The following is a 57671-nucleotide window of genomic DNA, read 5'->3' on the forward strand; positions in this document are numbered from 1 at the left end:
AACGGCCAGGTGAACGACAAGGTCAGCGCGCGTATCAACGCCATGGTCCAGAGCGTCGACACTGCGGACCGCGACAACATCACCGCCAGCCGCTGGGGCATCGCGCCGTCCGTCTCCGTGAAGCTGGACGACCGGACCAAGATGACGGCGTCCTATTACTATCAGCACGAAGACGGCGTGCCGGACTACGGCATCAACTACCTGCCAGCGCCCACTTTGAGCACGTCTCCGGGCACGTTCGGGCAGAGGGTAGGGGGCTATTACGGCAACGGGGCGCCGACCCCGCCCGTGCCGGTCCCCCGGAACACGTGGTACGGGGTGCTGAACGGGCCGCTGAACGATCAGGTGATCACCGACACCAGCATCGCGACGCTCCAGTTCGAGCGGGAAATCAATGATTTCGTGACGGTCACCAACGGCACCCGCTACGTGGTGAGCGACCGCATGGCGCGGCCCGCCGCGCCGCGCAGCGTGGGCGACGCCGGCAACACCGTCTTCCCCTCGCCCCTCCCGTCCGTAGACGTCGGCTATTCGGTCGCGCAGATGACGGTGGGCCAGCAGCGCTATCAGATCCAGACCGACAACACCCAGCTCAACAACCTCACCGACATGGTGGCGAAGTTCAAATGGGGCACGTTCGAGCACACGCTGAATGCGGGCATCGAGCTCGACAACGAGACCCGCAGCCAGCAGCGGGTCAATTTCTGCAACCAGGCGTCACCGCTCTGCCGGGTGTCGCTGATCAATCCCAGCAATTCCTCGCCCAATAACGGCGTGGGCGGCTTCCCCAGCTATTTCCCGTCCTCCAATTCCACTGATATGGCGGACGTGGCCCTCTATGCGGCCGACCAGATCAAGCTGAACCAGTATTGGCAGATCATGGGCGGATTCCGCTGGGACAACGCCACGACGGACTACAATGCGCTGACGGTGACGAACAATGGCCCGGCCACGTCCACCGCCTCGGCCCAGACGCTCTCCAGCAGCGATCTCATGCTCAACTACAAGGTCGGCGTGGTCTTCAGCCCGGTCGAGACCGTGAACCTCTATGTCACCTATGGTACATCGTCGAACCCCTCCTCGGAGTTCGGCGTGCTCGACACCGGCACCGTCACGCTTGCGCCGGTGAGCAACACCACTGCGGAGGCCGGCTTCAAGGCCCAGCTGCTGGACAATCACTTCGTGGTCAGCGGCTCGCTGTTCCAGACCATCCAGACCAATACGCGCGTGCCCACGGACCCATCGTCCAGCCTTCCGCCCATGGTGCTGGGCGGCGAGCAGGAGGTGCAGGGCCTTTCGCTCAGCGCCGCCGGCGCCCTCACAGCCCAATGGAATTTGAGCGCCAGCTACACCTATATGGAATCCGAGATCCTCAGCGCCGGGCCTGCGCCGACCCTTGCGAGCCTCGTGACCGTCGGCAAGCAATTGCCGAACACCCCGAACAATTCGCTCTCGGTGTGGACATCCTATGCCCTCACGCCGCAGCTCACTTTGGGCGCGGGCGCCGTCTACAACAGCAGCGCTTATGTGAACACCACCAACACGTCCTACGTCCCGTCCTATTGGACGTTCGACGCCATGGCGAGCTACCAGTTCAACGACCATTTCCAGGTTCAGCTGAACGTCTACAACCTGACGGACGAATACTACATCGCCCAGTATTTCGGCGGCAGCGCCGTTCCGGCCGCAGGGCGCTACGCGACGTTGACCGCGCGGGCAACCTTCTAGGATCAGGGCCTGGGCGGAGCCGGGAAGGCGTCACCGCTCCCGCGGATGTAACGGCGCTTACTCAGCGGTTTTCTGAAGCTGGTGCGTCTGCGACGCTTGACCCGTTGCCACAATCCGTTCCCCGGGCGCGAGTTGTGCGCGCCCGGGGACCGTGTCCTCAATAGCGTTCGGGCACATAGAGCTCCGGCGGCAGCGTGCGGCGCTCGTAGTTGGGATCGAACACGCGCTCCGGCAGTATGATCTCTTCCTGCGGGACGTCCTCGTAGGGGACCACCGAGAGCAGGTGCGAGATGACGTTGAGGCGCGCCCGCTTCTTGTCGTTGCCTTCCACGATGTGCCAGGGCGCCTCGGGGATGTTGGTGCGCTCGAACATCTCTTCCTTGGCCTTGGTGTACAGCTCCCAGCGTACGCGGGACTGCAGGTCCATGGGCGAGAGCTTCCACTGCTTGATGGGATCGTGGATGCGCATGAGGAAGCGCAGCTGCTGCTCCTCGTCGGTGATGGAGAACCAATACTTCACGAGGATGATGCCGGAGCGCACCAGCATGCGCTCGAACTCCGGCACGTCGTTGAAAAAGTCTTCCACCTGGGACTCATTGGCGAAGCCCATGACGCGCTCGACGCCGGCGCGGTTGTACCAGCTGCGGTCAAACAGCACGATCTCGCCGGCGGCCGGCAGGTGCGGTACGTAGCGCTGGAAGTACCACTGGGTCTTCTCGCGGTCGGAGGGGGCGGGCAGCGCCACCACCCGGCAGGTGCGCGGATTGACGCGCTGGGTGATGCGCTTGATGGCGCCGCCCTTGCCGGCGCTGTCGCGGCCCTCGCACAGGACGACCAGCTTCAGCCCTTTGTGGCGCACCCAGTCCTGCAGCTTCACGAGCTCGCCCTGCAGGCGCAGCAGCTCGTTGAAATAGATGTGACGGTCGATGGTGGCCTTCTGGCGCTTTTCGAGGAGGGCGCGCAGCTCGGGCGGGATGCGGGCGTCGTCGACCGCATGCTCGAGCTCCTCGTCCATGTCGTCCTCGAGCTCGATCTCCAGCCAGCTGCGGGTCTCGGTGTTGTTATGCTCGGTCATGTGCCTGCCTCCTGCTCCCCACCGGGTACCCGGAACCTAATGCGATTTGGTGACAGAGCTTAGCGGCCGGGCGCCTTTGGCGCACGATTGTGCGCATCATTGCCCACTCTCGCGATCGCTGGCCGGGATGACAGGGGGACGCCACTTCACCTAGGTGGTGGAGGCGAAGCGAGTTCGATATTCGTTCGGCGCAGTGCCGATCCGGCGGATGAAGGCGCGCCGCATCGTATCCGGGCTTCCGAAGCCGCATCGCGCGGCGACGCTTTGGAGGGAAAGGGACGTGTCCTCCAGAAGCTGGCGGGCCGCCTCGATGCGGGCGGCCTCCACGAAATCGGCGGGCGTGGAGCCGGTCTCTTCCAGGAAGATTCGGCTGAAGTTCCGCTCGCTCATGCCCGCCTTGCCGGCGAGGCGCGGAATGGTGAGTTCGTCGGTGAGATGGTCGAGGATCCAGTGCTGGATGGTTTCCACGCGGCTTTCCAGCGCCAGCTGCGCTGCGAGATGCTGGCTGAACTGGGATTGCCCGCCCGGCCGCTTGAGAAAGACGATGAGCCGCCGTGCCACCCGCATGGCCAGTTCCCGGCCATGGTCTTCCTCCACCAGGCTGAGGGCGAGATCTATGCCCGCAGTGACACCGGCCGACGTATAGAGCGCACCGTCCTTCACATAGATCTTGTCCGGCTCCACAAGGGCTGAGGGGTATCGCAAGGCGAGCGCTGCCGCGTCCTCCCAATGGGTGGTCACCCTCCGCCCGGTCAGCAGGCCCGCTTCCCCCAGGAAGAACACGCCGGTGCAGACGGAGCCGAACCGGCGCATCTCGGGCGTGCGCCGTCGCAGCCAGGCATGAAAGTCGCCGAAAGCCGCCACGTCGGCCACGTGGGGTGTGCCTGCCACCAGCAGCGTGTCGATGGGATGGTCCTCGTCATGGATCGAGGCATCGGGCACCAGCGTAAGACCGTCTGTGCGGACGAAGCCTCCTGGTTCAAGGGCGATGAGCTGGATCGCATAAGCCGCGCGCCCCTCGGACTGCCGGGTCGCCTCCCGGAACACGTCGAGCGGCCCGACCACGTCCAGGGTCTGGGCACCGGGCGGGACCACGATGGCCACGGGGATGGTGTGCGCACGACGGGCCATGGCGGTGTCCTCCCTATCCCGATCGGAAAGCCGAAGATTGGCGAAATCCATCGTCTCTTTGGCCGATATTGTCGTCTTAAGGCGATTGTCGCCAAGAGGGCAAGTTGGTAGTCTTTTTGTACTCGATATACGGAATACGTGAGTTTCCAGGGTTGCCGCAAGTAACCAGAAGATAAAACGCCGGCGCCTCATGGAGGCTGTCGGATTCCTATCGAAAATCCAGCTGCAGACCCGGCCCGCTGGCCGGCGCGCGATGGCGCTCGGCCGTCGACGGAGTTGTGCGGCCAAGGACAGATGCATGGGCCCCGGAGCCCTGAGGGAGTGATGGCATGGGAAAGGCGCTGGACGGCGTCCGTGTTCTGGATTTCACGCATGTTCAATCCGGGCCGAGCTGCACCCAGCTCCTCGCCTGGTTCGGTGCCGACGTCATCAAGGTCGAGCGGCCGGGCATCGGCGACATCACGCGCTCCCAGCTCCGCGACGTGCCGAACGCCGACAGCCTCTATTTCACGATGATGAACGGCAACAAAAGGTCCATCGCGCTCGACACCAAGCATGCGGAAGGCAAGCGCGTCCTGGAGGACCTGATCAGGGTCTGCGACGTGCTGGTGGAGAATTTCGCCCCCGGCGTGCTTGACCGCATGGGCTTTCCCTGGGAGCGGATCGAGGCGCTCAATCCGAAGATCGTCGTCGCCTCCGTCAAGGGTTTTGGCCCCGGCCCGTTCGAGGACTGCAAGGTCTATGAGAATGTCGCCCAATGCACGGGCGGTGCGGCTTCCACCACCGGATTCCGGGACGGCATTCCCCTCGTCACCGGCGCGGGGATCGGCGATTCCGGCACCGGCATTCACCTCGCCATGGGGATTCTGGCGGCGCTCTTTCAGCGCACCCATTCCGGCCGCGGGCAGAAGGTGCTCGCACCCATGCAGGATGCCGTGCTCAACCTCTGCCGGGTGAAGATGCGCGACCAGCAGCGCCTCGCCCATGGCCCGCTCACCGAATACAGCCAGTATGGCGAGGGCATCCCCTTCGGTGATGCGGTTCCCCGCGCCGCGAACGATTCCGGCGGCGGCCAGCCCGGGCGTATCCTGAAATCCAAGGGCTGGGAGAGCGATCCCAACGCCTACATCTATTTCATCACCCAGGCCCAGGTCTGGCCGAATGTCTGCACGGTGATCGGCCGCCCGGAATGGGCGGGCCATCCCGACTATGCGACGCCCGCCGCACGTCTCCCCCGCCTCAACGAGATCTTCGGAGCCATCGAAGACTGGACGATGACCCGGACCAAGTTCGAGGCCATGGAGATCCTGAACCGATACGACATTCCGTGCGGGCCGATCCTCTCCATGAAAGAGCTTCTGGATGACGAGGCGCTTTACGCCTCCAGGACCCTGGTCCGCGTCGAGCATCCCGTGCGGGGCAGCTACGTCACCGTCGGCAATCCGGTGAAGCTGTCGGACAACGACGTTGCCGTCGAGCGCGCGCCGCTGCTCGGGGAGCACACGGACGAGATCCTTTCGCAGGTGCTGGGTTTCAGCGCCGCGCGGGTCGCCGCCATCAAGGCGTCCGGCGCCACCGGCGAACAGCAGCTGGCCGCGGAATAGCGGCTTCAAGATTCAGACACGCGCTCATCGGGAGGTCACACCATGTCGGGCATCAGCAGAACCGCGATCCGAGCCATTCTCGACAAGGTCAAGGCGGAGGGCCGCACCGCTCTGACGGCACCGGAAGGCAAGGTCATCTCCGACGTCTACGGCATTCCGGTGCCCGGCGAGGGGCTGGCGAAATCCGCCGCCGAGGCGGCCGCACTTGCCGCGGGCATGGGCTATCCCGTGGTGATGAAGATCGTCTCGCCGGATATCCTGCACAAGACGGAGGCGGGCGGCGTCATCGTCGGCGTGACGTCGGAGGAGGGGGCGCGGGCTGCCTACGACACGATCATCGCCAATGCGCGGAAATACAAGGCTGACGGGACGATCGACGGCGTCCAGGTCCAGCAGATGCTGAAGGGTGGAACCGAGGTCATCGTCGGCGCCATCACCGACAAGAGCTTCGGCAAGCTTGTGGCGTTCGGCCTTGGCGGCGTGCTCGTGGAGGTCCTGAAGGACATCACCTTCCGCCTCGCCCCGGCGACGAGGGAAGACGCCTGTTCCATGCTGGACGGCATCAAGGCGCGGGAGATGCTCCAGGGCGTGCGCGGCGGCGAGGCGGTCAACCGCGAGGCGCTGGCGGACGTGATCGTGAAGGTCTCCCGGCTGGTGAGCGACTTCCCCGAGATCGTCGAGCTCGACCTCAATCCCGTGTTCGCCACCAAGGACGGCGCGATTGCCGCCGACGTGCGCATCGTGGTGGATTTCGACCATGTGCCGCGCGCCGCGCCGCGCAGCCAGGACGAGATCGTCACGGCCATGAACCGCATCATGCGGCCGAAGTCGGTTGCGGTGATCGGCGCCTCCTCCGAGGACGGCAAGATCGGCAATTCGGTGATGAAGAACCTCATCAATGGTGGCTACAAGGGCGAGATCCATCCTGTCCATCCGAAGGCCGCCGAGGTGATGGGCTACACCGCCTACAAATCGGTCGAGGACATCCCCGGCCACGTAGACACGGCGGTGTTCGCGATCCCGGCGAAGCTCGTCGCGGGCGCGCTCAGGGAATGCGGGGAGAAGGGGGTGGTCGGTGCGGTTCTCATCCCCTCGGGCTTTGCCGAGGCGAATGAGCCGGAGCTTCAGGCCGAGATCGTGGAGATCGGGAAGGCGTACGATATCCGCCTCATGGGGCCGAATATCTATGGCTTCTACTACACCCCGGAAAACCTCTCGGCGACCTTCTGCACGCCGTTCGACGTGAAGGGCTCTGCGGCTTTGTCCTCGCAGTCGGGCGGCATCGGCATGGCCATCATCGGGTTCTCCCGCTCGGCGAAGATGGGCGTGTCGGCCATTGTCGGCCTCGGCAACAAGTCGGATATCGATGAGGACGACCTCCTCGCCTTCTTCGAGCAGGACCCGCACACCAACATCATCGCCCAGCATCTGGAGGATTTGAAGGACGGCCGGGCGTTCGCCGAAGCCGCCAAGAGGGTCTCGAAGACGAAGCCCATCGTCGTCCTGAAGGCCGGGCGCACATCCGCCGGGGCGGCGGCTGCCGCCTCTCACACCGGGGCGCTTGCCGGCAACGACAAGATCTATGAGGACGTGTTCGCCCAGTCCGGTGTCATTCGCGCCCGCTCGCTGCGCCAGCTCCTGGAATTCGCGCGTGGCGTGCCGCTTCTGCCGACGCCGAAGGGCGAGAACGTCGTCATCATCACCGGCGCCGGCGGCTCGGGGGTGCTGTTGTCGGATGCGGTAGATGATAACGGCATGGCGCTCTACAGGATCCCGGCGGATCTCGACGCCGAATTCCGGACGTTCATCCCGCCCTTCGGTGCCGCCGGAAACCCCGTCGACATCACTGGCGGCGAGCCGCCCCAGACCTACGCCAACACCGTGCGGTTGGGGCTGCGGGACGAGCGCATCCACGCGTTGATCCTCGGTTACTGGCACACCATCGTCACTCCGCCCATGGTGTTCGCGAAGCTCATGGTGGAGGTCCGCGACGAGATGCGCGCCAAAGGCTTCGAGAAGCCCATCGTCGCCTCGCTTGCGGGGGATGTGGAGGTGGAAGAGGCGGCCGAATATCTCTACCAGAACGGCATCCCCGCTTATGCCTATTCCACCGAGCTTCCGGTCGAGGTGCTCGGCGCCAAGTACAAATGGGCGCGCGGCGCCGGCCTCATTTAGCGAGGGGCGCCCGTTCTGCTGAATTTCTCTGAGCCGGCACCATTACAGAAGCTTGGATACTTCCACGCGCTTATGGGTGCGAAGCTTTTCGAGCAAAGCCGTCGCATCCGCATCGACAGCTATCGTTTCGCGATGTGCAGCAGGCAGAAACTTTGTCTCGACCATATGGTCGATGAAACCCAGGAATGCCGAAAAGAAGCCGGCGGAGTTCAGCAGGCCGATGGGCTTATCGATCTCTGAGAGCTGGTTCATGCTCCATACGTCCATGAGTTCGTCTACCGTTCCGATGCCTCCCGGCAGCGCGATGAAAGCATCGGCAAGCGCAACCATCCGCTCTTTGCGGATGCGCAAAGTCAGTGCGATTTCGCGCTGCGTGAGGTGAGGGTGGACGTGCCCGAGCTGATGCAGGTTCTCGGTGATCACGCCGTGGACGGCCCCACCACTCGCCAGGGCGGCATCGGAGAGAATTCCCATCAGGCCGTTCCGCGTCCCTCCATAGACGAGGGTGATGCCCGCCTCTCCCAACGCCTGGCCCAGGGCCCGCGCGCCATCAGCGTAATCCTGCGTCGCGCCGACATTGGATCCACAGAACACCGCGACGCTATTGATGGAGCGCATCGTCATGAGAGCCTCTTCGATATCCGGACCGCGGCAATCGCGGGCAATGCTCTGATCGTCCGGATTTGACGTGAGACATCGCTTTCCGCCATCCTATTGCGATGACCAGAGCACGCAAGCCTCCTCTTCCCAAGCTGGTTGCGATCGTCGCTTTCCCAGGGGTTCAGCTCCTCGACGTATCCGGGCCACTGGACGTTTTCGCTGAGGCGAACGCGCGCTCCGGCCTGTCCCTTTATCGCCAGTGCGTCGTATCGGCTGAAGTCGGGGACATCAGAAGCTCTTCGGGTGTCCGATTGGTTGCCGACACGCGCATGGAAGATGGCAACCTCCGCAATATCGATACGCTTCTCGTGGCTGGCGCGCCCGGCGCCGCGGAGGCGCGCTTGGACGAGAGCGTCGTCGGCTGGCTGCGCAAGAACGCCGGCAACGCGCGGCGCTACGGCTCCGTTTGCGCGGGCGCGTTTTTCCTCGCGCCGACCGGGCTCCTGGATGGACGCCGGGTCACGACGCATTGGGCGGTCGCGGACGCTTTTGCGCGGCGGCATCCCGAGATCGAACTCGATATCGATGCCATCCATATCGCCGACGGCCCTGTCCGCACCGCGGCGGGCGTCACCGCCGGGCTTGATCTGGCGCTCTCGCTTGTCGAGGAGGACCATGGCCGCGAACTGGCGATGGCGGTCGCGTCGCAGCTCGTAATGTTCTTCAAGCGACCCGGTGGGCAGCTGCAGTTCAGCCGCAAGGGTGACGCGGCTCCGGTAGGTCGCGCGGCGCTGCAGGAGGTTCAGCGATGGGTGGCCGCCGAGCCCGCCGCCGATCACAGCATCGCGAAACTGGCGGAACGAACGGGGTTGAGCGAGCGCCATTTTGCACGGCTCTTCCATCACGAGATCGGCATGACGCCCGCGCAGTGGGTGGAAGAAGCGCGGGTGAACGCCGCGCGGCGGATGCTCGAGGATGGCCATCATGCCCCCAAGCAGGTGGCGACGCTCTGCGGCTTTGCGAACGCCGATACATTGCGTCGGGCCTTCGCGCGGCGCGTGGGCGTCACCCCGGCGGAATATCGTCGCCGGCACGGCGGCCAGCAGTGATTGAGGCCGCCGTGAATTGTCCCGGCGGTGTCAGCCATGCCAGCGCGATTTCCGGATCACGCTGCAGAAGTTGCCCCGGTGAAAGTGCGGCTCCTTATCCGCGATCACGTCGGCCTTCACGTTGCCGAAAGTCGTGTCGGGCTTGTGCCTGATCCCATCGTAGAAGGCCTGGATGATATCCTCCTTGAAATGGGGCGTGCGTGGAAAGGCCTTGACCACGGCCTCGCGCTCTTCGTCGCTATATTGATCATAGGTGAGCCCGAGGACGTCCATCTCGACGCCGGCGGTGACCAGGGCGACCACAGGATTCATGTGGACCGGTACACCCGGCGTGGTGTGAAGGGCGATCGCCGTCCACACGGTATAGGCGTCAGCTTCCGGCACGCCGTGGCTCCGGAGAAAGTCGCGGGCGGCATGGGCGCCGTCGACTTCGAACCGCTCGTGGCTGCTGCTATGCCCCGGCATCAGGCCAAGATCGTGGAACATGGCGCCGGTATAGAGAAGCTCCCGGTCGAACTTCAGCCCGCGTTGCACCCCGGCCAGCGCTCCAAAATGATAGACGCGGCTCGAATGGTTGAAGAGCAGCTCGGTTTCGGTGTCCCGGATAAACTCGGTGACAGCCTTGGCAAGCTTGCTGTCGGGGATGCTGATCTCTTTGTCGATGATCGCCATGTCGGCCTCCTTCATGGATTGTCCATAGACGCTAAGATCGGAGCTGTGTGTCTGCAATCGTCGCAATACGTCAAATCTCGCCAAAACACTTTTCAAACGGCCGTGCGGGACGATGGGAGAAAATCCGACGCCGCTGCGTCGTTGCCGACCCGATTACGAACGCGCACCGGCGAAATGCGCCAGCAATGCCGCGTCCGCGTTCCGGCGCGCCTCGTCCAGTGCCTCCGGGCCAAACACGGTGCCCTGGACGGAAAAGAATGTCAGGTCTCGCAATCCGATGATGGCGAGCGCCGCCTGCAGATAAGGCGTCAGAAAATCGGGCTGGCGCGCGCCCTCGCCGGAGAACCGTCCTCCCGACGAAACGGCGATGAAGACGGGACGATCGTGCAATCTTCCGACTTTCCCGTGCGCCGTGACATCGAACGTCCAGCGGACGCGGACGACGTGATCAATCCACGCTTTCAGGGCGGATGGGACGGTGAAGTTGTGGACGGGCGTGCCGATGACCACGAAGTCAGCGCTCTCCAGCTCCTTAATCAGTGGTTCGGAAACCGCGGCCGAACCGTTCTGCGACACATCCGCCAAGGAATGCTGGGAAACGGCATAATCCTGATCGACATGCCCAAGCGCGTCGTCACTTACGTTCCTGTCCACGACAACAGAAGCCGGCTCCTTCGCAAGAAGATGATCGACGATCTTTCGCGATAGCCTGTAGCTTTCGGCAGCCCGTCCGCGCGGGCTGCAGCTGATATGAAGAATCCGCTTCACGGATATGCTTTCCTGATCGAGCCCAAGGTCCGCCGGCCGTCGCGAATTGCGAGAATGGGCCGTTGGGTGGTTGCATCAGAAGCTACCCGCTTATGGCCTTTATCCAAGGTCCATGAAGCCAATCGCAAATTGGTCCATGATCGCAGCGCCAGTTCTCGTCGCTCCTGGGAACGGGCGAACATGGTGCATTCTGAGCTGAGGAAATTGCGCTATAAGAATGGGCCATGGCGACCCCTGAACCTCGCATTTCGCCGTTGGATCCGGCGGCGACCGAGCCCTTCTACCGACAGATCTATGATCGGATTCGGGGCGCCATCGCGAGCGGACGTCTGAAGCCGGGCGATCGAATTCCTTCCGCGCGCGCAATGGCGACCGAACTGGGTCTGGCCAGGGGCACGGTGGACACGGCTTACGCCCTGCTGACCGCGGAGGGATACATCCAGGCGCGCGGCCAAGCGGGCACCATCGTGGCGCCGGACCTCGACCCACGAGTGCATCCTTCACGGGCGATCCCGCAGCCTCGCCCCTCGCGCCCGGCGGCCTTTCGGGCGGATTCGATCCTGCCATTCCAGATGGGCCTGCCGGCCCTCGATGCATTTCCACGGAAGGTCTGGGCGCGCCTCGGCGCGCGCGCCATTCGAGCCATACAGCCGTCCGGCATGACGGATCCGCCCGTCTACGGTTCGCAAGCATTGCGTGCCGCGATCGCGTCCTATCTTCACGTCTCGCGCGGGGTCAGGTGTTCGCCGTCCCAGGTCTTCGTGACGTCAGGCTATCGACACACGCTCGAGCTGATCAGCCATGCGCTGCTGGAGGCTGGCGATCGTGTCTGGGTGGAGAATCCAGGCTTTCCGCCGACGCGGGAGCTGCTGGGGCATATGAAAATCGAGACGGTGCCGGTGCCCGTGGATGCAGAGGGAATGCGCGTTTCGGAGGGCGCCGCGCGGGCGCCCGGTGCTCGCGCGGCCGTCGTGACGCCGGCGCACCAGAGCCCTTTGTGCGTCTCTCTCTCCCTGCCGCGCCGCATGGCGCTTCTGGATTGGGCCGCAAAGAGCAAGTCGTGGATTATCGAGGACGACTATGACGGCGAGTATCGATACGTCAGCCGCCCCCTTCCGGCGCTGAAGAGCATGGATCTGGATGGGCGCGTGATCTATGCGGGCACGTTCAGCAAGGTCCTGTTTCCCAGCCTTCGCCTTGCCTATCTCGTGGTACCGGAGGCGCAGATCGATCGTTTCGAGGACGTCTACCACGCCTTTGCCGGAGGGAGCCCGGAACTCACGCAGGCGATCGTCACGGCTTTCATTCAGGAGGGTCACTTTGCGCGCCACATTCAGCGGATGCGCAAACTGTACGCCGAGCGCCGGCGCCTGACGGCGTCGGGGCTGATGCGCGTGCTGGCCGACCACGTTACGATCGACTCCCAACCGGGCGGAATGCACCTAGTGCTGCGTCTGCGTGGAAAGCAGAGCGATCGCGATCTGGTGGCACGAATGCGGGAGGAAGGCCTCTCTGCCGAAGCCTTGACGGGCTGGACCGTGGACGGCGAGAGAGCCTCTGCCCTTCTCCTCAACTTCACGAACGTCGATTCCGCCGAGACCGCCGAGAGGCTTGCACATCGGATATTAAAACTGATGTGATGGCCGCCGCGACGTAGGCCGCGTATGGCCCAGTTGCGAAGGCGAGTCATGGACCTTCTTTGCTGGTCCAAGACGCGGCACATGGTGATCCTGCAATCGGAAAGGGATTTCGCCATGAGCAAGCGCATCGACTACGCCAAAGCCTCCCCGGAAGGCTACAAGGCTTTCGGCGCCGTATACGCCACGCTCCTCAAGGGCAGCCTGCCCAAGGAACTGATAGATCTCGTCTATCTTCGCGTGTCGCAGATCAATGGCTGCGCCTTCTGCATCGACATGCACACAAGGGACCTGCTCAAGTCGGGCCTGGCCGTGGAGAAGATGGTGCTGGTGCCGGTGTGGCGCGAAGGGGGGGCGCTGTTCACGGCGCGCGAGCGCGCCGCTCTCGCCTGGGCCGAGACGGTGACAAGGGTTTCCGAAACCGGTGTTCCCGATGCCGACTACGCGGCGGCCGCCGCTGAGTTCTCGGAGGTGGAGCTTGCCGATCTCACCTACGCCATCGGCCTGATGAATGCCTTCAACCGCTTTGGCATCTCCTTCCGGGCGACGCCCGCCGCCGTAGCCAGAGCCTGATCCTGGAAGGAGCGAGCGGCGGTCGCATGGAATTCGCCATGCGCCCACGCCCGCACCCTCGTTGCGGCGGGCTGCGCCGGCCGTTGGCTCATCAGCCTCACCGACCTGAAATTGGCGGCGGAGGCAATCAACGGATCGCAAATCATGGCTTGGGCAATGCTCTGCATCGCGGGTGTTCTGGAAATAGCATTCGCCTTTTTCATGAAGGCCTCAGAGGGCTTCACTCGGCTCACCCCCAGCCTTCTGACGGTAGCCACGGGATTGACGAGCGTTGTTCTCCTCTCCATCGCGCTCCGAACCTTGCCGGTGGGGACCGGCTATGCCGTGTGGACGGGGATTGGCGCGGCGGGCACGGCTATTGTCGGCATCGCCCTGCTCGGTGATCCCGCCTCGATGCCGAGAATTCTATGCATTGCATTGATTTTGGCAGGCGTGATCGGACTAAGGCTGGTTCCAATGGCCTAGAGGTCGGCTCAGCCCTTGGTCCGGCAGCCGTCCAGGAAAAGCCGGGCGCACATGCGGGCCCGCATGCGAATCTCGTCAATTTCCGGATAGGTCCGCTGGCCCAGCAGCACGCCGCGCTGGGGCTCCATGGTGATCATCCCCCTCAGCATGCCTGAGGCAAGGGCAGGGTCTTCCAAAGTGATGCGGCCGAGCTCCTGCTGGTGGCGCAGCCACTGCTCCAGCACGTTGCCGGTGCGCTGCATCGCGTCGGTGTAGAAGGTGCTGGCAAGCTCGGGGAAGCGGCCGCGCTCGGACACCACGAGCTGGAGCATGAGGATGGCATCGCGGCCAAGCGTGAGGATGCCGTAGGAGATGAGGATGCGCTCGAGCGACGCGTCGAGCGCGAGCGCATCGAGGCCGGTGTCCTCGATGGCGGTAATAAACTGGTCGATGTGCTCGGAGATCACCTTCGAGAACAGCGCCGCCTTGGTGGGCACCAGCCGGTAGAGGGTGCGGCTGGAGACACCGGCGCGTCGCGCCACCGCATCGACGCTGGTGCCGGCAAAACCATTGGCCTGGAACTCCTGCGCAGCCGCCTCGACGATCAGATGGAGCGTCTCCTCGTCGGATCGGACAGGGGGGCGACCGCGCGGCCTCCGCTCTTTGTGATTTTGTAGCATGATCGTTTTCCAAATTCTTCTGGACAACGCGATTTGATCGCTTATTTTGGAAAGTAGCAAATTTCCAAATTGACGCCAACCCGTTTGGCGACCCGAGATCAGGAGCTGTCCCATGTCCCAGCACCAAGGTTCGTTTGCAGCGGAAAAGCCCGTCCCGGCCAATGAAGCCGTGGGCAAGCTGCTGGAGGATGCCCACATCGCCGTGCCCGCCGCACCGAGCGCGCAGGAGAGCGGCGAGCCTGCGGCGCCGGCCGGGCGGCGGCACGGCCTGCGCTGGCTGCTGCTCGTGGGCGTCGGGCTCGCCGCCCTCGCGGGCGCCGCCGATTATGGCTGGAACTACTGGACGGTGGGCCGCTTCGAAGTTTCCACCGACGACGCCTATGTCCAGGCGGACAACACCACCATCGCCCCCAAGGTGTCGGGCTATATTTCCGAGGTTCTGGTGCAGGACAACCAGCCGGTGAAGGCCGGGCAGGGGCTGGCCCGCATCGATGACCGCGATTTCAAGGTGGCGCTCGACCAGGCCAAGGCTAACGTCTCGGCTGCCCAGGCGGCCATCGCCAGCAAGCAGGCGTCCCTCGACGCCCAGCAGTCCATCATCGACGCCGCGCAGGCCACCCTGGACGTGGACCAGGCGAACCTCACCTTCGCCTCCCAGGACAACCAGCGCTATGCCAGCCTCGCAAGTTCGGGCTTCGGCACGGTGCAGAACGCCCAGCAGGCCGCGTCCCGCATCGCCGCTGCCCAGGCGACGCTCCAGCGCGACAAGGCGAGCCTCGTCAACGCCACCAAGCAGGTGGACATCCTCAAGGCCGATATCGTCCAGGAACAGGCGGCCCTTGCCGCCAGCGAGGCGGCCCAGCGCCAGGCGGAGCTCAACCTCTCCTACACCAGCATCGTCTCGCCGGTGGACGGGGTGGTGGGCAATCGCACGCTGCGTATCGGCCAGTACGTCCAGGCGGGCACCCAGCTCATGGCCGTGGTGCCGAGCGCCGCCACCTATGTGGTGGCCAACTACAAGGAAACCCAGCTCACGGACGTGCGCGCCGGCCAGCCGGTGGAGGTCGAGGTGGACATGTTCCCGGGCATCGTCGCCCACGGCCACGTGGACAGCATCGCCCCGGCGAGCGGCCAGCAGTTCGCACTCCTGCCTCCTGACAACGCCACGGGCAACTTTACCAAGATTGTCCAGCGCATCCCCGTGAAGATCACGCTCGATGCCGGCAGCCCGCTTCAGGGCGATCTCCGGCCGGGCATGTCGGTCTATCCCACCATCGACACCAAGCCGGCCGCGACAGCGCACGCAAACTGACGTGACGCGTCGAGCCCGGAGGGCACTCTCATGTCGAGCACCACCCACACCCTGAACCCGCCGGCCGCCGCAGCGGCTCCTGCGCAGGACAAGGCCAGCACGGCGACCTGGATCGCCGTCATCGCCGGCATGATCGGCGCGTTCATGGCGATCCTGAACATCCAGATCACGAACGCCTCGCTGCTCAATATCGAGGGCGGCATCGGCACGGGCGTCGACAACGGCGCCTGGATCTCCACCTCCTACCTCATCGGCGAGATCATCGTGATCCCGCTGACCAGCTATCTCAGTCGGGTGTTCTCGTTCCGCACCTACATGATCGGGAGCACGTTCTTCTTCGCGCTCTTCTCCATGGCCTGCGCCTTCGCGCACGACCTCGGCTCCATGATCGCCATGCGCGGGCTCCAGGGCTTTGCCGGCGGCGTGCTCATCCCCATGGCCTTCACCATGGTGGTGACCAAGCTGCCCAAGGCGCAGCAGCCCACGGGCCTTGCCATGTTCGCGCTGGCGGTGACCTTCGCGCCCGCCATCGGCCCGACCATCGGCGGCTACCTCACCGAGAATTACGGCTGGCAGACCATCTTCTTCATCAACACCGCGCCGAGCATGGTGATGATCGCCGCCCTCTGGTTCACGCTGGAGCGCGCGCCAATGCAGCTTCATTTGCTGAAGGAAGGCGACTGGGCGGGCATCGCCACCATGGCCATCGGCCTCTCGGCCCTCCAGACCATGCTGGAGGAGGGCAACAAGGACGACTGGTTCGGCTCGCCCTTCATCGTCAAGCTCGCGATCACCGCGGCCGTGTTCCTCACCGCCTTCATCTGGATTGAGCTGAAGGTGAAGAACCCCCTGGTGGACCTGCGCCTGCTGCTGAACCGGAATTTCGGCATCGGCACGCTCGCCAATGTGCTGGTGGGCATCGGCCTGTTCGGCTCGGTCTATGTGGTCCCGCAATATCTCGGGCAGGTTCAGGGCTACAATGCCGAGCAGATCGGCATGGTGCTGGCCTGGACCGGGCTGCCGCAATTGCTTTTGATCCCGCTGGTGCCGCGCCTCATGAAGATGATGGACGTGCGCTATCTCGGCTTCATCGGCATCGCGCTGTTCGCCGCAAGCTGCTTCATGAACACCCACATGACGCTGGACTATGCGGGCGACCAGTTCTTCATTCCCAACATCGTCCGTGCCGTCGGGCAGGCCCTGATCCTGACCCCGCTCACCGCCATCGCCACGCAGGACATCGCGCCGAAGGACGCGGCCAACGCCTCGGGCCTGTTCAACATGCTGCGCAATCTCGGCGGCGCGGTGGGAACGGCGACCCTCGCCACCATCATCACCAAGCGCGAGCAGTTCCACTCCAACATCATCGGCCAGTCGGTGGTGAGCTCACGCGAGGAGGTGCACCACCGCCTCGACCAGATGACCGGCTACTTCATGTCCCACGGCATCTCGGACGTGGCGACGGCGCAGCATCAGGCCATCGTGGCCTTAGGCAACATCGTCAAGAAGCAGGCGCTGGTGATGGGCTTCAGCGACACCTTCGCGGTGCTGGGCGTGCTGCTGGCGGTGGCCGCCGTGTCGCTGCTCCTCGCAAAGAAGGGCAAGGCGGGAGCCGGCGCAGCCGGCGCCCACTGACACTCAGCGTGTCTCGCTGCTCTGCGTGGCCAACTGCTTCTTCAGGGCCTTGAGCTCCTCGAAGCGCGCGGTGATGTCCCGCAGGACAGCGACCATGCCTTCCACCGAACCATCGCGGGCCTTCAGCAGCGCGATGGTGAACTCCAGGGACACCCGCTTTCCGTCCTTGCGCAGCCCGGGCACCGACAGAAGATCGCCGGCGCCATACCGGCTTTGTCCCGTCCGGGCGGTGTCGTGATAGCCTTCCCAATGGCGGGCGCGTAGCGGCTCGGGGATGATGATATCGAGCGACGCTCCGAGCGCCTCATCTTCTGAAAACCCGAAAATCCGCTCGGCGCCGGGATTCCAGAGCACGATCATTCCTTCGCGATCCGTCGCGATCACGGCTTCGGCCGCACTGTCGAGGATCACGCCCCCGATCGCCTCCCGCATGAAGCCGCCGCCTGCCTTGGCGCCTCTGGCCGGGGGCGGGCTTTGAGCCGGCGCTTGTGGGGGCGGCGCGCTTTCGGGCTCCTCGTCGAAGAGATCCTCCACCGTGCCGAAAAACTCATAATGGAGCCGCGCGTCGCTCACCCCCGCGCGCGCGAGGCCGGGAACGAAGGTGCGCAGAAAACCAATGGGCCCGCAGACGTAATAGTCCGCGTCCGATACCGGCGTGTGGGCCAGGACCCAATCCAGCGTCAGGCGTCCGGCGATGTCGAAGTCGCGGCCCTGAACGTCCGCCGGGCGCGGGTGGCTGTAGAAAAACCTCACCTGCGCATCGGAGAGTTCTGCCGCCAGTTCACGCACATGATCGCGGAAGGCGTGGTGGGCTCCGTCCCGTGCAATGTGAATGAAGTGGAGCGGCGCGCCGAGGCCCTTCGAAGCGGCCCCTTCCAGTATGGCGATCATCGGCGTGATGCCGACGCCCGCGCTCAGAAGGACCACGGGGCGCCCGCTCTGCCGATCCAGCACGAACGATCCGGACCCACAAAGAATCTCGATTTCCGTTCCCGGCCGCGCTTCATCGTGCAGCCACTGGGACACGCCGCCCTTCGGCTCGCGCTTGACGGAAATGCGGAGTGTCTCGCCGTTGGGAGCGCATGAGATCGTGTAATTGTGTTTGACGCGGCCCTTTCCCGGCAGGTCGAGCAGCATGGTGAGGTGCTGACCGGGCTCATGGGGCTCCACGGGGGACCCATCCACCGGGCGAAGGATGAAAGACGTAATCACGTCGCTTTCGGCCTGCCGGCGTTCGACCGTGAACTTGCGCAGGCCGGATGTCCTTGCTGGGGCCGCGATTTGTGCGTTGTTTCCTTCGGGCACGGCGCTTTATCCTCCGCCTCATGAGCAAATGTTTTGTGGGTGGGCCAGCGGATGCCGGCCGCGGTCGCGACCCACGGGCTGAATGATGAGGGCAGCTCTATCGATGGTACGCTCTGAGGGCGTGCCGTATCCTTCAACATCCGGATGGTCTGGTCCGGTGCGGGTCTGTGTCATCGCATCAGGCGGGAGCCCTGAGGGCATGTACCGCGACTGATGATCCATCGTCTCCAATATCAAAATCTGCTCGATAAATCATCGAACTCGATGGCGGCCAGGATGCTTCCTGAGAGCAGGGACAGGATTCCGTAGCTGAAAGTATATTCTGAAACTGAAGACAAAATTAGCAGCGTTGTTCCCAGCAACATCATCGTGATGGATGTTATAGAAAATATTATGCTCATGAATGTTTTCGTGTCGATGGGTTCGCATGCCGGTCTTCTGGGTGGGTTTCCGCCGTGCTCCGGCCGGGACCGGAGCACGGCGGGTCCCTCTTCTTCCCCTCTTGAACCGTTTCCTCCGAGCCGCACTTTCATCTGCGTTTTCTATGAACCAGCCGACCGCCACCAGCCGAGATGGGCCGCATGGTCACGCTCTTCCGCGCTCCGCCGGGCACGGGCGGCGAGCAGATCCTTGCGGGCGACAAGGCCCGCCAGCTGATGGTTTTCGTTGATCACGGGGACCCGTCCGGCGCCGGTTTGCGCCATGCGATCGGCGACATGGCTCACCAGCTCCTCCGGCCTCGCCAGGATGAGGCCGACATCATCGATGCGCTCGGTGATGGGGGCGGCGCGGTCGAGATCGTCGCCTTCCTGGAGCCAGGCAAGGATGTCGGCCCGTGAGACCATGGCGACCACCTGCCGGTCCTGCAAAATGACCGGGTAGCTCTTGTGGCGGTGCTCGGTTGCCATGAAATGATCGATGGCCTCGCCCACGCTCCAGGTCGCGGGCAGTGCGTCCACCTGCCTGATCATCACATCGCCCACGTGGGTCTGGTCAAACGGGTCGGCATGATATTCGCGGGTGATGTGCAGGCCGCGTCGGGCGATCTTCTCGGTGAGGATGGAGCGCTTGAGGATCAGCACCGTCGTGGCATAGGCGATGCCGCAGGCGACCAGCAGCGGGAGCGCGGCGGCGTAGTCGCCCGTCAGCTCCATGGCGAACAAGGTCGCCGTGAGCGGCGCGCGCATGGTGCCGCCCATCATGGCGGCCATGCCGAGAAGGGACCAGAAGCCCACATCGGCCGGCGGCAGAACGTTTGCCAGAAGCGCGCCCAGGGCGCCGCCGAAGATCAGTAGCGGCGCAAGCACGCCGCCCGACGTGCCGGAGCCAAGCGCGATGGCCCAGATGACGGCCTTGACCACGAGGAGGAGGAGCGCGGCGTTGAGAGGCATATCACCCGCCAGAAGCGCCCGGATGTTTTCATAGCCCACGCCCAGGGCCGCCGGCTCGATGAGGCCGCCGATGCCGATGGCGAGGCCCCCCAGCAGCGGCCACCACATCCAGTGGATGGGCAGTTTCTGGAACAGGTCCTCCGAACCATAGACCATGGAGGTCAGCACGCCGGAAACGAGCCCCGCGGCGAGGCCCACCAGGGCCCAGGACACCATGCCGTTGAGCGTCGGGTCCATGGCGCCGTGATAGGCAAACAAGGGCGCGGGATCGAGGATCAGCGTGCGGGCTCCGGCGGAGACGGCGACCGCCACGATGACCGGGAGGATGCTACGGGGCTTCCACTCGAACAAAAGCAACTCGACCGAGAGGAGCACCGCCGCGATGGGGGTTCCGAAGATGCCGGTCATGCCCGCCGCCGCACCGGCCACGAGCAACGCCTTTCGCTCCGCGGACGAGAGATGAAACATCTGGGCGAGAAGCGAACCCACTGCGCCGCCCGTCATGATAATGGGACCTTCCGCGCCGAACGGGCCTCCCGTGCCGATGGAGATGGCGGAGGAAAGCGGCTTCAGCACCGCCACTTTCGGGCTGATCCGGCTCTTGCCGATGAGGATGGCTTCGATGGCCTCCGGGATGCCGTGGCCGCGGATTTTCTCCGAGCCGTAGCGGGCCATGAGGCCGATGATGAAGCAGCCGGCGATGGGCACGAAAAGCGAATACCAGCCGAGCGGAGAGCCGGATATGGGCAGCGGCTCGAGCGACAGGCGCCCGTAATAGGCAAGGTTGGTGCACAGGGTGATGAGGCGCAGGAGAGCCCACGCGGTCCCCACGGACGCCGCCCCCACCGCAACCGCGATGGCCATGAGTATCACCACGCGATAATCGGTGGTGAAGTCGCCGAGCTCCGGTGTGGCCGCCGGAACCGGCCGCTCGGGCCGGGCGCCGGAAATCTCGCGCGCGGCGCGTATCGGGGGATTGGAAGAAGCGTCCATCGGGCGGCGGCATTCGGTCATTAATTTATATCGTAGTGCGATATATCTCAGAGGAAGGGAGCGTTCAATGGCGGATTCGCAGCCCGCAGCACCGCGGCGCAAGGGCGGCAAGGAGGAGGGGCTGGATTATGCGGCGCTGGCGGAGTTCCGTTATGCGATCCGCAAGTTCCTGGCCTTCAGCGAGGAGGCGGCGACGCAGGCCGGCCTGACTTCGCAGCAGCATCAGGCGCTCCTCACCATCAAGGGGGTGGGCGCAGGTGCGGGCATTTCGGTTGGCGTGCTCGCCCAGCGTCTTTTGATCCGCCAGCATACGGCGGTGGAACTGGTGGATCGCCTCGAACGCTCGGATCTCGTCCGGCGCATGCCGGACGCGCAAGATAAGAGGCGGGTCCTCGTCACATTGACGGGCGAGGGTGAAAAGCGGCTGAAACAGCTTTCAGCGGTGCATCTTGATGAATTGAGGGCGATCGGCCCGACGCTGGCCGACATCCTGGCGACCCTGCAGCCCGCGCAGTCCTGACCCGTCCGGTGAGACGGGCGGAGGCACGATGGGCCATCACGTGCGCGGCGTGGATGCCTGAGCGTGGATCAGCCCCTCCGCTTTCAGCTCGGCCCAGAAATCGGCGGGGGTCTTCGTCTGCATGGAGGTGTAGTCCTCGACGATCTGCCTGGCACTTCCCGCGCCCACCACAAGCGCCGAGGCCACGTCCGCAGCGGCAGAGAATTGCAAGGCGGCGGTCCTCAGGTCGACCCCGTGCCGCCCGGCGACCTGCCGCAGCTGCTCGCGCTTGGCGATGACGTCCGCCGGGATCTTGTAGTTGTCTGCGCCATAGTTGAAGCGGGGACTGCCACTGATGAAGCCCGCATTGAGGGACGAGCCCATGACGAAGCTCACGCCCTTCTCACGAACCGCCGGAAATACCGTCTCGACCGCAAAGGCGTGGTCGATGAGGGAATATTGCCGGGCGAACAGGCAGATATCGACATCGGCCACCTCGATCGCCTTCAGGATCGGCTCGGGCGCGTTCACGCCGAGGCCCCAACCCCCTTGATGACCCCTTCCTCGCGCAGGCGCGTCAGGGCCGGGAAGGCGCCCTTCCGGGCGATCTCGAAATGCTCCTCCCACGATCCGGGGAGGAAGGGATTGTCGGGCGAGAGATCGTGGACGAAGACGATATCGAGGCTGTCCACGCCGAGCCGCTGGAGGCTGTCCTCGATGGAGCGCTTCACCCCGTCCGCGCTGTAGTCGAAGACGGGATCGTTGGGCGACGGCGAGAACGGAAAATATTTGCACCCGCCATTGTCGCGGGACGCCTTGAGCAGCTTTCCCACCTTGGAGGAGAGCACATATTGATCCCGCGGCTTGCTGTGCAGGACGGCTCCGAAACGCCGCTCGCACAGGCCGAGCCCATACCAGGGCGACGTATCGAAATAGCGCACGCCCGCCTCCCAGGCCGCCTCCAGCGTCTCTCGGGCATCCCTGTCGTTGACGATGGCGAACTCGTTGCCCAGCGCCACGCCGCCCATGCCGAACCTGACGGGCGGCCTGTATTTGTCGTGCGCCATGCTGTTCATCCCTTTCGTTCTCTGCGGCGGGGCGGTTACTGGCCGTCCATGCGGATGAGGGCGAGGCCGCTTTCCGGGTCGAACCGCTTGCACAAATGCGCGGGGCTCTCCGTGAGCATCACCTCAAGGGTGGGCCGCACATGCCCTTTTGCGAGATGGCCGGCGAGGGCGGTGCCGTCGCGGCGGCCGAGCACGGCATGGACGTGGAGCGCGGGCTTGCCGTCCGGGCCGCTTGCCACGTCGCCGGAGAAGGCCGCGACCTCCACCTGCTCATGCACCGGGATCTGCTGGTATTCCTTCTTGTCCCAATCGAAATAGGTCAACGTCGCCGCGCTGAAGGCGCCGATGGCCGTGAAGTGGGCGGCGGACAGGCGCTCCTTCTCGGCAAAGCCCTGGAGCGTTGCCATCACCTCCTCGCCCGTCTCCAGGATGATTGCGAAGGTGCGCAGGCTGCCGTCATCCGCGAGAAGCTTGGTCTGCATGGCGTCTCCTCCAGAGGGCGATGGCCGGTTCCGAAGCAACCGCAGACCCGCCTCCCTGTTCCAGGTCACGCTCCTCGAAAGGCGGCGCCGATGGAGGGGCGCAGCAGGCTCATTTGCGCGCCGCCGTCTTCGGTGCAGGTTTCCGCGGTCGCAGGAAACGGCTGATCAGGCGGGGCGATCCCTTGCGCGGGATCAGGTTGATATCGGTGACGAGCTTGGCGCCGCCCTTGCGCCGCTCCAGCACGATCTTGCGGCTGTGGAAGGCTTCCAGCTCGGCGCGGTGGGCGACGCTGACGATGGTGGCCTTGGGCAATTCCGTCGTGAGCATGCCCATCATCCGGTCCTGGCTATTCTCGTCCAAAGCGGACGTGGCCTCGTCCAGCACGATGATGTCGGGGTTGTGCAGCAGCAGGCGGGCGAAGGCGAGGCGCTGCTTCTCGCCGCCGGACAAGGTCTGGTCCCACGGCGCGTCTTCCTCGATCTTCTCCTTCAGATGATCGAGGCCGACCTTCTGAAGCGCCGCGCCGATCTCCTCCAGGGTCCAGTCTTCCGCTGCGCCGGGATAGGCCGCGGCGCGTCTCAGCGTGCCCGAGGGGACGTAGGGCTTCTGCGGCAGCATGAAGAGCCGTCTGTCGCGATGGAAGGTAATGGTCCCGCCACCCCACGGCCACAGCCCCGCAATGGCGCGCACCAGCGTGCTCTTGCCGCTGCCGGATGCCCCGGCCACCAGCAGGCGCTCGCCGGGCTCGATCACCACCTCGGTCTCGCCGACCACGGCGGTGCCGTCGTCCAGGCTGACGGACAGATCGTTGAGCCTCAGCATGGCCTTGCCGTCATCCTCGCCGCGCTTGATGCGTCCGATCCCATCGCCACGCTCCGCCCGCTCCAGCCCGTCCAGCGACATCATCAGGGATGCAATGCGGCGCGCGCAGGCGTTCCAGTCGGCGAGGCGGGGATAATTGTCCACCAGCCAGCCGAAGGCCGCCTGGACGATGGTGAAGGCGGAGGCCGCCTGCATCACTTCGCCGAGGCTCATGTTCCCTTCGAGGAATTTCGGGGCGCACAGCAAAAGCGGCACTACGGGGGCGATCAGGCTCGAGCCCTGCGAGACCAGGGTGGTGCGCATGTGCTGGCCTGCGAGGCGCGCCCATTGGCGAAGCACGTTCGAGAAGGTGTTGTTGATCCCGTCGCGCTCCTCCTCCTCGCCGCCGAGCAGGGCGATGCTTTCGCCATTCTCGCGCACGCGCGTCAGCGTGTAGCGGTACTCGGCCTCCGCCTGGTTCTTGTCCTCGGACACCTCCACGAAGCGGCGGCCGATGAGGAGGATGGAGCCGGAAGCGATGGCGGCATAAAGCACCGCGGCGATGACCAGGAAGCCGGGAATGGTGACGGTGGAACCGCCGAGGGTCACCGTCAGCGCCCCGCCTATGGTCCACAGGACGACGATGAAGGTCGCGGCGGAAAGGAATGCCGCGGTCACCCCGGCGATGAAGTCCACGGGGGATTCCGTGGCGATCCGCAGGTCCTCCGCAATGCGGTATTCCGGGTTCTTATGGTCGCCGCTGACGAGGTTGAGCTGGTAATAGCGTCCCGCGGTCAGCCATCGCGACACCACGGCATTGGTCAGCCAGGCGCGCCAGCGGCGCTGCATCCCCATCCGGACATACACCTGAGCGACGCCAAGCAGAACGCTGCCGACGGCGAGGGGGAAGAACACCGCGCTGAGGAAGAACACGGCGGAGGCATCCCGCCGCTCGATGCCGTCGAAGATCGACCGGTTCCACACGTTGATGCTGTATTGGAAGCCCACATTGGCGATGATCAGGATCAGCAGCCCAACGGTGAAGAGCCAGGCGAGGCGGTCACCGCCCCGGCCCCAATAGCCCCGCGCACTGATCCAGAACCGCGTCAGCAAATAGGCCTTGCGCAGCCGCTCAGCTTCCTCTGGCGAGAGCTGGGCGTCCGGTTCGATGGCCTCCGGGGGAGGTGGCTCCACATGGCCGCCATCCTCGGCGACCACGTCGGCGAGTTCCGATTTTTCTACGGATTGAGACGTTTTCGATGATGACCTGGACGTAGCAGCAGGAGTGGTCATTCCCCAATAACAGCGCAGGAAATGGGAATGTTCCGCATGGCGAAAAATGCCATGCAGCTCAGATCCTTAGCTGTTCAGGCTCAGCCCTTGAAACGCCGGGGACGAAAGAGGCGCGTCATCAGGACCAGCGGCGGCACAAGGCGCGGGCCAGCCCGTCCAGGAGGAAGCCGAGGACGCCGATGAGGAGGACAGTGGCCATCAGCTCGGAATAGGCGAGCCGATCTCGGGTATCGAGGACGAAGTAGCCGAGGCCCGCGGACACACCGAGCATCTCGCACGGCACCAGCACGATCCACAGGATGCCGATGGCGAGGCGCACGCCGGTGAGGATGTGGCCGATGATGCCGGGGAAGATCACCCGCGACAGCATTTCCCAGCGTGTGGCGGCAAGGCTGCGGGCCAGCTGCGTGAAGCGCGGGTCGAGCTGGCGCACGCCGGCGGCGGTGGAGAGGAGGATGGGCCACACGGCCGCAAAGGTGAGCAGGAAATAGATGGGGCTGTCGCCCACCCCGAACACCATCACCGCGATGGGCATCCAGGAGAGGGGCGAGATCATGCGCAGGAACTGGAAAGCGGGCGTGGTCGCCGCCTCCAGCGCGCCGAATGTGCCGACCGCCATCCCCACCGGCACCCCGATGGCGAGTGCGAAGGCAAGCCCCACGAGGATGCGCTTCAGGCTGACCGCGACATGGATCAGCAGATCGGACTGGACCAGGAGATCGGCGAGGCTCGCAAACGCGGGCATGGGCGAGAAGCGCCGGACGAAGCTGCCCGGAGCCGCCAGCACATCCGTGCCGATCCACCACAGCCCCACCAGCGCCAGAAGCCCGATCACGCCCAGCAGGAGCCGGCGCACGCGCGGGCGACCGGCCTGCCTGCGGGTTCCCGGCGCGGGCTTGTGTGCCTGAGAGACAAATGCGCCGGTGGGCGGCGGGGCATTCACGGGGCGACCACCTCGGTCCTGGTGAAGGTGTCGGGGAGGCCGAAAGCGGGCAGGCCGCCGGACTTGGCAAGGGCCGCCTTTACAAAGCGGTCGTCCACCAACTCGCGCGCGGCGGCGCTGGGGTCGAGGGCGGAGAGGAAGCCGCGATCGCCTTCGATCAGCGTAGTCTGGAGGCGCCGCACGAGTTCCTCGGTGTAGCTGGGATAGGGATAGGGCTGGAAGTCGATGCGCTTCTCCCTCCAGTCCGCATGCTTGATGGCGCCGGACTTTTCATAGAAGGCCGTGTCGCTCTCCGGCGGCGCGAGCACCTTGTCCAGCACCGCCACCGTATGGGGCGTGTAGCGGTTCGGCCCATCCTTGGAGAGGAGCTTCGCCGTCTCGGCGCGGTTGGCGCGGGTCCAGAGTTGCGCCTTGACGATGGCGTTCACCACCTTCTGCGACCATTCGGGGCGCGTTTCCAGATCGCGCTCGTGCATGAAGACGACGCAGCAGGCGTGGTCCTTCCACACGTCGCCGGTGAAGCGCAGGATCTTGCCGATGCCTTGCGCCTCGGCCGCCGCATTGAAGGGCTCGGCGACGATGTAGCCCGCCACCTGCTTGGAGGCGAGGGCGGGGGGCATGTCGGAAGGCGCCATCACCACGAGGTTCACCTCGTTCGCGGCCGGCGCTCCGGTGCGCTTGGTAACGGCGGTGAGGCCGTTCTCCTTCAGGAGGCTTTGCAGCACCACATTGTGGATCGAGTACCAGAAGGGAATGGCGACGGTCTTGCCACCGAGGTCGGCGACGGAATTGATCTCGGGCAGGACCGTGAGGCCCGAGCCGCTCACATGGTTCCACGCCACCACCTTGGCCGGCGCCTTGCTGCCGAAGCGCGCCCACACGGTCATGGGGGAGAGCAGGTGGATGACGTTCACCTGGCCCGAAATGAAGGCCTCGATCACCTGCGCCCAGCTGCGCAGCAAAACGGGCTTCTCGGCCTTGATGCCCTCGGCGTCGAAATAGCCGTTGGCATGGGCGACGAGGAGCGGCGTCGCGTCGGTGATGGGCAAATAGCCGATCTTGACGGGGGCGTCCGCCTCCTGGGCGCGGGCCTCGGCCGCCTTCAGCAGGGGCAGGGCACCAGCCGCGGTGAAGAGGGCGGAGAGCTTCAGCATGTCGCGGCGGGAAAAGCCGCGCCGGGAAAAGCATTCGATGCACATGGGTCTGGTTTCCCGGTCAGTGGCGGCGAACCGCGTGGCGAAGGATCTGGAGGATGTCGATGCGCATTTCGCCGAGCTCGGCCACATAGTCCTGGCGGGGCTTCGGCAGGGAGACGGTCCACTCGCCGATCTGCCGCGCCGGTGCGCCGCCGAGCAGAAGCACGCGGTCGGCGAGCAACAGCGCTTCGTCGATGTCGTGGGTGACGAGGAGGGCGGCGGTGCCGAAATCGGCCACCACCTTCAAGAGCAGGTCCTGCATCTCCGCTCGCGTCACCTCGTCGAGGGCGCCGAAGGGCTCGTCCAGCAGCAGCACCTGCGGCTTGCGGGCAAGGCAGCGGGCGAGCGCCGTGCGCTGCGCCATGCCGCCGGAGAGGGCGGAAGGATGCAGACGGCGGGCATGGGCAAGCCCCACCTCGGTGATGGCCGCGTCCACGCGGCCCTGGCGCTCCTCCCGCGACAGGCGCGGCTGGCGCTTGAAGTCGAGGCCGAAGGCGACATTGGCTTCCAGCGACAGCCAGGGCAGGAGGCATGGGTCCTGGAAGGCGATGGCGACCCGCGGGTTGACGTCCCGCAGCGCCTCGCCGCCCATGAGGACGGTGCCTGCGCTTGGTGCCTGGAGCCCGCCGAGGACACGCAGCAGGCTCGATTTTCCGACCCCGCTCGGCCCGAGGATGGCGACCACTTCCCCCGGCTCCAGCGCGAGGTCGAAGCCGGCGAGAACGGGCGCGGATGCCCCTTCGTAGCGCAGCTCCACGCCGCTGGCCGCGAGCACGGGCTCGATCATGCGGCGCTCTGGCGCTGGGCGGCGAGCACGGTCTTCAGCTGGACCAGGCTGGGCGTGATGACGGGCACGAAGGCCGCCTCGCGCCAGCGCCGAGCGAAGCCCGCGCCGGGGCCGGAGAGATAGGCGCGGCCACCGGCCGCCTGAAGCTCCAGCCCCACCGCCTGCGCCACGATCTCGGCCAAGGCGATGCGGATCTGGAAGAGAGGCGGGGCCTTGACCTGGAAGACGCCGCTCTTCAGGCCCTCCCTGAGCGCCCGTTCCTGATGCGCGAGCGCCGCCGCAAGGTCGGCCAGCGGCTCGGCCAGAGTGTGCCGTCCGGCGCCGACGCAGGCCCGGGCTTCGGCGAGCGCGCGGCGCGCAAGGCCGATGGACATGCCGCATTGCAGGCCAAGGAACGCGGGGCGCACCAGCGGCAGCCAGGCGCCGGCGTCAGTGGCGATGACCCGTTCTGGCGGGATCGCGACGCCTGAGATGGCGACCGCGGCCGTATTGGTGGCGCGCAGGCCCATGAGGTCGAGATCGGCCGAGCGGACGAGGCCGGGATCGTCATGGGCGAGGGAGGCGATGAAGGCGCCCCGGGCGTCGCCATAAGAGACGGCGGCCGCCACATGGAAGCCTTCCGGCTTGAGGTTGGTGACCCAGGGCAGCTTGCCGTCGAGGACGAAGCCGTCGCCTTGCGGCTGTGCGGCCACCTGAAGTTCCTCAAGGCCGGAGAGGAACTTCATGGCGTTGGAGAGGCCCGTCGCGCCTGCGACGCGGCCCGCCAGGAGATCCGGCAGAAGCGCCTCACGGAGCGCCGCGTTCGGGCTCTGGAGCAGATATTCAATATAGCTGCGATGGCCCCAGAAGACGAAGCCGGCGGCCATGGAGCGCTCGGACACGGCGGCGATGGCTTCCACCGCGTCCGTCACATCGCCGCCGGTTCCGCCGTGCGTCTCGGGGACGCCGGCGGCCAGCACTTCGCCGGCGGCAAGGCGCGGCAAGACCTGCGACGCAGGGATGGACATGGCGTCGAGATCCGCCGCATTGGCGTCGAGCCAGCCGGCGAGATGCGGGTCGAGCGTACCTGCCGCCAGGGTCATTCCGCGGCGGCGGCGTTCGGGCCGTCCCAGCGATAGGGTTCGAGCTGTGCGTTCAGCGGCGGCGCGCCGAGATTGTTGGCGAAGTTGCAAAGCGTGGCGAGGCTGACGCCAAGCACCACTTCCAGCGCGGCCTGGTCGGAGAAGCCGGCCGCGTGGAACGCCGCAAGATCCGCATCCTCCACCCGGCCCCGGCTTGCGATGACCGCCTTGGCGAAGCACGCCACCGCTTCCAGCCGGTCGTCCGGCACATGGCCGAGGGCGCGCAGTGCTTCGACCGTCGCGGCGTCCAGGCCGGCCTGCTTGATGGCGATGGCGGTGTGGCCGGCAACGCAGAAGCCGCAGCCATGGGTCGCCGCCGCCGTGATCTGCACCGTCTCGCGCTCGGCCAAAGAGAGCGAGGAACGGGCATTGATGCCCGATACGGTCAGGTAGGTTTCCAGCGCCACCGGCGCGTTGGCCAGCACCCGCAGGAGGTTTGGAAGATAGCCGTTCCGCTTTTCGGCGGCGATCAGAAGATCCTGGGCGTCTGCGGGCGCATCCTCAGGGGTGCGCAAGGGAAGGCGCGACATAAATTCTCTCCACTAACTCTATCAACGATACGAATTAGTGGAACCTTGCGCAAGGTTTGTGCAAAGAGATTAATGTCGCGCCATCCATGTGGAATACCGCCATGCCCCTGCGTCATGTTCGGGGGAAGAATCGGTTCTCCGGCCGGGGCAAGCCGAGATGGTCCCGCAGCGTCGGGCCCTCATACTCCCGGCGGAAGATGCCGCGCCGCTGCAGCTCGGGAACCACCTTCTCCACGAAGGCATCGAGGCCGGCCGGCAAATAGGGGAACATGAGGTTGAAGCCGTCGGACCCCTCGGTCGTCAGCCATTCCTCCATCTCGTCGGCGATGGTCTCAGCCGTGCCCACGAAGGAGAGGCCGCCATAGCCGCCGAGCCTTTGGGCGAGTTGGCGCACGGTGAGGTTGTCCCGCTTGGCGAGCCCGATGGCGCGCTCCCGGCCGCTCTTGCTGGCATTGGTCTCGGGGATATCCGGCAGCGGCCCGTCGGGATCGAATCCAGATGCGTCCATGCCGAGCGCGATGGAAAGGGAGGCGATGGCATTGTCGTAATGGACGAGGCTGTCCAGCAAGGCGCGCTTCTCCCGCGCTTCCTGCACGCTGTCGCCCACCACCACCAGCGCGCCGGGCAGGATCTTCAGGTGGTCTCGGTTGCGGCCGATCTTCTCCATGCGGCCCTTCACGTCCGCATAGAAGGCGCGGCCGGCCTCCAGCGAAGTGACGGCGGTGAACACCATCTCCGCCGTCTCGGCCGCGAGCCGTCGCCCAGCGTCGGAGGCGCCGGCCTGGACGATCACCGGCCAGCCCTGGATGGGGCGGGCAATGTTGAGCGGACCGCGCACGGAGAGGTATTCGCCCTTGTGGTCGAGGACGTGCATCTTCTCGGGGTCGAAATAGATGCCGCTCTCCTGGTCGCGGATGAAGGCGTCGTCCGCGAAGCTGTCCCAGAGGCCGGTCACCACGTCATAGAACTCGCGCGCCCGGTCGTAGCGCTCGCCGTGGTCCATGTGCTCGTCGAGGCCGAAATTCAGCGCCGCGTCGGGGTTCGAGGTGGTGACGATGTTCCAGCCGGCGCGCCCGCCCGAGATGTGGTCGAGGGAGGCGAAGCGCCGCGCGATGTGGAAGGGCGCATCGAAGGTGGTGGAGGCGGTGGCGACGAGGCCGATGCGCTCGGTGGCGCCGGCGAGCGCGGAGAGCAGCGTGAAGGGCTCGAAGGAGGTGACGGTGTGGCTGCGCTTCAGCGCCTCCACGGGCATGTTCAGAACCGCGAGGTGATCGGCCATGAAGAATGCGTCGAACTTGCCGCGCTCCAGGGTCTGCGCGAAGCGCTTGAGGTGGCCGAAATTGAAGTTGGCGTCAGGGAAGGCGCCCGGATAGCGCCAGGCGCCAGTGTGGATGCTCACCGGGCGCATGAAGGCGCCCAGATGCAAGCGACGCGGAATGGCCATGGGGGACCTCGGAAAGCGTGCGGACGGAAGAGCCGCCGGGAGGCGACCCTCAACAAATGGTCATGGCATCCGCCAGTTGCCAGATAAGGAGAGCTGAGGCGTCCACCTTCCTTCCATAGAAGGCCCATGTCGGGGGCGGCTAGTCCCGACATTCATCGCGCCTGTCATCGGGGTCAGGACGAGGCTCGCGCCTTGGGAGAGGCGGCATCGCGTTTGACCCGTGGGAATATCTCCCGGGCAAACCGCGCCATCTCGGCCTCGAAGGGCTGAAACTGCAGCATGAACAGCTCGATGCCCAGCGCGTGGAACGCCTGGATGCGCTCGGCCACCTCGTCATAGCTGCCCACGAGCCCCGCCCCGGTGCCACCGTTGCTGCCCACGCGCGGCGCCTTGGCGAGGGTTTGGAGCATCACCACCTTGGGGTCGGTGTTCGCCCGCTGCACGGTCCGCACCGGCGCGTCCTTCGCGGCCAGGGCGATGAGATGCTCGTGCACCTCATGCGCCTCGGCGGCCGTCTCCCGGGCGATCACGAAGGCCGAAAGGCCGAAGCGCAGCGGCGGTGCCCGGCGCGGTCTGCGCCGGACGTCCGCGATTAGCGCCGCGACATCTTCCAGGGGTTGGCCGTTGATGAACCACACGTCCCCATGGTCCGCGACGAGGTCCCGGGCGGGTGTGGATTCCCCGCCCACATAGATGGTGGGGCGGGCCCGATAGGTGTTCCGGGGGAACAGGGCGCAATCCTTCAGGTCGAAGTTTTCGCTCTGGTGCGTCACGCTCTCGCCGGCGATGAGCCGGGAGACGATGGAAATCCAGTCGCGGCCATAGACGTAGCGGTCGTCGTGCTCCGCGAAGTTCAGGCCGGTGCGCTCGAACTCCACCTTGTTCCAGGCATTCACCAGATTGATGGCGAAGCGGCCCTTGCTGATGGCCTCGATCTGGAGCGCCATCTTGGCGAGCACGGCGGGGTGGAAGAGCTGGGGCTTGATGGCGGCGATCAGCTCGATGCGCGTGGTGAGCGCGGCGAGGGCTGCCGCGGCGGTCCAGGCGTCGAGCTGGTCGAAATCCGGCCGGTGCGGATTGAAGGTGTGCTGTGCGATGAGCGTTGAATCGTAGCCGAGCGCTTCGGCTTCCAGAACCAGGCGCTTGTTGCGCTCCCACGATGCGTCGAACGGCTCGTCGGGGTCCTGCAGGGCGGCGCGGGAGCCGTGGACGGCGGCCCAGACGCCAAAGCGAAGTGTCTCTGTCATGGTGTGATTCCGATGGGTTCCGGCAGGCGATGGTCAGAAGAAGCCCTGCGTGGGCAGCGGCGTGCCGTGCAGCTCGAAGTCGCCGATGGCGCGAGCCTTCAGCGCGCCGGGATTGTGCGTCGCCAGCGTGCGGGCATTGCGCCAATGGCGGTCGAGGTTCCGGCTCCTCTTGGTGGCGGATGCGCCGCCCACGTCGAACAGCCGGCTTCCGCTGCGTATGGTGAGGTCATCCACCACCAGCTTGGCCTTGGCGGCCGCAAGCGCCGCCGCGTGGGACAATTCCCGGTCCGGCTCGCCGCGGTCGCGGGCATCGGAGGCGAGGTCCTGGGCGTCCGCCGCGGCGAGAACGAGGGTCTCGGCTGCGAAGGCGTTCGTGGAAATCTCGCCGATTATCTCCTGGAGCAGGGGATCGTCCGCCGGGGCCGTGGTGGTGGCGTAGTAGAAGTGCCGGTCCTTGCGGCCGGTGAGGAGCGCCACGGCATCCGCCAGGATGTTGCGCAGGATACCGGCGACGATGGCCGTGACAAGAAGCTGGGCCAGGGTGTTGTTGTAGGTGGTGCCGTAGCCGATGCCGGGCGCGTCGAAGATCACCTCGTCCGGCTCCACGCGCACGTCACGGAAGTGGGTCGTGCCGGAGCCGGTGAGGCGCTGGCCCGCGCCATCCCAGTCATCCACCAGTTCGACGCCTTCCCGGTCTGTCGGGATGATCACCGAGGCCAGCTCATCGTTCGGGCCGGACACGCGCACCTGGACATGGTCCGCATAAAGCGTGCCGGTGCTGTAATATTTGGTGCCGTTGAGCCGGTATCCGCCGCCATCCGGGCTGAGCTTGGTGGCGAAGGGGCTGCCGCCCACCTTGGCGCTCCCAAGTTCGGCATTCGCGAGGCCCACCAGGGCACCGCCGGCGATGATCCCAGCCCACTTCGCCCGGTTCGGCACATGAAGCGGCCGCGCGAACCGGTCGACGAATGTGTAGTGGTTGCGCAGCGCGTGGGCGACGTTCGGGTCTGCCGCGGCGAGGCGGATGACCACCGAGAACAGCTCGCGCAGCGTGACGCCGCCCCCGCCATCCGCCTTCGGAAGGCGCAGCGCGCCGAGCTTCGCCTTCCGGATCAGTTCCATGGCCTCATAAGGGTGGATGCGCTCGCGGTCCCGTTCGGCCGCGCCTTCGGCAATGTGGGAGAGAAGCCGCTCCAGCGCCTCGGACTGCGGAGCGAGAGGGCCGTCGAAAGACGGGGCGAGGATGGGCGCGATCTGATTCATGAGGCTGCCATAGGTGAGAGGCGGGCGGGGCGTCTTCCCGCCCGGCCGCGTGCAGGGGGATCGGTCAGTCCAGCTTCGCCAGATGGTCCGTGACCTTGACCTTTTCCGGCAGCACCTTGCGCTCCGCCAGCCAGTCCGCCGCCGATTGGAGGTTGTTCAGGAACGCCTTGTCGTCGACGGAATAGATCACGTACTTGCGCTTCAGGCTGGCGAGGTGATCGCGCACCTGGTCGCTGTAGTCGCCTTTGGCCTGCGCGATGCGCTCGGCCTCCTGCGTGTTCTCGCTCGCCCACTTCGCCTCGGCGGCCAAGGCCGCGTTCACGGCGCGCACGATGTCCGGATTGTCCTGCGCGAACTGACGGCGGGTGAGCCAGGAGGTGAAGTCGATCTGGAAGTCGAGGTCGCGTTCCTCAAGGAACACGTCATGGGCCTTGTACTCGAAGCGGGCGATGTCGACGCCCGGGCTCCACATGGACCACGCATCCACCTTGCCGGAGGCCAGCGCCGGGGCCGCGTCCGGCGGGTTGAGATAGACGAACTTCACCTTCGAGCGGTCCACGTTGAACTTCTCGAGCGCGGCCACCAGCAGGAATTCGCCGAGGCCGGAGCGGTTCACGGCCACGGACTTGCCCGCGAGGTCCTGCACCTTGTCGATGCCCGAGCCGTCCTTGGCGATGATGGCGGTGGTGCGCGGGTCGTAGATCAGGAACTGGGTGAAGACGAGGGGCGAGCCGGCGATGATGGCGGCGAGCGCAGGCGTGGTGCTGCCGCCAAAGCTGAAGTCGGCGGTGCCGCCGGTCACGGCTTGCAGGGTCGGGGCATGGTTGGGGAAGGGGCCGAGCCATTCCACCTTGATGCCCTGGTCCGCCAGTGTGCGGTCGAGCACGCCGCGCTCCTTGGCGATGAGGCCGAAGCCGCTGAGGCCCCAGGTCAGCCGCGCCACGTCGGTCTTGCGGCCGGAGGGCTGAGCGGCATCCGCGCGCGAGGCTCCCGCCGTGCCCAGCGCGGCGAGGGCGCCGGCGCCGAGGGAGGCCTGGAGGAAACGGCGCCGCGAGTGGGGCGGGAGGAATGAGAAGGGCATCGGGTTTTTCCTTTGAAGGGAGAAAAGATCAGGCCGGCTCGTGCAGAGCCGCGACGCCGAGTTCGGCGAGCAGGTCGGCGCGTGTCGCGGCGGGCCCGCCTGTGCGCGGGGCGCAATGCTCCGCCGCGATGGCGCCGTCGCGCATCACCAGGATGCGATCGGCAAGGGCGATGGCCTCATCCACGTCGTGCGTCACCAGCAGAACGCCCGGCCGATGGCGCGCCACCAGCTCCTTGACGAGGCCGTGCATGCGGATGCGGGTGAGGGCATCGAGCGCCGCGAAAGGCTCGTCGAGCAGCAGCAACTCGGGCTCCTGCACCAAAGCGCGGGCGAGCGCCACGCGCTGGGCCTGTCCGCCGGACAGGTTGCGCGGCCAGTCGTCCAGCCGGGTGCCGAGGCCCACTTCCGTGAGCGCAGCCTCTGCCCGCCGGCGGGCGCCTTCTGGCGGCAGGCCGAGGGCGACATTGGCCCAGAGGGGTTCCCAGGGCAGCAGGCGATGCTCCTGGAACACCACCGCCGGCCGTTTGGGCGCGGAGATATGCCCGCTTTGGATCGCATCGAGGCCGGCCAGCGCCCGCAGGAGCGTGGTCTTGCCGCAGCCGCTTTCGCCGAGCAGGGCGACGAACTCTCCCTGCTCGATGCGCAGGTCGAGACCCTCGATCACCTTCCGGCTGCCATAGGCCCGCACGAGGCCCTGGACCACCACGGCGGCCTTGGGCGCGCTCTGGAACGGGGCGGTCATCGCGCGCGCTTCCCCGCATAGTTCGGGTGCCACGCCAGCAGCCTGCGCTCCAGCAGCCGGGCGATGGAATCCGCCAGCACGCCGATCAGCGCATAGATGGTGATGGTGAGGATGATGACGTCCGTGCGTAGGAATTCGCGCGCGTCCATGGCGAGAAAGCCGATGCCGGAATCCGCGCCGAGGGTCTCCGCCACCACCAAAGCCAGCCATGCGGTGGCGAGGGAATAGCGCACGCCGGTGAGCACAGAGGGCAGGGCGCCGGGGAGGACGATGCGGCGGATGGTCTGCCAGACCCCAAGCCCCTGGACCCGGGCCAGCTCCAAAAGCTTCGGATCGATCTGGCGGATGCCGAGGGTGGTGTTGATGTAGATGGGAAAGGCGACGCCAAGGGCGACGAGGAACACCTTCGCTCCCTCGCCCACGCCGAACCACACGATGACCAGCGGCAGCAGCGCAAGGAAGGGGATGGCGCGCACCATCTGGACGCTGCGGTCCACCAGGGCCTCGGCAAGGCGCGAGAATCCCACCAGCGTGCCCAGCGCAAATCCGACGCTTCCGCCGATGACGAAGCCCGTGGCGGCGCGCAGCAGGCTGATGCCGAGATCATGAAGGAGGCTGCCGGACAAAGTGAGCTTGAGGGCGGTCTGGGCCACCTTGCTCGGGGCCGGCATCACATGCGGGGGAAGCCAGCCGGACCGCGCAAGCAGTTCCCACACCAAGATCGCAAGGGCGGGCGCGAGCCATGACATGAGCAGGAAGGTCCGTGGCCCGATGGGGGAGGACGCCGGTTTTGGCTTCCTGGCAGCGGGTGTAGCGCGCGCGGGCGGCGAAGCCGAGATGGCGAGATTGTCGATACTGCTCAAGACACTTTCCTCGATCGAGAGGAAGTTGGGTTCGGATAATTATCCGGTGACGGCTGGAGCGATGGAGACCTGCGATTACAGGAAAGGTCGCCCCACAAGTCCTGTCAGTTAGGCCGACATCTTACCATTTCCACTTCTCACGCTCCGAACTCTTGCCGGTGCTTCGGAAATGCACGCGGATAATTTGTATTATTAAAGGATAGACATGTGAATTTTGTTAGTCAATAAATTCCATAGAAATTGTCGTATTTAGAAAATGGACCCTGCCGCCCATGTTCGAGTTCAGGCACGTCACGCACGAGTTCGCCGTCCGGTCGGGCGCGGCGACACGCGCGCTCGACGACATCACCTGCGACGTGCGGCCGGGTGAATTCCTCTGCATCATCGGCCCCTCGGGCTGCGGCAAGACCACGCTTCTCAACATGATGGCGGGCTTTACTCAGCCGACGCGCGGCGAGGTTCATTACCGGGGCGGGGCGATCACGGGGCCGGGGCCCGACCGCACGGTCATGTTCCAGGATTATGGTCTGTTTCCCTGGATGTCGGCGGCGGAGAACATCGCCTTCGGCCTCGCGGCCGAGGGCCTTCGCCGGTATGCGCTGGCGGCGCGGGTCCGGCGCTTCGTGGAGATGGTGCATCTCGCGGGATTTGAGGACCGCTACCCCGACCAGCTCTCCGGCGGCATGCGCCAGCGCGTCAGCATCGCCCGCGCGCTCGCGCCGGACCCTGATGTGGTTCTCATGGACGAGCCGTTCGCGGCGCTCGATTCGCTGACGCGCGACCTGCTCCAGGAGGAATTGCTCGGCATCTGGGCCGGCTCGGGAAAGACCTTCGTCCTCATCACCCACAATATCGAGGAGGCAATCTTCCTCGCGGACCGCATCCTTGTGATGCGCGCCCGGCCGGGGCGCATCAAGGCCAGCATCGACATCGACCTGCCGCGCCCCCGCGCCCCGGAAATGCGCACGCGGGACCCCGCCTTCCTGGCCCTGAAGGAGCAGGTGACGCGCCTGTTGCGGGAAGAGGTGCCGCACGATCTGGCCGGGGTGCAGTGACATGAGCGAACAGGGTTTTGTCACCGGGCCCCTGGCCCCTCGCGTTACGGCATCCGAAAAGCGCGGGTCCGCATGGGGGCCTTATCTCGCCGACCTCGGCGCGGCGGCGCGTCCCTTCATCCTCGTCCCCCTGCTGCTGCTGGCCTGGGAGGGGGGCGTCCGGGCCGGTCTCATCAGCCCCAATCTGTTCCCGCCGCCATCCGCCATCTTCAAGGCCCTCGCCGACCTTTCCGAGGCCGGCATGCTGTGGGGCGATGTTCTGGCGAGCGTGACCCGGGTGAGCATCGGGTTCGCCTTCGCCGCGCTCGCCGGCATCTCGCTCGGCTTGCTTCTGGGGCGTTCGCCGCGGCTCGCGGCCTACCTGATGCCGCTCATCGACATGGTGCGGCCCATCTCCGTCATCGCCTGGATCCCCATCGCCATCCTCTGGTTCGGGCTGGGGGACCGGCCCGCCTGGTTCATCATCGCGCTGGGCGCCTTCTTCCCCATCTTCACCAACACCTATCTGGGCGCGCGCTCGGTGAGCGAACTGCATCTGCGGGTGGCCCAGTGCTTCGGGGTCGGGCGGTTCGTCTTCGTGCGCAAGGTTCTTGTCCCCTCCGCGCTGCCCTACATCCTCGCCGGCCTGCGCATCGGGCTCGGCGCCGGGTGGATGTGCGTGATCGCCGCCGAGCTGATCTCCGCCACGTCGGGCCTCGGCTACATGATCCAGATGGCCCGCACCACCATCGAGACGGAGAAGGTGCTCGCCGGAATGGTGGTCATCGGCCTCATCGGCTTCGCCATGAACGGCGCGATGCTCTGGCTCGAGCGCGCCCTGACCCGCGGCGCCCGCGCCTGATCCCTTTCCCATCCAAAGGACACCACCCTATGCAGCGCAGATCCTTCCTTCTCGGCACCGGCGCCCTCATCGGCGGAGCGGCAGCCGGCGTCCTTCCCTTGCCCGGCATCATCCGCGCGTCCCACGCGCAGCAGCAGCCCATCAAGATCACGCTCGGCTACCAGTCCCTGTGGGCGGGCGGCGGGCAGATCTTCGAGACCCTGCGGCGCACCAACATCCTGGAGCTGAACGGCATCCAGGCCGACTTCAAGACTTTCACCTTCGGCGGCCCGCTGGGCGAGGCTGCGGTCGCCGGCAGCATCGACAACATCTTCGCCGCGGACGCGCCGACACTGCGCGCCATCTCCCGCATTCCCGGCTCCAAGGTGCTCCAGCGCACCCACGATCAGCGCTTCGCCATCGTCGTGCGGCCGGATTTCGAGGGCGGTCTTGCCGACCTGAAGGGCAAGCGCCTGTCCGGCCCTTTCGCCACCACGGTGTTCCCGCGCTGCGTCCAGGCCATCATCGCCGCCGGCGTGGCGGAGCCCTTCAAGCAGATCCGCATCATCAATCAGGACGTGGCGGAGCAGGCGGAATCCCTGCGCGGCGGCGTGGTGGATGCCGTCACCACCTGGGACCCCACCTACGAGCAGCTGATCCAGCAGAAGATCGGCAAGGTGCTGTGGCAGTCGCCGCAGGGCGCCTCCGGCATCCAGGCCCTGTCCGGCCCCTGGCTGGAGCGCAATGGCGAGGACGGCGCGGTGCGGTTCCTGAAGGCCTGGATCATCGCCACCTGGTGGACCTCCAACCATATCGCCGAAGCGGACGAGTGGTTCGGCAAGACCTCCCGCCTCAGCCCGGACCTGCTGACGGTGGCCGACAAGGCGGACCGCTACCTGCGCCAGCCCGTGCCCGACATCAAGACGCTGGACTTCACCATTTCCGGCGGGGAGATCGCCGACACCCAGCAGGTGCTCGACTTCCTCCACCAGCAGAAGCTCCTGACCAACCGGCTGGACGCCGCGCCCTTCTACGACAACGGCCCCCTGAAGCGCGCGCAGGCGGATGTGGCGGCGGGCCGGATCCCCGATCTGTCCAAGATCGCCGTGGTCGGCTGAACGCCGGCCGGAGGCAACGGAGACACAGCATGAGCACGCAGAAGCAACTGCGCTTCAACGCCTTCAACATGACGGCGCCGAGCCACAACTGGGCGGGCCTGTGGTCGCACCCGCGCGATGCGTCCATCAACTACAACACGCTGGATTACTGGGTGGACTTCGCGCGCACCGCCGAGCGGGACCTGCTCGACGGCATCTTCCTGGCGGACGTCTTCGGCGTCTACGACGTGCACGGGGGCAATGCGGACACTGCCATCTCCACCGCCGCGCAGCTGCCGAACGGAGACCCGACCCTGATCGTGCCCACCATGGCGCACGCGACGAAGCATCTCGGCTTCGGCGTCACCGCCAACCTCACCTACGAGCACCCCTACCAGTTCGCCCGGCGCTTCTCGACCCTCGACCATCTCACGGGCGGCCGGGTAGGCTGGAACATCGTCACGGGCTATCTCGACAGCGGGGCGCGCGGCATGGGGCATGCCGGCATCCGCGTCCATGACGATCGCTACGAAGCGGGGGAGGACTTCCTGACCGCCGCTTACAAGCTATGGGAGGGAAGCTGGGAGGACGACGCAGTGCGCCGCGACCGCGCCGCGAGGGTCTTCGCCGACCCCCGCAAGATCCACCGGATCACGCATGACGGCGCCTACTTCAAGGTGGACGGCATCCACCTCTCCGAGCCATCGCCGCAGCGCACGCCTGTGCTCTATCAGGCCGGAACCTCCAGCCGTGGCCGGCTGTTCGCGGCCCGTCACGCCGAGGCCATCTTCATCAACGGCCAGACGAAGCCCATCCTCGCGGAGGGAGTGCGCAAGATCCGCGAGGCGGCGAAAGCCTTCGGCCGCGCCCCCCACGATATCCTCACCTTCGCCGGCGCCACCGTGATCGTCGCCCCCACGCGGGCCGAAGCGAAGGATCTTCACGAGGAATACCGCCGCCATGTGGACGTGGCCGGCCAGCTCGCGCTGGTCTCCGGCTGGACCGGCATCGATTTCTCCACCTACGATCCCGACCAGGCCGTGGAATATGTGAAGAGCAACGCGATCCAGTCCATGGTCGAGAACCTGACCGTGCTCAGCGACCGGCCCATCAAGGTGCGAGACCTCGGCACGCTCGACTGGATCGGCGCCCGCTCCCCCTTCATCGTCGGCTCGCCCCAGGATGTGGCGGACGAACTGATCGGCTGGGCGCGCGACGCCGATCTCGACGGCTACAACCTGTTCCGGCTGGTGGTGCCGGAATCGCTCAACGCCTTCGTCGATCTGGTGGTCCCGGAGCTTCAGTCGCGCGGTGCCTTCAAGACCGAATATGGCGAGGGGACGTTGCGCGAGAAGCTGTTTCCGGGCCGCGGACCCCGGCTGCACGGAACGCATCCCGGCGCCGCTTTCCGCCATGTGGGCGGCGGCGCTGTGGATGCGAGCGGAGGCCGCCTTGCTGGTCAGCTTTGACGCGAAGGACCGCGCGCGTCGGCGCGCGCGGTATATGTTAGAGCGGGGCCAGATCGAGACGTCCCGGGAGCCCGACGCCATGAGCACCGACAATGTGGAACGCCCTCTGACCTTGCTGGACTTTGCGAATGCCTCCAGCCGTCCCCCTGAGTTCCAGGAAGCTGCCCTTATCCTCATCGACTATCAGCTGGAATACGTCACCGGCTCCTTGAGCCTGCCCGAGGCAAAGCCCGCGCTCAACGCAGCCCGAGGCCTGCTTGAGGCTGCGCGCCGGGGCGGCGCCGTCATTTTCCATGTGGTGCATCACGGACGGCCCGGCGGACGTCTGTTCGATCCCAAGGGGCGGTACGCAGCCGTCGCGCCGGAGGTTCAGCCGGAGGACGGCGAGGCCGTCATCTTCAAGGGACTGCCGAATGCCTTCGAGGGCACGGGCCTCCAGCAACAGCTCGCCCTCACCGGACGCAAGGAACTCATCGTTGCGGGGTTCATGACGCACATGTGCGTCAGCGCCACCGTGCGGGCCGCCCTCGACCTTGGCTACCGCAGCACGGTCGTCGCCGACGCCTGTGCCACCCGTGACCTCCCCGACCCTCTGGGTGGGGTGATCCCGGCGGACGCTGTCCATCGCGCGACCTTGGCGGGGCTGGGAGATCGGTTCGCCATCATTGTCCGCGACGCCTCGGAGCTTTCCGCACGCGTGTGAGCCGTCGCGCGGGTCAGCCACGCGCATGCATGCCGGCATTTCCTGCATGGCGGAACGCCGCCATGACGTGACGCTCGCCCTTCCATGCCAATTGCAGCTAAACGAAAGCTATGCAGTTGGCGCGCGAAGCGGGTCAAAGCCGCGTCGAAGGGAAGGCCATGACCGTCGAAACCATCCATCGTCTTTGGGACGACCTGTCCGACTTCGATGTCAGTCAGTCGGTGGCGGCGGCAGCGCATCTCATGGCTGCACTCTGCGGCGCATCGAACGCCTGGAACGGGACCTGGGCGGGAGCCATACGCCTCGCGGACGCGACGTGCCTGGACCCGCTTCAGGGCTGGCGCGTGGGAGCAGTCCAGGCGCTCCACGCCATCGAGCCCCACCCGGACGAGGGGCATTTCAAGGAGATCCTCCGCGTCTGGGACCGGCGCGAGATCGACCCCTCCTTTCTGCTGCCGATGCGCGGTGTCGGCACGTTCCGGACCTATTCGTTCCGCCGGGAATTGCCGGCCGAATGGTTCGCATCAGATTTTTACGCGCGTCATTACGGTTCGGTCGGCACCCACGATGCCGTCTTCGTCGCCTTTCCCCTCAACGACGATTGCGAATCCCATTTCGGCTTCTATTCGACGAGGACCTTCACCGACGAGGAGATCGCGCTGCTTGCCTATGCGCTGCGCGGCATCAAGTGGTTCCACCGGCAGCTTCTGCTGGGCTGCGGCCTGCTGCTGGCGTCCACGCCTTTGACCTCCACCGAGCGCGAGGTGCTGCAATTGTTGCTTACCAAGGCGCCGGAAAAGGAGATCGCCCGCAACAAGGGCATCGCCGCCTCGACGGCCCATCAGCATGTGACGAGCATCTTCCGCAAGTTCGGCGTGCGCAGCCGCGCCGAGCTGATGAGCCTGTGGCTCAACAGCGGCGGATGATCCGGCCGCCCGGCGCCCCCTCTATTTAGAGGATAGGAGGGACGAGAGCTTCGCGGCTATTTTCCGAAGTTGCGATTCTGGCGCAGGAGCCACCTTGCGCCGGGCGAAGCGGGCTGGAGAGGCGTGTCGCACGAGGGAGCCCTGGAGCGGGCGGTCCGCGTGCGCTAAACCGTCAATGGCGGTATGATGACGCCTCCCTTCTTGTTGAGGTTTCGCGCATATTCTCGGCTGGGATTGATTTGCGGGGCACTGAGATGCTGATGGGGTTCCGGGGCGCCAATGGGCAGCCAGATCCGGCTGTGCCGGGCGGCGTTTTCGTCAGTGTCGCTCACAAGACCAGCATCAGCCTCCTCCGCAAGCGAGCCATGCACTTGTCCTCGGCGACCTTCCTGGCCGGGGTGGTGATGTTGGCAGTGCCGCTTGCGCTGCACGCCCAGACCTTCGGAACCGACGGCGATCCGGGTGTCGGCCAGACTGGCGGAACCGGCTATGGCGAGGGGCTTTTCCCCGGTGGCGGCGGCAAACCCGCAGCTGGTCCGGGTGGTGCCGGGGCGGGAGGGGGCGGTGACGGCGGAGTAGGTCGCGGTACAGGCGGCGGTGGTGGTGGCGGCGTGGGAAGCGGCGGCGGCGGCGGAGCTGGCTACGGCAATGGAAATGGTAGCCAGGGCCAATCCAGTGTCGGCACAAATGGAGGCGCTGGCGGGCCGGGCGACGGGGGTGGAACAGGCGGTGGCGGTGGCGGTGGAGGAGGAACGGCCGCTACAGCCGCTGTAGGAAATGTCTCTTATACGGGAGGGCGTGGCGGCAATGGAGCGTCGGCTCCTGCCGGTAATTCGGCTGGCGGCGGGGGCGGGGGCGGAGGTGGAATCGGACTGGCTCTTACAGGCGGTGGTGCAACCACGATAACCGGGACGGCCGTTGTTTCCGGGGGCGATGGCGGCAATGGCGGCAATGGTGCAACGAATGGCGGCGGGGCAGGCGCCGGCGGTGGCGGCGGTGCCGGCGGCTACGCAGTGTCTCTCTCGCAATCCGGTGCCTTCACCAATAGCGGAAGCCTGCAGGGTGGAAATGGTGGCCTGGGCGGCTTGGGGAGCACCGGGTCGAGTGGCACGGGGCAGCCCGGCCAGGCGGGCGCAGGCGGCGCGGGCCTCGTGGTCAGCGCATTGCCCGCCGGCCAGACTGCCGCCATTGTCAACAGCGGCACCATTGCCGGCGGCTTCACCGGCGGCCATGACGGAGACGAGGCGTATCGCGCCAGTGCCATCATCTTCACCGGCGGCTCGAACAGGCTGACTTTCAATAATGCCACGTCGGGCCTGCTCGGCGGCATAGAGCTGCAGAACAATACGCACCTCATCTTAAACTACAACGCGAACGTGACGGTGCCGAACGTCATCTCCGGCGCTGGCGACGTGTTCATGAGCGGCGGCGGTACGCTGACGCTCACCGGCACGAACACATATAACGGCGGCACGACAATCGGTGTGGGCGTTATCAATTTCAGCAGCGCCAGCAATTTCGGCTCCGGCAACATCACGCTGCTGGGTGGCGGCGGCCTGCAATGGGCGGTGGGGAACACCACCGACATTTCCGGCAAGCTTAATGCCATAGATTATCCCGGCGCGGTTTTCGATATCGGCGCCAATAACGTCACCTTTGCCAGCGCGCTGTCCGGCTACGGCATCACCAAGCGGGGCACTGGCACGCTCACGCTGGCGGCCTCGAACAGCTATTTCGGCTCGACAACCGTCTCTGCCGGCACACTCCGCGCCGGGGCCGCCGACGTGATCGCATCCAGCTCCGGCTTGATCCTTCTTAACTTTAGCGGCGTCGTCTTCGACCTGAACGGCTTCAACCAGTCGCTCGCTTCGCTCGTGGGCGGCGGCACCACTGGCGGCAACATCACGCTGGGCACCGCCGCCCTGACAGTGAACCAGGCTGACGACACCACCTATGGGGGCGTGATTTCCGGCAGCGGCCGCGTGACCAAGCAGGGCGCCGGCATCCTCACCCTGTCGGGTGTCAGCACCTATCAGGGTGCGACCACCATTTCGGCCGGCACGCTGAAACTGTCCGGCGCGGGGAGCATCGCCGCCTCCTCAGGGGTGGCTGTGAACGGCACGCTGGATATTTCCGGCACTACCTCCGGCGCGACCATCAAGACCCTGTCGGGAACCTCGGCGAGCGGTGTGGTGGCGCTGGGAAGCCAGCCCCTCACCGTGACGCAGAGCGCCGACGCCACCTTCGCCGGCGGCTTCACGGGCAGCGGGGCGCTGACGAAGGTGGGAACCGGCGCGCTGACCCTCTCCGGTGACAGCAGTACCTACACCGGGGGGGTGAGCGTCAATGCCGGCACGCTCTCAGTCCAAGACGGCGGCAAGTTGACAAGCGCGGGCAGCTCGATCGGCGATCCGTCCGGCGCGACGGCTGTGGCGGCGATCGTGAAGGGCACGGGCTCGAGCTGGGATATGGGCAGCGGGCTCCTTGCCTTGAGCGATGTGGGGGGCGGCGCGCTCACCATCCAGGATGGCGGCAAGGTGACGAGCGGGAGCCTCGTTCTGTGCCAGAGCACCTGCGCGAGCGGTGTCGCGACCACCTTGACCCTCAGTGGCAGCGCCGCCGACGGGCGCGGCACGCTGGCCACCGGCCAGGTCCGGCAGTTCTTTGGCGACGGGCTGCTAGTTTTCGACGGCGGCGTGCTGCAGGCAACCCGGACCCAGACCGGCTTCGTGCAGGGCTTCGACACGAACGAGATCGACATCCGGTCGGGCGGCGCCTTCATCGACAGCAACGGCTTCGACGTCGAAATCGGCAGCAACAGCGCTGTTCTCTCGGGCGTGGGCGGGCTCACCAAGCAGGGCACGGGCACGCTGAAACTGACCGGCCCCAACACCTACACCGGGGCCACGACGGTCAGCGGCGGCATTCTCGACATCAGCAACGGATCGGCCCTCGGCACAACGGATGCCGGTACCTCCGTATCCTCTGGTGCCACGTTGGCCCTCGAGGGCGACATTACGGTGGGCGCCGAGACGCTGGCCCTGAGCGGGCTCGGCGTTTCCAATCTGGGCGCCCTGCGCAACATCAGCGGCAATAACACCTATGGCGGGGCCATCACTTTGGGCTCTACCACGCGCATCAACAGCGATGCCGGCGAGTTGACCCTGACGGGCGGCGTGACCGGCGCCTTCCTGATCGTGGGCGGTAACGGAAACACCACCATTTCAGTGTCATCGGCACCAGCAGCGGCCTGTTCAAGGACGGCTCCGGCATCCTCACCCTGTCGGGCGTCAATACCTATACCGGCGTGACCACCATTTCCGCCGGCACGCTGACCCTGTCGGGCACCGGCAGCATCGCATCCTCTGCGAGCGTGGTGGTGAACGGCGCCTTCAACATCGGCCTCCTCAGCGGCCCGGGCACCACCGTCAAAAACCTGTGGGGCGGCTCGGCGGGCGGCGTGGTGGCGCTGGGGGACAAGACCCTGACGGTGGTGGAGCAGACCGGCTTCCTCGACTATGCCGGCAGCCTCACGGGCACCGGCACGCTCATCAAGCAGGGCACGGAATCCCTCACGCTCAGCGGCAACAGCAGCGCCTTTGCCGGCACCACGCAGGTGGATCAGGGCACCCTGTTCGTCAGCAACCACGGCGGCACCTCCGCGGGCGTGCTGGGCGGCAATGTCACGGTGGCCTCCGGGGCGACGCTGGAAGGGGTGGGCGGCACCATCGGCAGGACGGTGAGCGTGGCGGCGGGCGGCACCCTGGGCTGGACCACGCAGGGCTCCAATATCGGCGGGCTCACCATGGGCTTCCTGACCATGGATGCCGGGGCCATCACCACCATCAACCTGCTGTCGCCCGTGCCCGCGGGGAGCATCTTCACCGTCGCCGGTAACGCTACGGTCAACGGCACCCTCAACCTGGAGAGCGCGCCGGGCAACGGGGCGGGCGTTTACCGGGTGTTCTCCACCGGCGGGACGCTGACCAATGCCGGCATGGTGCTGGGCCAGACGCCCACCGGCTACAGCTTCCAGATCGACACCCAGGCGACGACCTTGGACGTGGTGGCGACCACCCTCGACACCTCCGTGCAATATTGGAGCGCGGACGGTACGACGCGCGGCGGCGGAGGCAACTGGACCTCGGCCAATCCCTGGCTGGGGGTGAACGGCGGCTATGCCCCCTGGGCGGGCCAGGTGGGCGTGTTCGACGGGACGCCGGGCATCGTCATGGTGGACGGGACCCAGGGCTTCGGCACGCTGGAGTTCCTGACCTCGGGCTATCAGATCCAGGCGGGGATGGCGGGCGTCCTCGACCTCGGCGCGGGCGGGCGGCTGTGGGCGGAAGGCGAGGACATCGTCGTCACCGTCTCGGCGCCCATCACCGGGACGGGGGCGCTGACCAAGATCGGCGCGGGCACCATCATTCTCTCCGGGACCAACACCTACCAGGGCGGCACGGTGCTGCAGGCCGGCACGCTCTCCATCGCTGCCGACGCCAATCTCGGCGCCGCCTCCGGGGCGCTCACCTTCACCGGCGGCGAGCTGGAGACCACGGCGAGCTTCACCAGCGCGCGCGCCGTGGTGCTCACCTCCAACGGCCTGATCAATGTGGGCGAGGACACGACGCTCACGCTCACCGGCAGCGTCTCCGGCGCGGGTGGCATCGTCCTCGGCTCCGGCACGCTGGTGCTCTCGGGCACCAACACCTATCAGGGCGGGACCACCCTGTTCGCCAGCACGCTCCAGGTGTCGTCCGACGCCAATCTCGGCGTGGCCTCGGGCGGGCTGACCTTCAACGGCGGCACGCTCGCCACCACGGCGAGCTTTTCGAGCGCGCGCGCGATCACCCTCAATGCCCCCACGACCATCAGCGGCGATCCCATCCCCGGCAACGGCACCTTCGACACGGCTGCTGGCACCGCCCTCACCTTGTCGGGCGTGGTCTCCGGGGCCGGGGCGCTGATCAAGGCCGGCGCGGGCACCCTCGTCCTCGCCGGGGCCAATACCTATACGGGCACGACCACCATCAATAGCGGCACCCTGGCGCTCTCCGGGGCGGGCAGCATCGCCGCCTCCAGCGGGGTGGTCGCCAACGGCACGTTCGACATTTCCGGCACCTCGGCCGGGGCGTCCATCCAGGGCCTGACGGGAAGCGGAGCGGTCACGCTTGGCGGGCAGACGCTGACGCTGTCCAACGCGTCGGGCACCTTTTCCGGCATCATCGGCGGCAGCGGCGGCCTGACCCTGTCCGGCGGCACGCAGACCCTGTCCGGCGCCAACACCTATACCGGCGCCACCACCATCACTGGCGGCACGCTGGCGCTCTCCGGGGCGGGCAGCATCGCCGCCTCCAGCGGCGTCGTGGCGAACGGAACATTCGATATCTCCGGCACCACCTCCGGCGCATCGATCCAGAGCCTCAGCGGCACGGGTGGAGTGGCGCTCGGCGGGCAGACGCTGACCCTGACCAACGCCTCCGGCACGTTCTCCGGTGTCATCTCCGGCAGCGGCGCCCTGGTGCTCGCGGGCGGGAGCCAGACGCTGACCGGGGCGAACAGTTACACCGGTGGCACGACAGTGTCCTCCGGTATGCTCGTTCTCGGGAGCTCGAGGGCGGCGGGCACGGGCGCCATCTCGCTGGCCGGTGGGACGACGCTGGGCTTCGCCAGCGGCATCAGCGTCGCCAATGCCATCGCGCTGGGCGGCAATGTCACCTTCGACCTCGCCTCGGGCAGCGCGACCGCCTCGGGCGCCCTCACCGGCACCGGCGCCGTGACCTATACCGGCGGCGGCCTCATCAGCCTGACCGGCGACAGCTCGGCCTTCGCGGGCACCACCACCGTGGACGGAACCCTGTCGGTGAACGGCACCCTCGGCGGCAGCGTCAACGTGCTGTCCGGCGGCACGCTGAAGGGCAATGGCACGGTGGGCGCGACCACCATCGCCTCCGGCGGCACCATCGCGCCGGGCAATTCCATCGGCACGCTGACGGTGAACGGCCCGCTCACCTTCGCGTCCGGCTCCACCTATGCGGTGGAGATCAATCCCCAGGGCCAGTCGGACCGGATCGCCGTCACCGGCAGCGCCACGCTGAACGGGGCCACCGTCTCGGTGACCAAGGCGCCGGGCAGCTACCTGCCGGGGACCAGCTACACCATCCTCACCGCCCAGGGCGGTGTGGCGGGCACGTTCGGGCCGCTCACGCAGGACCTGCCCTTCATCAACCTCGCGCTCTCCTACGCCCCCACCGACGTCACCTTGAACGTGGTGCGCAACCAGGTCTCGTTCCCCAACGTGGCGGTGACGGCGAACCAGGTCGCCACCGCGGGCGCGGTGGAGGCGCTCGGGCAGGGCAATGCGCTCTACAATGCCGTGGTGTCACAGACGAGCGTCGCGGGCGCCCAGCAGGCCTTCAACGCGCTCGACGGCGAGGTCTATCCCTCGGCCCTGTCGATCTTCCAGAATGAGAGCCTGATCCTGCGCCGGGCGGTGCTGGACCGGGCCCGCGTGCCGGTGGCGGCGCCGGGCGCCGCGCCCCTCGCCTATGCCGGGGGCACGGACGTGGTGGCGGTGCCCGGCACCCCCAACGCCTTCTGGGCTCAGGGCTTCGGCGCCTGGGGCCAGATCGACGGCAACGGCAATGCCGCCACCATCTCCGGCAACACGTCGGGCGTGTTCGTGGGCTACGACCGCACCTTCTCCCCCGGCCTGGGCGACTGGCGGCTCGGCTTTGCGGCGGGATACTCCTCTTCCAGCTACCAGGTGGATGCGCGCAACTCGTCCTTCTCCAGCGACAATGCCCATGTGGCGCTCTATGGCGGCGGCACGGTCGGGGCATGGGGGCTGCGCTTCGGCGGGGCCTATAGCTGGGCGGACATGAGCGTCAGCCGCAGCGTCGTCTTCCCCGGCCTCTTCAACCAGCTCAGCGCCGACACCACCGCCCGCACCGGCCAGGTGTTCGGCGAGGTGAGCTATGGCCTCTCTTTCGCCTCCGTGGGACTGGAGCCGTTCGCGGGCTTGGCTTATGTCAATGTGGATCTCGACGATTTCTCCGAGACGGGCGGTCCCTCCGCGCTGACCTCCTCTGGCGCGAGCGAGGGCGTGACCTATTCCACCCTCGGCGCCCGGGTGAGCGTCCCTCTGGCACTCGGCACCATCGCCACCAGCTTCAAGGGCACGCTGGCGTGGCAGCACGCCTTCGGCGACACGGCGCCGGAGGCGCTGTTCGCCTTCGGCCCCGGCGCCCAGCCGTTCGCCATCTCCGGCGTCCCCATCGCCAGCGATGCGGCGCTGGTGGAAGCCGGCCTCGACATGGCGTTCACCGCCAACACCACCTTGTCCGTCTTCTATGCCGGCCAGCTCGCCAGCACCGACACCAGCAACATGGTCAAGGGAAGCTTTGCGATCAGGTTCTGAGCGGCGTCATTGCATCCCGGTTGGTGGCGTCGCTACAGGCGGCGCCACCTCAGCGATGCGCTCCATCGTTCCCATCTCGCGCGACCGGACGCCCTATCGCTGCTTCTCCGGAATTTCGCCGGGGCGGTAATTGGGCAGCCGGCCGGCGGGGACGATGGCGATCAGGCAGAGCCCGGCCATGATGAGCAGGCCGATCTTGAGCGCGCGCAGGCGCGCCTCGGTGTTCACCCGCACCGCCTCCGCCACCTGCTCCGGCGTCGCGCTGGTCCCCGCCATCACGGCGCCGAGGCGGTCATTGCTGACGAAGTTGATGCTATCGAGATCAACCTGCGACTGGATCTCCTTGGGAAGCAGCGGATTGGCCCCGATCCGGCTCATCACGGCACTGCTTAGCAGGCCGACGAGCAGGGCCCCGGCAACCGCCGTGCCGACGGCCGCGGCAAGGTTCTGCGTGGTCCCGCGCAGGGAGCCGACATCACCTGCAAGCTCCTTTGGCGATGACGTCACCAGCACGTTGAACAGCAGCGTCACCAGCGAGCCCTGGCCGATGCCGAACAGGATCAGGCCGAACAGCACGGGGACCTCGCTCCAGTCGTTGCGCACCACATAAGCCAGCCAGAGAAGGGCGAGAGTGCACAGGATGAAGCTGAACCGGCCGATCTGCCTTGGGGTGAGCTTGTCGTAGAGCCGCACCACCAGCATGGCCGTGAAGAACACGGTGAGGTTGAACGGCATCATGGCGATGGCTGTGGCGATGGGCGAGCGGCCCTGCACGATCTGGATATAAAGCGGCACCGAGAAGTTGAGGGCAGCCTCCAGCGCGACCACGGTGAACAGGGCGTAAACCGCCGCCCGCTCCTCCACGGAATCCACCACCTCGAGCGCCAGAAGCGGGGTTCCGGAGCCGCGCTGGCGCCGGTGCGTCCACATGAGGAAGAGCTGGCCCAGCACGATCCCCAGCACAATCAGGACCGGCGCGGGGGACAGGCCGAGAAGGTTGAACGGCGCGTTCGGCCGCGCCAGCGCGAGGCCCCACCCGTTCAGATTGTTGAACCCGAAGCTGATGAGGATGATGGCCGCGGCGGCCAGCACGACGCCCACCAGATCGATGCCCGTTTCGGACCGGCCTTCGGTGGCCTTCAGCTTGAAGCTTAGCACGAAGACAATGGCCGAGACTGCGATGAGGATGCCGAAGGCGGGCCGCCAGCCGATGAAGGTGCCGAGAACGCCGCCGATGACGAAGGCGAGGACGCCCGCCGCCGCCCGCGCGGAGCCGAGGGCGCCCACTGCGGTGGCCTGCTGCTTGCCGTGATAATTCTCGGCGATCAGCGCCACCAGCGAGGGCACGATGATGGAGGCGGCGATGCCGCACAGGGCCTGGGCCGTGATCATGAAGGTGGCGCTCGGGCTGAAGGTCATCAGCACCTGCCCCACGCAGAAAATGACCACTGCCGCGCGGAACACCCGCGCCGCGCCATAGCGCTGGCCCAACTTGGCCCCGAGCATCACGAAGCCGGCGACCAGCATGGAATAGGCGACGATGCCGGTGGCGATGGTGGTCGGGGGAACGCCGAAGCTCTTCACCATGCCGCCCAGGGCGACCGGCAGCGACGCGACGTTGAACGACATGATCATCTGGCCCAGCGCGATCGCGATCATGGGCACCCAGGATTCGGTGGCGGATGCGTCCGCGCGCATGGCAGGGGAACTGGTGGACATCGCGTAACCCTCCACTTGTTTGTTCTTGCTGCAGAGCGTGTTTCCGCCTCAGGGCGCCTCACGCCGGCTGTGAAACGAACAGATCCATTCCGAGCTGCTGGGAGAGATATTTGGCGACCAGCTGCCCTTTCACGCTGTTACCCGCGGCATCGAGGCGAGGCGCGAATGTGCCGAGGCCGCCCTTGCCGGGGGAGACGGTGACGATGCCGCCGCCGATGCCGCTCTTGCCCGGCAGGCCGATGTCGTAGAGCCAGTCCCCGGAGGTCTCGTACATGCCGGCGGTGGTCATCACGGCGAGCGCGTAATGGCAGGTGGAGGCGGTGACCACCCGCTCCTTCGTCAGCGGGTTCACCCCGCCATCCGCAAGCGTCGCCCCCATCACCGCCAGATCCTTGGCGGTGACGTTCAGGGAGCATTGCAGCGTGTAGAGGGCGGTGGCCTCCATGGGGTCGCAATAGATGCAGCCGAGGCTCTGAAGCATGTTGGCGATGCCGCGGTTGCGGAAATTCGTCTCCGCGGCAGACTGGTGAACCTCCTCGTTCAATGCCAGCGGCCGCCCGGCAAAGCGCGAGAGCTGATCGCGCAGGAACCGCCATTTCTCCTCGAGATTCGCGCCGGGAGTCAGGCTCGTGGTGGCGATGGCGCCGGCATTGACCATGGGATTGGTCCGCCCGTCGGTGCTCCATTCGATGCCCGCCAGGGAGTTGAAGGGCAGCCCCGTGCTGTTGGCCCCGAGCTTGCGCCGCGCCTCCTGCGGCCCGATGAGCTCGCACATGACGGCGAAGGTGAAGGGCTTGGACACGCTCATGATGGAGAATTCGGTGTCCGTCTCCCCGACGGAGTATTCCCTTCCGTCGGTGCCGACCACGCAGATGCCGAACAGGTCGGGATCGACCCGCGCCAGGGCCGGATAGACCTGCGAATTCTCCCCTTCGGTGTTCGATGCGAACCGCCTGTGCGCCTCCCGGATCAGCTCCTGGACCTGATCCGGCTCCGGCAAATGGCCGGTGGAGACGTATGGCGCAGATGTGCCCGGTGCAAAATCCATGGGACGACCTCTGAGACGTGGGAGGGTCTAAGGGGAATTCACGGTCCTGTCGGGCGCGCAGGCGCGGGGTGGCGCGTGCCTCTCATCGATGGGGGGAAGGAAGGGACCTGAAAGTTGCGCTTGGCCGCCGCGCTTGCGGGGCGCGCGGATCGAACGCCTGGCCCCTGATGGCTCAGCCATTCCAAGGCACTCCTATACGCAAGAGAAGGAGCCGCATCCGGAATCCACTGCGACCGCGAAATCTCTTCTCAATGAACTTTTATTCACTCAGATGAAGCGACTCTTTTTCTGGATTCGATAACATCGATCCCCATCATCTGTATATCATCCATATGAATATTATAAAATCGCTCATATGAAGATGCTGCGATCGCGAAAAATCGCCTGAATACTTCTCGCAGGTGCGATATGGAGCACTGGGGCGGGAGCGTCCGGGCCGGCTCCCCGCCCGCCTCCCATGGATCGCTTCGCTTGGTATCTCTTTCGCCGTTGCCGTGCGGGAGGCGTTTGCTACAAACAGGCGCGCCGTTTGCGACGTTTCCAATGGCTGGTGCAGGTCCAGGGCGCCCCAGCCGTCACCGCTCCTCGCCGTCCGGCACGAGCATAAAGCCACGCTGAGACAGGATAGAGGATATGGGCGACGTTCTGTTGTTCCACAGCGGCCAGGATTCGGCTCATGTCTGGGTCGATGCCCTGAAGGCGCAGATGCCAGACCTCGAAATCCGCATCACCCCTGATATCGGCGATCCCGCCGACATCCGCTATGCCCTGGTCTGGCGGCCGCCGGCGGATTTCTTCGGGCAGTTTCCCAATCTCGCCCTCATCGCCAATCTCGGGGCGGGGGTGGACGGGCTCCTGGCGCGCACGGACCTGCCTGCCGGCATTCCCATCACCCGCGTGTCCGACCCCGACATGTCGCGCATGATGGCCTCTTTCGTGCTGTTCGCCGTGCTGCGCCATGCCCGGGACATCCCCACCTTCGAGCGGGCACAGCGGGAAGGGCGCTGGCACTATGTGCCGCCCCGCACGGCGGACGAGATCAGCGTGGGCATCCTCGGCCTCGGCCAGCTCGGCGCCACGGCGGCCCGTGAGCTGCTGCGCCAGGGCTTCAAGGTGAAGGGGTGGTCGCGCTCTCCCAAGGACATCGAAGGGGTGGAATGCGCGGCCGGTCTCGACGCGCTGCCGACCTTTCTCGGCGGGTGCGAGATCCTGGTGGTGATGCTGCCGCTCACCGGCGAGACGCGCCATCTGCTTGATGCCGCCCGCCTCGCCTGCCTGCCCAAGGGCGCGAAGCTCATCAATGTGGCGCGCGGGCCCATCGTCGACGAGCCGGCCCTGGTGGCGGCGCTCCAGGCCGGGCACATCGCGGAAGCGACGCTGGATGTGTTCGAAAAGGAGCCGCTGCCGGCGGAAAGTCCGCTCTGGAAGATGGACAATGTGCTCATCACACCCCATCTCGCTTCTGTGGCGATCCCCAAGTCCGCCGCTGCGCAGATTGCTGACAATATCCGGCGGGTGCGGGCAGGGGAGCCGGTGGAGCACCGGGTCGATCCGAGCCGCGGTTATTGAGCTGCCACAAGTCGGCCAAATGATCGCGTTAGGGAAGGCGCCTGAACCTTGGACACGAGAGCATGAACCGCCTTCTCAACACCTTCCGCGCCGCCCTCATTCTGATCGTGGGGGGCATTGCCGCAGTGGCGCTGTTCACGCTGCTCGGAAGCCTGCTGGTGGCGGTGGGCATCTTCATTGCCGTGTCCGTGGTGGCGGGCGGCCTCTATTTCCTTCTCTTCGGCCGCGGCAAGGTGGTGGTGCGCACCAGCTCGCCCAGCGGCCATGACATGATCGACATCACCCCGCCGCGTCCCCCGCGCCGCCCGCACTGAGCCTCCGGCTTCTTCTTCGACCCGGCCCTGGCGCTCGCCCGCGCCGCTGCATACCTGTGGCGGTGAAGCTGCGAGAAGGAGAGCGCGCGTGTCCATTGCCACAGAGGCCCCGCTGCATGTGGGCAAGGTGACGCTCGTCGTCCATGACCTCGACGGGGTGAGCGATTTCTATCAACAGGCCATGGGCCTGCACCGCATCTCGGGCGATGCGGACACGGTGCTTCTGGGCGCGGGCGGCATGGGCTTTTTTGAGCTGCGCCGCGACGCCGCCGCCCGCCGGAGCTCGCACCGCGAGGCGGGGCTGTTCCATACCGCCTTCCTCCTGCCGACGCGGTCCGATCTCGGGCGCTGGATGCGGCATGCGGCCGGGGAGGGGCTCAAGATCGACGGTGCCGCCGACCATGTGGTGAGCGAGGCCATCTATCTCGCGGATCCGGAGGGCAACGGCATCGAAATCTACGCCGACCGCGCGCCCGCGCACTGGACCTGGACGGACGGCATGGTCGTCATGCGCAATGACCGCCTCGACCTTCAGGCCCTGGCGCGGGATGGCGGGGATGCGCCCTGGCGGGGCTTTCCGGATGGCGCCGTGATCGGCCACGTCCACCTCCAGGTGGGCGATCTCGGGCCGGCGGAAGCCTTCTATGCGGGTTCGCTGGGGCTCGACATCACCTGCCGCTATCCCGGCGCCACGTTCTATTCGTCCGGCGGCTATCACCACCACATCGCGACCAATATCTGGAACAGCCGTGGCGCGTCGGTGCGCAGCGTCCCCGCCACCGGGATTGCGGAGGTGGAGCTGATCGCGACGCCGGAGACGCGGGATATTGTGCGCGCGAAGCTGGGGGCTGGGGCAAACGGCGTTGCGCGCGATCCCTGGGGGACGGCCATCGCCGTGCGGTGATCGCGGGCGACATGAAACAGTTCGGTCATGAGCGCGATGCGCAGTCATGCCCGGGCTTGTCCCGGGCATCCACGCCTATCCTTTGAGTGCGCACCTAGCGAAGCCACGTGGATGGCCGGGACAAGCCCGGCCATGACGATCACTCTTGAACTCATTCCGGCGTGAATGTCGATGCAGCTTAACCCGCCCCGCAAGCGGGGAACGGTGTCTTGCCGAGAATAATCCAACGCTCTTCCACAAGGGGACGCGATCCTGAGCAGTTGACAAATGTCGGGGGCTGGCTTTCCCTTTCATCGAAAAAGAAAAACAGTCGTATTTTACTTCAATACGATATCCAGTCGGGTCTCAGGGCGAACGCTTTCTTGGAGCATGCGGAACCTGCCGCATCTTCCCGTGCGGACTTCCGTCCGTGCGCCTCATCTCCCGCACCCGCGCGGCCCGCAGGGCCCGCCGCGGCGGCGGACTTTCCGGGGAGTTGTCGATGAAAGCGTTTCCACGACTGCTGATGGGGCTCGCCGCCCTCGCTTCGGCCTCCATGCTCGCGGCCGCGCCCGCAAGCGCTCTCGACAAGGTGGTGCTGCGCATCAACTTCACGCCCTGGGCCATGCATGCCCAATACTATGCCGCCATCGCGCAGGGCTATTACGCCAAGCAGGGCATCGAGGTGGAGATTCGCCCGCCCTCCGCCGGCCAGAGCAGCGAGCTGCTGATCGGCTCTGGCCGGGAGCAGTTCGGCGTTGCCAATATCGACAGCTTCGTGAAGGCGCGGGCCAATGGGGTGCCCGTGGTCGCCGTCATGGCCGATGAGCCCGACACGCCCACCTCCGTCATCACGCTGAAGAGCTCTAACATCACCAAGCCGCAGGACCTGAAGGGCAAGAAGATCACGTGGTTCTCGTCCAACGTGAAGGGCCAGATCGACCCGCTGCTGAAGGCCGGCGGCCTGACGCGGGACGACATCGAGTTCGTCCTGGTCTCGCGCGGCTCGGAAGTGGCGCTTGTGGCCGCAGGCAAGATGGATGCGCTCTGGGGCTATGCCTTCGGCCAGGGGCTGACGCTGGAAGACAAGGGCTTCCCCGTCAACATCATGCCGCTGAAGGATTACGGCCTGAAGAATTACGGCACGCTGCTCTATACCAGCGACGCGCTCCTGAAGGACAATCCGGACCTTGTGAAGCGGTTCGTCAGAGCCACCATGCAGGGCCTCATCTGGACCCACGACCACATGGAGGCGGCGGTGGCCGAGGTGGTGAAGGTGGCCCCCGACCGGGATCTGAAGCTCGAGACCCGCAAGCTCGCCATCATCTATAGCCTCTACAATTCCCCCGATTATGCCGAGCGCTTCGGCAAGATGAACGATGCCAAATGGGAAACGTCCATCAACGCCCTGGCGGAGGACATCCCGCAGAAGCCCAAGGCGTCGGAGATGTACACCAACCAGATCGTGGACAGCCTGGACGAGGCGAAGGAACTGTCGGCCGCCATCCGCAAGCCGACAAATTGAGGGCAGGCGCCCTCCATCCCTCCAGCCGTCATGGCCGGGCTTGACCCGGCCAGCTCCCGCCATCTCAAGCGCGGGAGACAGATCCCCGGGTCAAGCCCGGGGATGACGGACGTGAGCGCGTGGACGGCCGGGTCAGGCCGAGCCATGAGCCATGCCATCCGGGCTCCGCGCGCCGCCTTCCTTCCGTGAAAGCCAGTTGACAAAAGCCCCCCGCTGGCGTTCCCTTTTCGCGAAAATAAAAACGATCGTATTGTCTAACAATACGAGAACATCAGAGGGGCGTTAATGGCTAACGCTTTCTTGGACGGTGCGAAACCTCCCCGCATCCTCCCGCGCGGCTCCTGTCCGCGTGTCTGCTCTCTTGAACCGCATCGGCACCGGCGGGCGCGGACGCGCGCCGTCATGACGGCCGAATTCCAAAGGAGCCTTCCATGAAAGCGTTGCCACGATTGCTGACGGGCCTTGCGGCCCTGGCGTCCGTCTCCATCCTTGCCGCCGCGCCCGCCAGCGCTCTCGACAAGGTGGTGCTGCGGATCAATTTCTCCCCCTGGGCCATGCACGCCCAGTATTACGCGGCCATCGGGCAGGGCTTCTATGCCAAGCAGGGCATCGAGCTGGAGATCCGTCCGCCGTCCGCCGGCCAGAGCGGAGAGGCCCTCGTGGCCAGCGGCCGCGAGCAGTTCGGCGTCGCCAATGCGGACGGCTTCGTCAAAGCCAAGGCCAGCGGCATGCCCATCATCGCCATCATGGCCGACCAGCCGGACACGCCGGTGTCCGTCATCACGCTCAAGAACGCGAACATCAATGCGCCCAAGGACATGAAGGGCAAGAAGATCACGTGGTTCCAGGCCAATGTGAAGGGCCAGATCGACCCGATCCTGAAGAAGGGCGGCCTCACCCGCGACGACATCGAGTTCGTGCTGGTCTCGCG

At 66.1% G+C, this 57671-nt stretch carries 50 protein-coding genes (2 of these 50 cut by a window edge); 23 read left to right on the forward strand and 27 right to left on the reverse strand.

The genetic code is table 11. The annotated features are described in order from the left end of the window. Positions 1 to 1728, forward strand: the 3' portion of a protein-coding gene (locus ABLE91_RS18445) for a TonB-dependent receptor (protein WP_348933145.1). The gene continues 633 nt to the left of window position 1, outside the view; the window shows 1728 of its 2361 coding nt (coding positions 634-2361); its start codon lies beyond the left edge, outside the window; its stop codon occupies positions 1726 to 1728. A gap of 157 nt (positions 1729 to 1885) precedes the next feature. Here the strand turns inward: ABLE91_RS18445 and ppk2 are convergent, their stop codons facing one another. Both ppk2 and ABLE91_RS18455 read right to left on the reverse strand, forming a co-directional pair. Beyond that, entirely contained in the window at positions 1886 to 2803 is a 918-nt protein-coding gene (ppk2, locus tag ABLE91_RS18450) for a polyphosphate kinase 2 (RefSeq protein ID WP_348933148.1), read from the reverse strand. 150 nt (positions 2804 to 2953) lie between these two features. Further along, positions 2954 to 3934 (reverse strand): GlxA family transcriptional regulator, encoded by a 981-nt coding sequence (locus ABLE91_RS18455; RefSeq protein ID WP_348933151.1) that lies wholly within the window; start codon positions 3932 to 3934, stop codon positions 2954 to 2956. A gap of 329 nt (positions 3935 to 4263) precedes the next feature. Between ABLE91_RS18455 and frc the strand changes: the two genes are divergently transcribed. Together frc and ABLE91_RS18465 are read left to right on the forward strand one after the other, a co-directional pair. Continuing rightward, positions 4264 to 5538 (forward strand): formyl-CoA transferase, encoded by a 1275-nt coding sequence (frc, locus tag ABLE91_RS18460; RefSeq protein WP_348933154.1) that lies wholly within the window; start codon positions 4264 to 4266, stop codon positions 5536 to 5538. Positions 5539 to 5580: 42 nt separating this feature from the next. Continuing rightward, positions 5581 to 7713 (forward strand): acetate--CoA ligase family protein, encoded by a 2133-nt coding sequence (locus ABLE91_RS18465; RefSeq protein WP_348933157.1) that lies wholly within the window; start codon positions 5581 to 5583, stop codon positions 7711 to 7713. A 42-nt stretch (positions 7714 to 7755) separates the two neighbouring features. Here the strand turns inward: ABLE91_RS18465 and ABLE91_RS18470 are convergent, their stop codons facing one another. Further along, the gene (locus ABLE91_RS18470) at positions 7756 to 8337 is read right to left on the reverse strand and encodes an LOG family protein (RefSeq protein WP_348933160.1); all 582 of its coding nucleotides are present in this window, start codon (positions 8335 to 8337) and stop codon (positions 7756 to 7758) included. 95 nt (positions 8338 to 8432) lie between these two features. On the opposite strand from ABLE91_RS18470, the gene ABLE91_RS18475 reads away from it, so the two are divergent. After that, positions 8433 to 9422, forward strand: a complete 990-nt coding sequence (locus tag ABLE91_RS18475; protein WP_348933163.1) for a GlxA family transcriptional regulator — start codon at positions 8433 to 8435, stop codon at positions 9420 to 9422. Between the two features lie 30 nt (positions 9423 to 9452). Here ABLE91_RS18475 and ABLE91_RS18480 read toward each other — a convergent pair whose 3' ends face one another. Both ABLE91_RS18480 and ABLE91_RS18485 read right to left on the reverse strand, forming a co-directional pair. Continuing rightward, the gene (locus ABLE91_RS18480) at positions 9453 to 10094 is read right to left on the reverse strand and encodes an HD domain-containing protein (RefSeq protein WP_348933165.1); all 642 of its coding nucleotides are present in this window, start codon (positions 10092 to 10094) and stop codon (positions 9453 to 9455) included. A 153-nt stretch (positions 10095 to 10247) separates the two neighbouring features. Further along, positions 10248 to 10862: an FMN-dependent NADH-azoreductase gene (locus ABLE91_RS18485; RefSeq protein WP_348933168.1), complete on the reverse strand. Its 615-nt coding sequence runs from the start codon at positions 10860 to 10862 to the stop codon at positions 10248 to 10250. Positions 10863 to 11086: 224 nt separating this feature from the next. On the opposite strand from ABLE91_RS18485, the gene pdxR reads away from it, so the two are divergent. The 3 genes from pdxR (at position 11087) to ABLE91_RS18500 (ending at position 13537) form a co-directional block, all read left to right on the forward strand. Beyond that, positions 11087 to 12502 (forward strand): MocR-like pyridoxine biosynthesis transcription factor PdxR, encoded by a 1416-nt coding sequence (gene pdxR, locus ABLE91_RS18490; RefSeq protein ID WP_348933171.1) that lies wholly within the window; start codon positions 11087 to 11089, stop codon positions 12500 to 12502. A gap of 114 nt (positions 12503 to 12616) precedes the next feature. Continuing rightward, positions 12617 to 13072: a carboxymuconolactone decarboxylase family protein gene (locus tag ABLE91_RS18495; protein ID WP_348933747.1), complete on the forward strand. Its 456-nt coding sequence runs from the start codon at positions 12617 to 12619 to the stop codon at positions 13070 to 13072. Between the two features lie 144 nt (positions 13073 to 13216). Continuing rightward, entirely contained in the window at positions 13217 to 13537 is a 321-nt protein-coding gene (locus ABLE91_RS18500) for a DMT family transporter (protein WP_348933174.1), read from the forward strand. Between the two features lie 8 nt (positions 13538 to 13545). On the opposite strand, the gene ABLE91_RS18505 is transcribed toward ABLE91_RS18500, so the two are convergent. Beyond that, positions 13546 to 14196, reverse strand: coding sequence for a TetR/AcrR family transcriptional regulator (locus tag ABLE91_RS18505; RefSeq protein ID WP_348933177.1), 651 nt, complete (start codon positions 14194 to 14196; stop codon positions 13546 to 13548). A 112-nt stretch (positions 14197 to 14308) separates the two neighbouring features. On the opposite strand from ABLE91_RS18505, the gene ABLE91_RS18510 reads away from it, so the two are divergent. After that, positions 14309 to 15508, forward strand: coding sequence for an HlyD family secretion protein (locus tag ABLE91_RS18510; protein WP_348933179.1), 1200 nt, complete (start codon positions 14309 to 14311; stop codon positions 15506 to 15508). 30 nt (positions 15509 to 15538) lie between these two features. Beyond that, a complete protein-coding gene (locus ABLE91_RS18515) occupies positions 15539 to 17143 on the forward strand; it encodes a DHA2 family efflux MFS transporter permease subunit (protein ID WP_348933181.1) in 1605 nt (534 codons plus the stop codon). A 3-nt stretch (positions 17144 to 17146) separates the two neighbouring features. On the opposite strand, the gene ABLE91_RS18520 is transcribed toward ABLE91_RS18515, so the two are convergent. From ABLE91_RS18520 to ABLE91_RS18530, 3 genes are all read right to left on the reverse strand, one after another. Beyond that, entirely contained in the window at positions 17147 to 18448 is a 1302-nt protein-coding gene (locus ABLE91_RS18520) for a PAS domain S-box protein (protein ID WP_348933183.1), read from the reverse strand. Positions 18449 to 18681: 233 nt separating this feature from the next. Continuing rightward, on the reverse strand, positions 18682 to 18981 hold the full coding sequence (locus ABLE91_RS18525) for a hypothetical protein (protein ID WP_348933185.1): 300 nt from the start codon (positions 18979 to 18981) through the stop codon (positions 18682 to 18684). Positions 18982 to 18990: 9 nt separating this feature from the next. Next, entirely contained in the window at positions 18991 to 20832 is a 1842-nt protein-coding gene (locus tag ABLE91_RS18530) for a chloride channel protein (RefSeq protein WP_348933187.1), read from the reverse strand. Between the two features lie 67 nt (positions 20833 to 20899). On the opposite strand from ABLE91_RS18530, the gene ABLE91_RS18535 reads away from it, so the two are divergent. Continuing rightward, a complete protein-coding gene (locus ABLE91_RS18535; protein WP_348933189.1) occupies positions 20900 to 21352 on the forward strand; it encodes a MarR family winged helix-turn-helix transcriptional regulator in 453 nt (150 codons plus the stop codon). Between the two features lie 36 nt (positions 21353 to 21388). On the opposite strand, the gene ABLE91_RS18540 is transcribed toward ABLE91_RS18535, so the two are convergent. The 15 genes from ABLE91_RS18540 to ABLE91_RS18610 all read right to left on the reverse strand — a co-directional run bounded on the left by ABLE91_RS18540 (position 21389) and on the right by ABLE91_RS18610 (position 36078). After that, complete coding sequence (locus ABLE91_RS18540; protein ID WP_348933191.1) at positions 21389 to 21862, reverse strand: aldo/keto reductase; 474 nt, start codon at positions 21860 to 21862, stop codon at positions 21389 to 21391. Next, positions 21859 to 22398, reverse strand: coding sequence for an aldo/keto reductase (locus ABLE91_RS18545; protein WP_348933193.1), 540 nt, complete (start codon positions 22396 to 22398; stop codon positions 21859 to 21861). The genes ABLE91_RS18540 and ABLE91_RS18545 overlap by 4 nt, the downstream gene beginning before the upstream one ends. Before the next feature lie 35 nt (positions 22399 to 22433). Further along, positions 22434 to 22880 carry a PPC domain-containing DNA-binding protein gene (locus ABLE91_RS18550; RefSeq protein WP_348933195.1) on the reverse strand — a complete coding sequence of 149 codons (447 nt, stop codon included), beginning with the start codon at positions 22878 to 22880 and terminating at the stop codon, positions 22434 to 22436. A 109-nt stretch (positions 22881 to 22989) separates the two neighbouring features. Next, complete coding sequence (locus ABLE91_RS18555; RefSeq protein ID WP_348933197.1) at positions 22990 to 24975, reverse strand: ABC transporter ATP-binding protein/permease; 1986 nt, start codon at positions 24973 to 24975, stop codon at positions 22990 to 22992. Positions 24976 to 25093: 118 nt separating this feature from the next. Continuing rightward, on the reverse strand, positions 25094 to 25918 hold the full coding sequence (locus ABLE91_RS18560) for an ABC transporter permease (RefSeq protein ID WP_348933199.1): 825 nt from the start codon (positions 25916 to 25918) through the stop codon (positions 25094 to 25096). After that, positions 25915 to 27117: an ABC transporter substrate-binding protein gene (locus ABLE91_RS18565; RefSeq protein ID WP_348933200.1), complete on the reverse strand. Its 1203-nt coding sequence runs from the start codon at positions 27115 to 27117 to the stop codon at positions 25915 to 25917. The genes ABLE91_RS18560 and ABLE91_RS18565 overlap by 4 nt, the downstream gene beginning before the upstream one ends. Before the next feature lie 16 nt (positions 27118 to 27133). Next, on the reverse strand, positions 27134 to 27901 hold the full coding sequence (locus tag ABLE91_RS18570; RefSeq protein WP_348933202.1) for an ABC transporter ATP-binding protein: 768 nt from the start codon (positions 27899 to 27901) through the stop codon (positions 27134 to 27136). Then, positions 27898 to 28983 (reverse strand): acyl-CoA dehydrogenase family protein, encoded by a 1086-nt coding sequence (locus ABLE91_RS18575; protein ID WP_348933204.1) that lies wholly within the window; start codon positions 28981 to 28983, stop codon positions 27898 to 27900. The genes ABLE91_RS18570 and ABLE91_RS18575 overlap by 4 nt, the downstream gene beginning before the upstream one ends. Further along, positions 28980 to 29552 (reverse strand): carboxymuconolactone decarboxylase family protein, encoded by a 573-nt coding sequence (locus ABLE91_RS18580; protein WP_348933205.1) that lies wholly within the window; start codon positions 29550 to 29552, stop codon positions 28980 to 28982. The genes ABLE91_RS18575 and ABLE91_RS18580 overlap by 4 nt, the downstream gene beginning before the upstream one ends. 112 nt (positions 29553 to 29664) lie before the next feature. Beyond that, positions 29665 to 30996 (reverse strand): LLM class flavin-dependent oxidoreductase, encoded by a 1332-nt coding sequence (locus tag ABLE91_RS18585; RefSeq protein WP_348933206.1) that lies wholly within the window; start codon positions 30994 to 30996, stop codon positions 29665 to 29667. Between the two features lie 173 nt (positions 30997 to 31169). Next, complete coding sequence (locus ABLE91_RS18590; protein ID WP_348933208.1) at positions 31170 to 32243, reverse strand: LLM class flavin-dependent oxidoreductase; 1074 nt, start codon at positions 32241 to 32243, stop codon at positions 31170 to 31172. A 33-nt stretch (positions 32244 to 32276) separates the two neighbouring features. Continuing rightward, on the reverse strand, positions 32277 to 33506 hold the full coding sequence (locus tag ABLE91_RS18595) for an acyl-CoA dehydrogenase family protein (RefSeq protein WP_348933209.1): 1230 nt from the start codon (positions 33504 to 33506) through the stop codon (positions 32277 to 32279). Positions 33507 to 33570: 64 nt separating this feature from the next. Further along, positions 33571 to 34587: an NrtA/SsuA/CpmA family ABC transporter substrate-binding protein gene (locus ABLE91_RS18600; RefSeq protein ID WP_348933211.1), complete on the reverse strand. Its 1017-nt coding sequence runs from the start codon at positions 34585 to 34587 to the stop codon at positions 33571 to 33573. Between the two features lie 28 nt (positions 34588 to 34615). Beyond that, positions 34616 to 35329, reverse strand: coding sequence for an ABC transporter ATP-binding protein (locus ABLE91_RS18605; protein WP_348933213.1), 714 nt, complete (start codon positions 35327 to 35329; stop codon positions 34616 to 34618). Continuing rightward, positions 35326 to 36078, reverse strand: a complete 753-nt coding sequence (locus ABLE91_RS18610) for an ABC transporter permease subunit (RefSeq protein WP_348933748.1) — start codon at positions 36076 to 36078, stop codon at positions 35326 to 35328. The genes ABLE91_RS18605 and ABLE91_RS18610 overlap by 4 nt, the downstream gene beginning before the upstream one ends. Before the next feature lie 386 nt (positions 36079 to 36464). Here ABLE91_RS18610 and ABLE91_RS18615 point away from each other — a divergent pair, with 386 nt between their 5' ends. From ABLE91_RS18615 to ABLE91_RS18640, 6 genes are all read left to right on the forward strand, one after another. Continuing rightward, positions 36465 to 37247 (forward strand): ABC transporter ATP-binding protein, encoded by a 783-nt coding sequence (locus ABLE91_RS18615; RefSeq protein ID WP_348933215.1) that lies wholly within the window; start codon positions 36465 to 36467, stop codon positions 37245 to 37247. A gap of 1 nt (position 37248) precedes the next feature. After that, positions 37249 to 38088, forward strand: coding sequence for an ABC transporter permease (locus tag ABLE91_RS18620; protein ID WP_348933217.1), 840 nt, complete (start codon positions 37249 to 37251; stop codon positions 38086 to 38088). 29 nt (positions 38089 to 38117) lie between these two features. Continuing rightward, positions 38118 to 39185: an ABC transporter substrate-binding protein gene (locus tag ABLE91_RS18625; RefSeq protein WP_348933219.1), complete on the forward strand. Its 1068-nt coding sequence runs from the start codon at positions 38118 to 38120 to the stop codon at positions 39183 to 39185. A gap of 29 nt (positions 39186 to 39214) precedes the next feature. Then, positions 39215 to 40633, forward strand: a complete 1419-nt coding sequence (locus ABLE91_RS18630) for an LLM class flavin-dependent oxidoreductase (protein WP_348933221.1) — start codon at positions 39215 to 39217, stop codon at positions 40631 to 40633. A 79-nt stretch (positions 40634 to 40712) separates the two neighbouring features. Beyond that, complete coding sequence (locus ABLE91_RS18635; protein ID WP_348933223.1) at positions 40713 to 41336, forward strand: cysteine hydrolase family protein; 624 nt, start codon at positions 40713 to 40715, stop codon at positions 41334 to 41336. Between the two features lie 158 nt (positions 41337 to 41494). After that, positions 41495 to 42262: a helix-turn-helix transcriptional regulator gene (locus ABLE91_RS18640; protein WP_348933225.1), complete on the forward strand. Its 768-nt coding sequence runs from the start codon at positions 41495 to 41497 to the stop codon at positions 42260 to 42262. A 164-nt stretch (positions 42263 to 42426) separates the two neighbouring features. Here ABLE91_RS18640 and ABLE91_RS18645 read toward each other — a convergent pair whose 3' ends face one another. Further along, a complete protein-coding gene (locus ABLE91_RS18645; RefSeq protein ID WP_348933226.1) occupies positions 42427 to 42933 on the reverse strand; it encodes a hypothetical protein in 507 nt (168 codons plus the stop codon). Between the two features lie 342 nt (positions 42934 to 43275). Between ABLE91_RS18645 and ABLE91_RS18650 the strand changes: the two genes are divergently transcribed. Together ABLE91_RS18650 and ABLE91_RS18655 are read left to right on the forward strand one after the other, a co-directional pair. After that, entirely contained in the window at positions 43276 to 45573 is a 2298-nt protein-coding gene (locus tag ABLE91_RS18650; RefSeq protein WP_348933228.1) for an autotransporter-associated beta strand repeat-containing protein, read from the forward strand. Beyond that, complete coding sequence (locus ABLE91_RS18655; protein WP_510181979.1) at positions 45543 to 49682, forward strand: autotransporter outer membrane beta-barrel domain-containing protein; 4140 nt, start codon at positions 45543 to 45545, stop codon at positions 49680 to 49682. The genes ABLE91_RS18650 and ABLE91_RS18655 overlap by 31 nt, the downstream gene beginning before the upstream one ends. Positions 49683 to 49775: 93 nt before the next feature. Here the strand turns inward: ABLE91_RS18655 and ABLE91_RS18660 are convergent, their stop codons facing one another. Beyond that, positions 49776 to 51401, reverse strand: a complete 1626-nt coding sequence (locus tag ABLE91_RS18660) for an MFS transporter (RefSeq protein ID WP_348933231.1) — start codon at positions 51399 to 51401, stop codon at positions 49776 to 49778. 58 nt (positions 51402 to 51459) lie between these two features. After that, complete coding sequence (gene glsA, locus ABLE91_RS18665; protein ID WP_348933233.1) at positions 51460 to 52449, reverse strand: glutaminase A; 990 nt, start codon at positions 52447 to 52449, stop codon at positions 51460 to 51462. Between the two features lie 633 nt (positions 52450 to 53082). Here glsA and ABLE91_RS18670 point away from each other — a divergent pair. The 5 genes from ABLE91_RS18670 to ABLE91_RS18690 all read left to right on the forward strand — a co-directional run. After that, complete coding sequence (locus tag ABLE91_RS18670; protein WP_348933234.1) at positions 53083 to 54018, forward strand: 2-hydroxyacid dehydrogenase; 936 nt, start codon at positions 53083 to 53085, stop codon at positions 54016 to 54018. Between the two features lie 62 nt (positions 54019 to 54080). After that, positions 54081 to 54332: a hypothetical protein gene (locus ABLE91_RS18675; protein WP_348933236.1), complete on the forward strand. Its 252-nt coding sequence runs from the start codon at positions 54081 to 54083 to the stop codon at positions 54330 to 54332. 88 nt (positions 54333 to 54420) lie between these two features. Further along, positions 54421 to 55236 carry a VOC family protein gene (locus tag ABLE91_RS18680; RefSeq protein ID WP_348933237.1) on the forward strand — a complete coding sequence of 272 codons (816 nt, stop codon included), beginning with the start codon at positions 54421 to 54423 and terminating at the stop codon, positions 55234 to 55236. A gap of 481 nt (positions 55237 to 55717) precedes the next feature. Further along, entirely contained in the window at positions 55718 to 56740 is a 1023-nt protein-coding gene (locus tag ABLE91_RS18685; RefSeq protein ID WP_348933239.1) for an ABC transporter substrate-binding protein, read from the forward strand. A 431-nt stretch (positions 56741 to 57171) separates the two neighbouring features. Next, positions 57172 to 57671, forward strand: the beginning of a protein-coding gene (locus ABLE91_RS18690; protein WP_348933240.1) for an ABC transporter substrate-binding protein. The gene runs 523 nt beyond the window's last position; 500 of the gene's 1023 nt are visible here — the first part of the coding sequence; the start codon lies at positions 57172 to 57174; its stop codon lies off the right edge, out of view.

Source organism: Aquabacter albus, assembly GCF_040049275.1.
Classification (GTDB): domain Bacteria; phylum Pseudomonadota; class Alphaproteobacteria; order Rhizobiales; family Xanthobacteraceae; genus Aquabacter.

Excerpts from the sequence above, each read along its gene's own strand:
- glsA (WP_348933233.1), bottom strand. The coding sequence starts at position 52,449 with ATGGATTTTGCACCGGGCACATCTGCGCCATACGTCTCCACCGGCCAT.
- ABLE91_RS18670 (WP_348933234.1), top strand. The coding sequence starts at position 53,083 with ATGGGCGACGTTCTGTTGTTCCACAGCGGCCAGGATTCGGCTCATGTC.
- ABLE91_RS18635 (WP_348933223.1), top strand. The coding sequence starts at position 40,713 with ATGAGCACCGACAATGTGGAACGCCCTCTGACCTTGCTGGACTTTGCG.
- ABLE91_RS18535 (WP_348933189.1), top strand. The coding sequence starts at position 20,900 with ATGGCGGATTCGCAGCCCGCAGCACCGCGGCGCAAGGGCGGCAAGGAG.
- ABLE91_RS18475 (WP_348933163.1), top strand. The coding sequence starts at position 8,433 with ATGACCAGAGCACGCAAGCCTCCTCTTCCCAAGCTGGTTGCGATCGTC.
- ABLE91_RS18530 (WP_348933187.1), bottom strand. The coding sequence starts at position 20,832 with ATGGACGCTTCTTCCAATCCCCCGATACGCGCCGCGCGCGAGATTTCC.
- ABLE91_RS18465 (WP_348933157.1), top strand. The coding sequence starts at position 5,581 with ATGTCGGGCATCAGCAGAACCGCGATCCGAGCCATTCTCGACAAGGTC.
- ABLE91_RS18455 (WP_348933151.1), bottom strand. The coding sequence starts at position 3,934 with ATGGCCCGTCGTGCGCACACCATCCCCGTGGCCATCGTGGTCCCGCCC.
- ABLE91_RS18565 (WP_348933200.1), bottom strand. The coding sequence starts at position 27,117 with ATGTGCATCGAATGCTTTTCCCGGCGCGGCTTTTCCCGCCGCGACATG.
- ABLE91_RS18510 (WP_348933179.1), top strand. The coding sequence starts at position 14,309 with ATGTCCCAGCACCAAGGTTCGTTTGCAGCGGAAAAGCCCGTCCCGGCC.
- ABLE91_RS18605 (WP_348933213.1), bottom strand. The coding sequence starts at position 35,329 with ATGACCGCCCCGTTCCAGAGCGCGCCCAAGGCCGCCGTGGTGGTCCAG.
- ABLE91_RS18685 (WP_348933239.1), top strand. The coding sequence starts at position 55,718 with ATGAAAGCGTTTCCACGACTGCTGATGGGGCTCGCCGCCCTCGCTTCG.
- ABLE91_RS18505 (WP_348933177.1), bottom strand. The coding sequence starts at position 14,196 with ATGCTACAAAATCACAAAGAGCGGAGGCCGCGCGGTCGCCCCCCTGTC.
- ABLE91_RS18590 (WP_348933208.1), bottom strand. The coding sequence starts at position 32,243 with ATGACAGAGACACTTCGCTTTGGCGTCTGGGCCGCCGTCCACGGCTCC.
- ABLE91_RS18525 (WP_348933185.1), bottom strand. The coding sequence starts at position 18,981 with ATGAAAGTGCGGCTCGGAGGAAACGGTTCAAGAGGGGAAGAAGAGGGA.
- ABLE91_RS18625 (WP_348933219.1), top strand. The coding sequence starts at position 38,118 with ATGCAGCGCAGATCCTTCCTTCTCGGCACCGGCGCCCTCATCGGCGGA.
- ABLE91_RS18620 (WP_348933217.1), top strand. The coding sequence starts at position 37,249 with ATGAGCGAACAGGGTTTTGTCACCGGGCCCCTGGCCCCTCGCGTTACG.
- ABLE91_RS18570 (WP_348933202.1), bottom strand. The coding sequence starts at position 27,901 with ATGATCGAGCCCGTGCTCGCGGCCAGCGGCGTGGAGCTGCGCTACGAA.
- ABLE91_RS18575 (WP_348933204.1), bottom strand. The coding sequence starts at position 28,983 with ATGACCCTGGCGGCAGGTACGCTCGACCCGCATCTCGCCGGCTGGCTC.
- ABLE91_RS18580 (WP_348933205.1), bottom strand. The coding sequence starts at position 29,552 with ATGTCGCGCCTTCCCTTGCGCACCCCTGAGGATGCGCCCGCAGACGCC.
- ABLE91_RS18660 (WP_348933231.1), bottom strand. The coding sequence starts at position 51,401 with ATGTCCACCAGTTCCCCTGCCATGCGCGCGGACGCATCCGCCACCGAA.
- ppk2 (WP_348933148.1), bottom strand. The coding sequence starts at position 2,803 with ATGACCGAGCATAACAACACCGAGACCCGCAGCTGGCTGGAGATCGAG.
- ABLE91_RS18500 (WP_348933174.1), top strand. The coding sequence starts at position 13,217 with ATGGCTTGGGCAATGCTCTGCATCGCGGGTGTTCTGGAAATAGCATTC.
- ABLE91_RS18585 (WP_348933206.1), bottom strand. The coding sequence starts at position 30,996 with ATGGCCATTCCGCGTCGCTTGCATCTGGGCGCCTTCATGCGCCCGGTG.
- pdxR (WP_348933171.1), top strand. The coding sequence starts at position 11,087 with ATGGCGACCCCTGAACCTCGCATTTCGCCGTTGGATCCGGCGGCGACC.
- ABLE91_RS18545 (WP_348933193.1), bottom strand. The coding sequence starts at position 22,398 with ATGGCGCACGACAAATACAGGCCGCCCGTCAGGTTCGGCATGGGCGGC.
- ABLE91_RS18640 (WP_348933225.1), top strand. The coding sequence starts at position 41,495 with ATGACCGTCGAAACCATCCATCGTCTTTGGGACGACCTGTCCGACTTC.
- ABLE91_RS18515 (WP_348933181.1), top strand. The coding sequence starts at position 15,539 with ATGTCGAGCACCACCCACACCCTGAACCCGCCGGCCGCCGCAGCGGCT.
- ABLE91_RS18470 (WP_348933160.1), bottom strand. The coding sequence starts at position 8,337 with ATGACGATGCGCTCCATCAATAGCGTCGCGGTGTTCTGTGGATCCAAT.
- ABLE91_RS18495 (WP_348933747.1), top strand. The coding sequence starts at position 12,617 with ATGAGCAAGCGCATCGACTACGCCAAAGCCTCCCCGGAAGGCTACAAG.
- ABLE91_RS18550 (WP_348933195.1), bottom strand. The coding sequence starts at position 22,880 with ATGCAGACCAAGCTTCTCGCGGATGACGGCAGCCTGCGCACCTTCGCA.
- ABLE91_RS18630 (WP_348933221.1), top strand. The coding sequence starts at position 39,215 with ATGAGCACGCAGAAGCAACTGCGCTTCAACGCCTTCAACATGACGGCG.
- ABLE91_RS18480 (WP_348933165.1), bottom strand. The coding sequence starts at position 10,094 with ATGGCGATCATCGACAAAGAGATCAGCATCCCCGACAGCAAGCTTGCC.
- ABLE91_RS18675 (WP_348933236.1), top strand. The coding sequence starts at position 54,081 with ATGAACCGCCTTCTCAACACCTTCCGCGCCGCCCTCATTCTGATCGTG.
- ABLE91_RS18555 (WP_348933197.1), bottom strand. The coding sequence starts at position 24,975 with ATGACCACTCCTGCTGCTACGTCCAGGTCATCATCGAAAACGTCTCAA.
- frc (WP_348933154.1), top strand. The coding sequence starts at position 4,264 with ATGGGAAAGGCGCTGGACGGCGTCCGTGTTCTGGATTTCACGCATGTT.
- ABLE91_RS18610 (WP_348933748.1), bottom strand. The coding sequence starts at position 36,078 with ATGTCATGGCTCGCGCCCGCCCTTGCGATCTTGGTGTGGGAACTGCTT.
- ABLE91_RS18595 (WP_348933209.1), bottom strand. The coding sequence starts at position 33,506 with ATGAATCAGATCGCGCCCATCCTCGCCCCGTCTTTCGACGGCCCTCTC.
- ABLE91_RS18600 (WP_348933211.1), bottom strand. The coding sequence starts at position 34,587 with ATGCCCTTCTCATTCCTCCCGCCCCACTCGCGGCGCCGTTTCCTCCAG.
- ABLE91_RS18615 (WP_348933215.1), top strand. The coding sequence starts at position 36,465 with ATGTTCGAGTTCAGGCACGTCACGCACGAGTTCGCCGTCCGGTCGGGC.